This window comes from Variovorax sp. F042 (assembly GCF_057814215.1).
The window spans coordinates 54054-107859 of record NZ_JBVASX010000017.1 but is presented as its reverse complement, the minus strand read 5'-3'; the positions used below and the strand labels follow the sequence as shown (position 1 = coordinate 107859).

At 62.3% G+C, this 53806-nt stretch carries 65 protein-coding genes, 3 tRNA genes and 1 pseudogene (2 of these 69 only partly in view); 38 read left to right on the top strand and 31 right to left on the bottom strand.

The window, feature by feature from the left end; translation table 11 throughout:
• Window positions 1-241, top strand: the 3' portion of a protein-coding gene (locus ACZYSP_RS32135; protein ID WP_354338098.1) for a hypothetical protein. It extends 77 nt beyond the left edge of the window; the window shows 241 of its 318 coding nt (coding positions 78-318); its start codon lies beyond the left edge, outside the window; the stop codon is at window positions 239-241.
• 20 nt (window positions 242-261) lie between these two features.
• Here the strand turns inward: ACZYSP_RS32135 and ACZYSP_RS32130 are convergent, their stop codons facing one another.
• From ACZYSP_RS32130 to ACZYSP_RS32105, 6 genes are read right to left on the bottom strand one after another with little or no spacing between them, the layout of a single operon-like run.
• Window positions 262-948 (bottom strand): GntR family transcriptional regulator, encoded by a 687-nt coding sequence (locus ACZYSP_RS32130; RefSeq protein WP_354338097.1) that lies wholly within the window; start codon window positions 946-948, stop codon window positions 262-264.
• Window positions 949-990: 42 nt separating this feature from the next.
• Window positions 991-1656, bottom strand: a complete 666-nt coding sequence (locus tag ACZYSP_RS32125; protein WP_489018546.1) for an amino acid ABC transporter permease — start codon at window positions 1654-1656, stop codon at window positions 991-993.
• A gap of 6 nt (window positions 1657-1662) precedes the next feature.
• Window positions 1663-2343 carry an amino acid ABC transporter permease gene (locus tag ACZYSP_RS32120; protein WP_354338094.1) on the bottom strand — a complete coding sequence of 227 codons (681 nt, stop codon included), beginning with the start codon at window positions 2341-2343 and terminating at the stop codon, window positions 1663-1665.
• A 24-nt stretch (window positions 2344-2367) separates the two neighbouring features.
• Window positions 2368-3219, bottom strand: a complete 852-nt coding sequence (locus ACZYSP_RS32115) for a transporter substrate-binding domain-containing protein (RefSeq protein ID WP_354338093.1) — start codon at window positions 3217-3219, stop codon at window positions 2368-2370.
• Between the two features lie 50 nt (window positions 3220-3269).
• Window positions 3270-4202 carry an aminotransferase class IV gene (locus ACZYSP_RS32110; RefSeq protein ID WP_354338092.1) on the bottom strand — a complete coding sequence of 311 codons (933 nt, stop codon included), beginning with the start codon at window positions 4200-4202 and terminating at the stop codon, window positions 3270-3272.
• 30 nt (window positions 4203-4232) lie between these two features.
• Window positions 4233-5021: an amino acid ABC transporter ATP-binding protein gene (locus ACZYSP_RS32105; RefSeq protein ID WP_354338091.1), complete on the bottom strand. Its 789-nt coding sequence runs from the start codon at window positions 5019-5021 to the stop codon at window positions 4233-4235.
• 298 nt (window positions 5022-5319) lie between these two features.
• On the opposite strand from ACZYSP_RS32105, the gene proC reads away from it, so the two are divergent.
• On the top strand, window positions 5320-6237 hold the full coding sequence (gene proC / locus ACZYSP_RS32100; RefSeq protein ID WP_354338089.1) for a pyrroline-5-carboxylate reductase: 918 nt from the start codon (window positions 5320-5322) through the stop codon (window positions 6235-6237).
• 96 nt (window positions 6238-6333) lie between these two features.
• Window positions 6334-6690 carry a type II toxin-antitoxin system RelE/ParE family toxin gene (locus ACZYSP_RS32095; protein ID WP_354338087.1) on the top strand — a complete coding sequence of 119 codons (357 nt, stop codon included), beginning with the start codon at window positions 6334-6336 and terminating at the stop codon, window positions 6688-6690.
• A 50-nt stretch (window positions 6691-6740) separates the two neighbouring features.
• Here ACZYSP_RS32095 and ACZYSP_RS32090 read toward each other — a convergent pair whose 3' ends face one another.
• Both ACZYSP_RS32090 and ACZYSP_RS32085 read right to left on the bottom strand, forming a co-directional pair.
• The gene (locus ACZYSP_RS32090) at window positions 6741-7571 is read right to left on the bottom strand and encodes a prephenate dehydratase (RefSeq protein WP_354338086.1); all 831 of its coding nucleotides are present in this window, start codon (window positions 7569-7571) and stop codon (window positions 6741-6743) included.
• A gap of 990 nt (window positions 7572-8561) precedes the next feature.
• A complete protein-coding gene (locus ACZYSP_RS32085) occupies window positions 8562-8780 on the bottom strand; it encodes a hypothetical protein (RefSeq protein ID WP_354338085.1) in 219 nt (72 codons plus the stop codon).
• A gap of 71 nt (window positions 8781-8851) precedes the next feature.
• Between ACZYSP_RS32085 and ACZYSP_RS32080 the strand changes: the two genes are divergently transcribed.
• The gene (locus tag ACZYSP_RS32080) at window positions 8852-9616 is read left to right on the top strand and encodes a hypothetical protein (RefSeq protein ID WP_489018541.1); all 765 of its coding nucleotides are present in this window, start codon (window positions 8852-8854) and stop codon (window positions 9614-9616) included.
• 446 nt (window positions 9617-10062) lie between these two features.
• Here ACZYSP_RS32080 and ACZYSP_RS32075 read toward each other — a convergent pair.
• Together ACZYSP_RS32075 and ACZYSP_RS32070 are read right to left on the bottom strand one after the other, a co-directional pair.
• Window positions 10063-10176 (bottom strand): annotated as a pseudogene (locus ACZYSP_RS32075) (JAB domain-containing protein); the annotation flags it as partial.
• 991 nt (window positions 10177-11167) lie between these two features.
• Window positions 11168-11740, bottom strand: coding sequence for a helix-turn-helix domain-containing protein (locus ACZYSP_RS32070; RefSeq protein ID WP_354338082.1), 573 nt, complete (start codon window positions 11738-11740; stop codon window positions 11168-11170).
• A gap of 189 nt (window positions 11741-11929) precedes the next feature.
• On the opposite strand from ACZYSP_RS32070, the gene ACZYSP_RS32065 reads away from it, so the two are divergent.
• A complete protein-coding gene (locus ACZYSP_RS32065) occupies window positions 11930-12262 on the top strand; it encodes a helix-turn-helix domain-containing protein (RefSeq protein ID WP_354338081.1) in 333 nt (110 codons plus the stop codon).
• Between the two features lie 33 nt (window positions 12263-12295).
• On the opposite strand, the gene ACZYSP_RS32060 is transcribed toward ACZYSP_RS32065, so the two are convergent.
• From ACZYSP_RS32060 to ACZYSP_RS32040, 5 genes are all read right to left on the bottom strand, one after another.
• Window positions 12296-12793: a tyrosine-type recombinase/integrase gene (locus ACZYSP_RS32060; protein WP_354338079.1), complete on the bottom strand. Its 498-nt coding sequence runs from the start codon at window positions 12791-12793 to the stop codon at window positions 12296-12298.
• A complete protein-coding gene (locus ACZYSP_RS32055; RefSeq protein WP_354338077.1) occupies window positions 12682-13023 on the bottom strand; it encodes an Arm DNA-binding domain-containing protein in 342 nt (113 codons plus the stop codon). The genes ACZYSP_RS32060 and ACZYSP_RS32055 overlap by 112 nt, the downstream gene beginning before the upstream one ends.
• 354 nt (window positions 13024-13377) lie before the next feature.
• Window positions 13378-13704 (bottom strand): 4-fold beta flower protein, encoded by a 327-nt coding sequence (locus tag ACZYSP_RS32050; protein WP_489018604.1) that lies wholly within the window; start codon window positions 13702-13704, stop codon window positions 13378-13380.
• A gap of 221 nt (window positions 13705-13925) precedes the next feature.
• A complete protein-coding gene (locus ACZYSP_RS32045; RefSeq protein ID WP_489018537.1) occupies window positions 13926-14936 on the bottom strand; it encodes a ParA family protein in 1011 nt (336 codons plus the stop codon).
• Window positions 14933-16138 (bottom strand): ATP-binding protein, encoded by a 1206-nt coding sequence (locus ACZYSP_RS32040; RefSeq protein ID WP_489018535.1) that lies wholly within the window; start codon window positions 16136-16138, stop codon window positions 14933-14935. Before ACZYSP_RS32040 ends, ACZYSP_RS32045 begins: the two co-directional genes overlap by 4 nt.
• 372 nt (window positions 16139-16510) lie before the next feature.
• Here ACZYSP_RS32040 and ACZYSP_RS32035 point away from each other — a divergent pair, with 372 nt between their 5' ends.
• Window positions 16511-17677, top strand: a complete 1167-nt coding sequence (locus ACZYSP_RS32035) for a tyrosine-type recombinase/integrase (RefSeq protein ID WP_489018533.1) — start codon at window positions 16511-16513, stop codon at window positions 17675-17677.
• Here ACZYSP_RS32035 and ACZYSP_RS32030 read toward each other — a convergent pair.
• Window positions 17674-17982 carry a hypothetical protein gene (locus tag ACZYSP_RS32030; protein WP_489018531.1) on the bottom strand — a complete coding sequence of 103 codons (309 nt, stop codon included), beginning with the start codon at window positions 17980-17982 and terminating at the stop codon, window positions 17674-17676. The genes ACZYSP_RS32035 and ACZYSP_RS32030 overlap by 4 nt on opposite strands.
• A gap of 145 nt (window positions 17983-18127) precedes the next feature.
• On the opposite strand from ACZYSP_RS32030, the gene ACZYSP_RS32025 reads away from it, so the two are divergent.
• Window positions 18128-18781 (top strand): HNH endonuclease, encoded by a 654-nt coding sequence (locus ACZYSP_RS32025; protein WP_489018529.1) that lies wholly within the window; start codon window positions 18128-18130, stop codon window positions 18779-18781.
• 38 nt (window positions 18782-18819) lie between these two features.
• On the opposite strand, the gene ACZYSP_RS32020 is transcribed toward ACZYSP_RS32025, so the two are convergent.
• Window positions 18820-19260, bottom strand: a complete 441-nt coding sequence (locus ACZYSP_RS32020; RefSeq protein ID WP_489018527.1) for a hypothetical protein — start codon at window positions 19258-19260, stop codon at window positions 18820-18822.
• A 276-nt stretch (window positions 19261-19536) separates the two neighbouring features.
• Here ACZYSP_RS32020 and ACZYSP_RS32015 point away from each other — a divergent pair, with 276 nt between their 5' ends.
• The 5 genes from ACZYSP_RS32015 (at window position 19537) to ACZYSP_RS31995 (ending at window position 22839) form a co-directional block, all read left to right on the top strand.
• Window positions 19537-19836 carry a helix-turn-helix transcriptional regulator gene (locus ACZYSP_RS32015; RefSeq protein WP_489018525.1) on the top strand — a complete coding sequence of 100 codons (300 nt, stop codon included), beginning with the start codon at window positions 19537-19539 and terminating at the stop codon, window positions 19834-19836.
• Window positions 19833-20639: a hypothetical protein gene (locus ACZYSP_RS32010; protein WP_489018523.1), complete on the top strand. Its 807-nt coding sequence runs from the start codon at window positions 19833-19835 to the stop codon at window positions 20637-20639. Before ACZYSP_RS32015 ends, ACZYSP_RS32010 begins: the two co-directional genes overlap by 4 nt.
• 17 nt (window positions 20640-20656) lie before the next feature.
• Window positions 20657-21925 carry an AAA family ATPase gene (locus tag ACZYSP_RS32005; protein WP_489018521.1) on the top strand — a complete coding sequence of 423 codons (1269 nt, stop codon included), beginning with the start codon at window positions 20657-20659 and terminating at the stop codon, window positions 21923-21925.
• Window positions 21926-22160: 235 nt separating this feature from the next.
• Entirely contained in the window at window positions 22161-22466 is a 306-nt protein-coding gene (locus ACZYSP_RS32000; RefSeq protein ID WP_489018519.1) for a hypothetical protein, read from the top strand.
• Window positions 22467-22587: 121 nt separating this feature from the next.
• Window positions 22588-22839, top strand: a complete 252-nt coding sequence (locus tag ACZYSP_RS31995) for a hypothetical protein (protein WP_489018517.1) — start codon at window positions 22588-22590, stop codon at window positions 22837-22839.
• Window positions 22840-23074: 235 nt separating this feature from the next.
• Here the strand turns inward: ACZYSP_RS31995 and ACZYSP_RS31990 are convergent, their stop codons facing one another.
• Window positions 23075-23407: an HNH endonuclease gene (locus ACZYSP_RS31990; RefSeq protein WP_489018602.1), complete on the bottom strand. Its 333-nt coding sequence runs from the start codon at window positions 23405-23407 to the stop codon at window positions 23075-23077.
• 245 nt (window positions 23408-23652) lie between these two features.
• On the opposite strand from ACZYSP_RS31990, the gene ACZYSP_RS31985 reads away from it, so the two are divergent.
• Entirely contained in the window at window positions 23653-24096 is a 444-nt protein-coding gene (locus tag ACZYSP_RS31985; protein ID WP_489018515.1) for a DUF4124 domain-containing protein, read from the top strand.
• A gap of 79 nt (window positions 24097-24175) precedes the next feature.
• Here the strand turns inward: ACZYSP_RS31985 and ACZYSP_RS31980 are convergent, their stop codons facing one another.
• The 3 genes from ACZYSP_RS31980 to ACZYSP_RS31970 all read right to left on the bottom strand — a co-directional run bounded on the left by ACZYSP_RS31980 (window position 24176) and on the right by ACZYSP_RS31970 (window position 25927).
• Window positions 24176-24454 (bottom strand): DUF3892 domain-containing protein, encoded by a 279-nt coding sequence (locus ACZYSP_RS31980; protein WP_489018513.1) that lies wholly within the window; start codon window positions 24452-24454, stop codon window positions 24176-24178.
• 206 nt (window positions 24455-24660) lie between these two features.
• Entirely contained in the window at window positions 24661-25164 is a 504-nt protein-coding gene (locus tag ACZYSP_RS31975; protein ID WP_489018511.1) for a DUF1643 domain-containing protein, read from the bottom strand.
• A gap of 13 nt (window positions 25165-25177) precedes the next feature.
• The gene (locus tag ACZYSP_RS31970; RefSeq protein WP_489018509.1) at window positions 25178-25927 is read right to left on the bottom strand and encodes a lysozyme inhibitor LprI family protein; all 750 of its coding nucleotides are present in this window, start codon (window positions 25925-25927) and stop codon (window positions 25178-25180) included.
• Window positions 25928-26228: 301 nt separating this feature from the next.
• On the opposite strand from ACZYSP_RS31970, the gene ACZYSP_RS31965 reads away from it, so the two are divergent.
• Window positions 26229-26492, top strand: a complete 264-nt coding sequence (locus tag ACZYSP_RS31965; RefSeq protein ID WP_489018507.1) for a helix-turn-helix domain-containing protein — start codon at window positions 26229-26231, stop codon at window positions 26490-26492.
• A 138-nt stretch (window positions 26493-26630) separates the two neighbouring features.
• On the top strand, window positions 26631-28475 hold the full coding sequence (locus ACZYSP_RS31960; RefSeq protein ID WP_489018505.1) for an ATP-binding protein: 1845 nt from the start codon (window positions 26631-26633) through the stop codon (window positions 28473-28475).
• 103 nt (window positions 28476-28578) lie between these two features.
• On the opposite strand, the gene ACZYSP_RS31955 is transcribed toward ACZYSP_RS31960, so the two are convergent.
• The 6 genes from ACZYSP_RS31955 to ACZYSP_RS31930 all read right to left on the bottom strand — a co-directional run bounded on the left by ACZYSP_RS31955 (window position 28579) and on the right by ACZYSP_RS31930 (window position 33305).
• Window positions 28579-28666: transfer RNA gene (locus ACZYSP_RS31955), tRNA-Ser, on the bottom strand.
• Window positions 28667-28696: 30 nt separating this feature from the next.
• Complete coding sequence (gene hemW / locus ACZYSP_RS31950) at window positions 28697-29959, bottom strand: radical SAM family heme chaperone HemW (protein ID WP_489018503.1); 1263 nt, start codon at window positions 29957-29959, stop codon at window positions 28697-28699.
• Window positions 29959-30558, bottom strand: a complete 600-nt coding sequence (locus tag ACZYSP_RS31945) for a non-canonical purine NTP pyrophosphatase (protein ID WP_435459250.1) — start codon at window positions 30556-30558, stop codon at window positions 29959-29961. The genes hemW and ACZYSP_RS31945 overlap by 1 nt, the downstream gene beginning before the upstream one ends.
• Before the next feature lie 53 nt (window positions 30559-30611).
• Window positions 30612-31346, bottom strand: a complete 735-nt coding sequence (rph, locus tag ACZYSP_RS31940; RefSeq protein WP_489018500.1) for a ribonuclease PH — start codon at window positions 31344-31346, stop codon at window positions 30612-30614.
• Between the two features lie 38 nt (window positions 31347-31384).
• Window positions 31385-32293, bottom strand: a complete 909-nt coding sequence (locus tag ACZYSP_RS31935; protein ID WP_093059685.1) for a PP2C family protein-serine/threonine phosphatase — start codon at window positions 32291-32293, stop codon at window positions 31385-31387.
• 4 nt (window positions 32294-32297) lie between these two features.
• Entirely contained in the window at window positions 32298-33305 is a 1008-nt protein-coding gene (locus tag ACZYSP_RS31930) for a serine/threonine protein kinase (protein WP_042673779.1), read from the bottom strand.
• A gap of 91 nt (window positions 33306-33396) precedes the next feature.
• On the opposite strand from ACZYSP_RS31930, the gene ACZYSP_RS31925 reads away from it, so the two are divergent.
• The 4 genes from ACZYSP_RS31925 (at window position 33397) to ACZYSP_RS31910 (ending at window position 37548) form a co-directional block, all read left to right on the top strand.
• Window positions 33397-34320 (top strand): YicC/YloC family endoribonuclease, encoded by a 924-nt coding sequence (locus tag ACZYSP_RS31925; RefSeq protein ID WP_093059687.1) that lies wholly within the window; start codon window positions 33397-33399, stop codon window positions 34318-34320.
• Between the two features lie 14 nt (window positions 34321-34334).
• Window positions 34335-34955 carry a guanylate kinase gene (gene gmk / locus ACZYSP_RS31920; protein ID WP_093059689.1) on the top strand — a complete coding sequence of 207 codons (621 nt, stop codon included), beginning with the start codon at window positions 34335-34337 and terminating at the stop codon, window positions 34953-34955.
• A 40-nt stretch (window positions 34956-34995) separates the two neighbouring features.
• Complete coding sequence (gene rpoZ / locus ACZYSP_RS31915) at window positions 34996-35199, top strand: DNA-directed RNA polymerase subunit omega (RefSeq protein WP_007835875.1); 204 nt, start codon at window positions 34996-34998, stop codon at window positions 35197-35199.
• A 93-nt stretch (window positions 35200-35292) separates the two neighbouring features.
• Entirely contained in the window at window positions 35293-37548 is a 2256-nt protein-coding gene (locus ACZYSP_RS31910) for a RelA/SpoT family protein (RefSeq protein WP_093081838.1), read from the top strand.
• Between the two features lie 7 nt (window positions 37549-37555).
• Here ACZYSP_RS31910 and greB read toward each other — a convergent pair whose 3' ends face one another.
• The 3 genes from greB to ACZYSP_RS31895 form a co-directional block, all read right to left on the bottom strand.
• Complete coding sequence (gene greB / locus ACZYSP_RS31905; protein WP_093059692.1) at window positions 37556-38131, bottom strand: transcription elongation factor GreB; 576 nt, start codon at window positions 38129-38131, stop codon at window positions 37556-37558.
• Window positions 38132-38188: 57 nt separating this feature from the next.
• Window positions 38189-38265, bottom strand: a tRNA-Arg gene (locus ACZYSP_RS31900).
• Between the two features lie 117 nt (window positions 38266-38382).
• A tRNA-Arg gene (locus ACZYSP_RS31895) sits at window positions 38383-38459 on the bottom strand.
• A gap of 272 nt (window positions 38460-38731) precedes the next feature.
• Between ACZYSP_RS31895 and ACZYSP_RS31890 the strand changes: the two genes are divergently transcribed.
• Entirely contained in the window at window positions 38732-40075 is a 1344-nt protein-coding gene (locus tag ACZYSP_RS31890) for a tyrosine-type recombinase/integrase (protein WP_489018496.1), read from the top strand.
• 61 nt (window positions 40076-40136) lie between these two features.
• Complete coding sequence (locus ACZYSP_RS31885) at window positions 40137-40676, top strand: hypothetical protein (RefSeq protein ID WP_489018494.1); 540 nt, start codon at window positions 40137-40139, stop codon at window positions 40674-40676.
• A 36-nt stretch (window positions 40677-40712) separates the two neighbouring features.
• On the opposite strand, the gene ACZYSP_RS31880 is transcribed toward ACZYSP_RS31885, so the two are convergent.
• Complete coding sequence (locus ACZYSP_RS31880) at window positions 40713-40994, bottom strand: hypothetical protein (RefSeq protein WP_489018492.1); 282 nt, start codon at window positions 40992-40994, stop codon at window positions 40713-40715.
• 637 nt (window positions 40995-41631) lie between these two features.
• On the opposite strand from ACZYSP_RS31880, the gene ACZYSP_RS31875 reads away from it, so the two are divergent.
• From ACZYSP_RS31875 to ACZYSP_RS31795, 17 genes are all read left to right on the top strand, one after another.
• Window positions 41632-41805 (top strand): hypothetical protein, encoded by a 174-nt coding sequence (locus tag ACZYSP_RS31875; protein WP_489018490.1) that lies wholly within the window; start codon window positions 41632-41634, stop codon window positions 41803-41805.
• A gap of 112 nt (window positions 41806-41917) precedes the next feature.
• Window positions 41918-42613, top strand: coding sequence for a hypothetical protein (locus tag ACZYSP_RS31870; protein WP_489018488.1), 696 nt, complete (start codon window positions 41918-41920; stop codon window positions 42611-42613).
• On the top strand, window positions 42606-43019 hold the full coding sequence (locus tag ACZYSP_RS31865) for a hypothetical protein (RefSeq protein WP_489018486.1): 414 nt from the start codon (window positions 42606-42608) through the stop codon (window positions 43017-43019). The genes ACZYSP_RS31870 and ACZYSP_RS31865 overlap by 8 nt, the downstream gene beginning before the upstream one ends.
• Before the next feature lie 27 nt (window positions 43020-43046).
• Window positions 43047-43643, top strand: coding sequence for a hypothetical protein (locus ACZYSP_RS31860; protein ID WP_489018484.1), 597 nt, complete (start codon window positions 43047-43049; stop codon window positions 43641-43643).
• Between the two features lie 395 nt (window positions 43644-44038).
• Window positions 44039-44266: a helix-turn-helix transcriptional regulator gene (locus tag ACZYSP_RS31855; protein WP_489018482.1), complete on the top strand. Its 228-nt coding sequence runs from the start codon at window positions 44039-44041 to the stop codon at window positions 44264-44266.
• The gene (locus ACZYSP_RS31850) at window positions 44263-44580 is read left to right on the top strand and encodes a helix-turn-helix domain-containing protein (protein ID WP_489018480.1); all 318 of its coding nucleotides are present in this window, start codon (window positions 44263-44265) and stop codon (window positions 44578-44580) included. The genes ACZYSP_RS31855 and ACZYSP_RS31850 overlap by 4 nt, the downstream gene beginning before the upstream one ends.
• A gap of 260 nt (window positions 44581-44840) precedes the next feature.
• On the top strand, window positions 44841-45419 hold the full coding sequence (locus ACZYSP_RS31845; RefSeq protein WP_489018478.1) for a hypothetical protein: 579 nt from the start codon (window positions 44841-44843) through the stop codon (window positions 45417-45419).
• A gap of 9 nt (window positions 45420-45428) precedes the next feature.
• Complete coding sequence (locus tag ACZYSP_RS31840; RefSeq protein WP_489018476.1) at window positions 45429-45962, top strand: hypothetical protein; 534 nt, start codon at window positions 45429-45431, stop codon at window positions 45960-45962.
• Window positions 45959-46243, top strand: a complete 285-nt coding sequence (locus ACZYSP_RS31835; RefSeq protein WP_489018474.1) for a hypothetical protein — start codon at window positions 45959-45961, stop codon at window positions 46241-46243. Before ACZYSP_RS31840 ends, ACZYSP_RS31835 begins: the two co-directional genes overlap by 4 nt.
• Window positions 46244-46318: 75 nt before the next feature.
• Window positions 46319-46687, top strand: a complete 369-nt coding sequence (locus tag ACZYSP_RS31830; RefSeq protein ID WP_489018472.1) for a hypothetical protein — start codon at window positions 46319-46321, stop codon at window positions 46685-46687.
• Window positions 46684-47229, top strand: a complete 546-nt coding sequence (locus tag ACZYSP_RS31825; RefSeq protein WP_489018470.1) for an aspartyl/asparaginyl beta-hydroxylase domain-containing protein — start codon at window positions 46684-46686, stop codon at window positions 47227-47229. The genes ACZYSP_RS31830 and ACZYSP_RS31825 overlap by 4 nt, the downstream gene beginning before the upstream one ends.
• A gap of 1 nt (window position 47230) precedes the next feature.
• Entirely contained in the window at window positions 47231-48031 is an 801-nt protein-coding gene (locus tag ACZYSP_RS31820; protein WP_489018468.1) for a hypothetical protein, read from the top strand.
• Between the two features lie 46 nt (window positions 48032-48077).
• A complete protein-coding gene (locus tag ACZYSP_RS31815) occupies window positions 48078-48767 on the top strand; it encodes a hypothetical protein (protein WP_489018466.1) in 690 nt (229 codons plus the stop codon).
• Between the two features lie 21 nt (window positions 48768-48788).
• Window positions 48789-49061, top strand: coding sequence for a hypothetical protein (locus ACZYSP_RS31810; protein WP_489018464.1), 273 nt, complete (start codon window positions 48789-48791; stop codon window positions 49059-49061).
• A 2-nt stretch (window positions 49062-49063) separates the two neighbouring features.
• Window positions 49064-49342 carry a hypothetical protein gene (locus ACZYSP_RS31805; protein WP_489018462.1) on the top strand — a complete coding sequence of 93 codons (279 nt, stop codon included), beginning with the start codon at window positions 49064-49066 and terminating at the stop codon, window positions 49340-49342.
• A gap of 8 nt (window positions 49343-49350) precedes the next feature.
• A complete protein-coding gene (locus ACZYSP_RS31800; RefSeq protein WP_489018460.1) occupies window positions 49351-50832 on the top strand; it encodes a hypothetical protein in 1482 nt (493 codons plus the stop codon).
• A protein-coding gene (locus ACZYSP_RS31795) for a glycoside hydrolase family 73 protein (protein WP_489018458.1) crosses the window boundary here: on the top strand, window positions 50832-53806 show its 5' portion. Its footprint extends 295 nt past the window's final position; the window shows 2975 of its 3270 coding nt (coding positions 1-2975); it begins with the start codon at window positions 50832-50834; the stop codon falls past the right edge of the window. The genes ACZYSP_RS31800 and ACZYSP_RS31795 overlap by 1 nt, the downstream gene beginning before the upstream one ends.

The window sequence follows — 53806 nt, the reverse complement described above, 5'->3', positions numbered from 1 at the left end:
GCTGTTGGAGCGCTGCCAGCAAGGCGCTCACAAACTCCTTGCTCGACACGCACGGGGCGACTGGGGTCTTGTGCATCCGGACGATGCAGCGGCCAATGAGCACGCCGTCGGCCAAGGGCTGCGGATCATTTCCAGCTACATGGCCGGCGCCCCGGAACCGATGCGAAGCAATCACCGCTTAATCGATGGCGCCCATCCGCTCGACTTTGCCCTGTGCGACGAAGGTGATTACGCAGGGTAGAAAGTAGATCCCACGAGTGCCTAGATGAGTGGCCTGCTGATAGAACGAGACATGAATTCGATGGTGGCAAGACCGCGACTGAGGTGAATGTCGAGCTCTTCCAACAGCTCGTCGAGATCGTCACCCAACGCCACGTCGAGGAAGCGCCGGTGGTTTTCCTCGAAATCGACCTTGGGCGCGTGCGAGATCTGGCAGATGGCGAAGCCGAGCTGGATCTTCTGCGTCATCTGCTGCCACAACGCCGGCATCAGATGGTTGCCGCATCGCTCGTAGACCAGACCGTGGAAGTGCGCCTCGGCCCTGATTTCCTCGGTGAGGTCGCCGCTTGCGACGGCTTGCATCATCAAGTCGAAGCGAGACTGCAGTTCGTCGCGAAACGCGCAGTCGCGGTGCGGCCAGAGACTGGTGTAGGCCTGCCGTTCGATGACACGGCGCACCTCGTAAACATCGCGCAGGACTTGCGCGTTGATGTCGGTCACAAAAGTCCCGGCGTAGGGCCGGTTGACCACGAGCCCCGACTCGATCAGCTCGCGGATCGCTTCGCGTAGCAAGCCGCGGCTGACGCCAAACTGCGTTGCCAGGCCGCTTTCGACCAGCTGCGTGCCGGGTGCGATCTGCCCTGCAAGGATGGACTTCCTCAGCGCCGCTGCCACGTGGTCTCGCCTGGTGACCACGGGAACGGGGTTGAAGGTTGGAAGGGTGGACATGTCTTCAGTGAAGCTGGTAGGTCGCGAAGGGCGTGCGCGTCATCAGGCGCGAAGAGCAAAGCGCTTCTCGAACCGCGAGGCCCAGAACGCACCCGGATAGATCAGGACGAAGTAGATCACAGCGACCGTCGTCAGCGCCTCCAGCGGGCGGTAGTAGGCCGAACTGAGCGCGCGGCCCTGGTACATCAACTCCTGGACGGCGATGACCGAAGCGATGGATGTGTTCTTCGCCAGCTCGATGCCCCGGTTGGTGAAGGCCGGCAGCATCCGCGCGAGCACCTGCGGGACGATGATGCGTCGCAGTGCCTGTGCATGGTTCATGCCCACAGCGCGGGCGCCTTCCCACTGCCCGTTCGGAATGGAGGCCATCCCGCCGCGGAAGATTTCCGAGCAGTACGCAGAGGCATTGAGGATCAGGCCGCACAGGGCCGCCGCGACGGGGCTGAGCTGGTAGCCCGTCAGGATCGGAAATGCGTAAAAAAACCAGATCAGCTGGATGATCACGGGCGTGTTGCGAAACACTTCCACGTACACCCGTGTGAGCGCGCGCAGTGCACGCAATCGCGATCGCGCGCCGAGCGACATGGCGAAGCCGATCAGCATCGACACCGGGAAGGCAATGCCCCAGAGCAACGCGGTCATCCCCAGCCCCTTCAGGAGCACCGGATAGTTCTGGACGACCGACGAAAAATCCCAGGTGAAGTCCATGATCGATCAGCTCGCGGGAAGAAGGGTGAAACGGGACAGGCGTCGCTCAAGCAGATGCGCAAGGAAGCTGAGGAACAACAGCGACGCGAAGAAGATGCCGGCCACGAAGGTGTAGACCTCCAGCGGCCTGAAGGTGATCGAGTTGACCTGCATCGCCTGGTACATCAGGTCGGAGTACGCCAGCGTCGAGGCCAGCGCCGTGGTCTTGATCAGCTCGAAAGAGCGCTCCAGAAAGGGGGGTAGCATTCGCTGCACCGCCTGCGGGAGGATCACGCGGCGCACCACTTGCGCCGGCTTCATGCCGATCGCTCGGGCCCCCTCCCACTGGCCGCGTTCGACCGAGACCACGCCGCCGCGAATGACCTCGGCATAGAAGGCGCCGGACTGCGTCGACAGCGCAATGATGGCTGCCACGTACGGGTCGAGGCTCACGCCGATCAGCACGGGCAGGCCGTAGAAGGCCCAGAAGAAGTGAATCAGCGGCGGCGTGTTGCGATAGAACTCAGTGAACCAGATGGCGGGCAGCTCCAACCAGCGGCGCCTGGACAGCCGCATGATCGCCAGCACCGCGCCGATCGCGACCCCCATCAGGATCGCCACCGCCGCGATCTTCAGAGTGCCGAAGGCGCCGGCCAGAAGCATGTCGCGGTGCGCCCAGACAGCGCCGAAGTCCCACTCGTAGTTCATCTCGAAGCTCCTGCAGGGAGGGCGTTACTTTTCCAGCGCCTCTTTGGTCACGCCGGGCAGCGTTGCCGCGTCCAGTCCCTTGGTCTTCAGGTATTGGGCATACAGCGCCTGGGTCTGGCCCGAGGTGTAGAGCCTGGAGAACTCGTTGTCGAGGAAGTCGCGGAAGGCCGTATCCGGTTCGCGGCGGATGCCGGCGCTGGTAGGCAATGCGACGACGGGCTGGGGAATCTGCACCTTGCCCTTGTGGATCTTCGAATACGCGATCACGAGCGCGGGGTGGTAGAACGCGATGCCGTCGACACGCCCGGACATGAATGCAGCGATCGTCTCGTCGGTGTTCGTGAAGCGCTCCAGCTTGGCCTGCGGGATGCGCTTGGTCAGATCGCGGTCGGTTGCGGTTCCGAGGGCGACGCCGATCTTGATCTCCGGCTTGTCCAGGTCGCTCCAGGTCTTGGCGACCAGACTGTCCTTGGTCAACACGCCCTGCGCGTACCAGAGCAGCGGCTTGGTCGGGAAGTCGATGGCCTTCTTGCGTTCATCAGTGGCATCGAGCACGAACATCACATCGATCTGACCGGCCTGCAATGCGGCCACGCTGTTGCCGTAGGTCGTCTCGACCGGAACGAGCTTGACGCCAAGATCCTTGGCGATGGTCTGGCCGATCATGAAGCCCAGGCCGGTCCAGGTGCCGGTGGCGGGGTCTCGGTAGTACCAGGGGTCGCCCTGGGCCACGCCGATCTTGAGTTCGCCAGCCTGCTTGATCTTCTGCAGGGTACTGGTCTGTGCCCAGCTCGTCATCGTCGCAAGCGAAAGAAGGAATGCCGTTGCGATGGCGAAGAGTGTTCGCATGCCCGGGCGTTGAAGGGAGAGATTCATTTCGGGGTCCTTGAAAGGTAGCTACAAAACGGAAACTGCTGCAGAGCCGATCACTCGATCTGGCCGATGTACTGGCGGTAGAGCGCGTCCAGGCGCGCGGTGATCACACCGCTGCCGCCACCACCACCGATCGCGCGCCCGTCGATCTGCGAGACCGGCGTGATGCCGCCGAGCGTGCCCGTGACGAAGGCTTCTTCGGCGTTGTACATGTCGGCCAGCGTGAAGTCGCCCTCGAAAACGGGCATGCACGCCTCGCGCGCAAGACGCAGGACCGTGGCCCGGGTGATGCCGTTGAAACAGTACTTGCCGGAAGAAGTCCACAGCGCGCCGTTGCGCACGATGAAGAAGTTCGTCGAGTTGCAACTGGCGACGAAGCCCATGGGGTCGAGCATGATGGCCTCGTCCGCGCCGGCATTGATGGCCTGTATCAGCGCCTGGATGAAGTTGAGCCGGCTGTGCGAGTTCAGCCGCAGGTCGAACACGTCCGGCGTGCTGCAGCGCACGGTCGAGGTGAAGAGATTGAGGCCGCGCTTCTTGGCTTCGGCCGCGACGACCTTGTGCTCGGCCACGCAGACGATGGTGGGGCCGCCGATGACAAAGCGCGGGTCCTGGTTCGGTGTCTTCTTGACGCCACGCGTGACCATCAGCCTTGCGTGAGCACCATCGGTCATGCCGTTCTTCTCGAAGGTGGAGGTGATGACAGCCTTGATCTGCTCCCTTGAAAGGCCGATGTCCATCTGTATGGTGCGCGCGCCTTCGAGCAGGCGCTCCACGTGCGCGTCGAACGAGACGACATTGCCGCGGACCAGGCGCACGCCCTCCCAGACGCCGTCGCCGCACACGTAGCCGGCATCGAACACCGAGATGCGTGCTTCGGCGCGGGGAACGAATTCGCCGTTGACGTAGACCAGCACCCGCTCGTTGCGGTCGTCGGGCAGATATGACTGCGAACTGGTTTTCGAGGCTTGGGGGGATGTTTGCATGAAGAGGCTCGATATGAAGGAGATGGATGCTCAGAAGTTGAAGGCTGTGAAGCGCTCCAGAAAGCGTTGCGTGCGCTCCCGTTGCGGGTGCTTCAGCACCTCGTCGGGAGTGCCGGTTTCGTAGAACTGGCCATCAGCCAGGAACAGGACCCGGTTTGCGTAGTGATAGGCAAAGCCGAGCTCGTGGGTGACGAGCAGCATGGTTCGGCCTTCCTGCGCCAGATCGCGAATCACGTTGAGCACCTCGCCGACGAGTTCAGGGTCCAGCGAAGAGGTGGGTTCATCGAAGAGCAGGACTTCGGGGTCCATTGCCAGGGCGCGGGCAATGGCCACGCGTTGCTGCTGGCCGCCGGAGAGCCGCCCCGGATAGGCATCGGCCTTGTGCGCCATGCCGACCTTTTCGAGTTGAGCCATGGAGCGCGCCCTGGCTTCGTCTGCGGGCATCCGAAGGACCGTGATCAGGCCTTCCATGACGTTCGCCAGAACGCTCATGTGCGGAAACAGGTTGAACTGCTGGAACACCATGCCAACCCGCTTGCGGACTTCGGGGAGTTCGCCGGCGGCGTAGCTCATCTGCAGGTCGGCCTGGGTCGACGACCGGGCGGGCTTGCCTATCGTCTTGCCGCCCAGCTCGATACGGCCGGCGCTGGGCATCTCCATGAAGTTCAGGCAGCGCAGCAGCGTGCTCTTGCCGGAGCCGCTGGAGCCGAGGATCGCGATCTTGTCGCCCTTCTGGACGTCGAGGTCGATGCCGCGCAGGACATGGTTGTCACCGAAGCGCTTGTGCAAGCCGGTGATACGGATGATCGGATCGCTCATGCTGGGATCTCAAGAGAAGGAAGCTGGATTTTTAAATGATTGTCGAACAATCGACAATCGGGTTTTCGATCATTAGGCAAGTTCTGCGCCAGGAAAAGATCGCAGACTGGGCGTCCGATTCGTGAAAAAAGCCGTTCAGGCTTGACGGACGTGCCCAGTCCGGTTGCCAAGCGCCCGCTTTGGGCTGCGGGCACTTCGCGTAGCCCAATGGCGCTTAACTCGGCATGCATGTCGTCTTTTGGTGATTAATTCCGGCACGGGCCGCCGAGGATCAAGGATCGACCTTGAAAGACCTCGAATGCACACACTCATCATCTTCATCGGCGGCGGACACATGGCGACCGCGATGGTCCGGGGGCTCTTGGCCGGCCGATGGCCCGCGACCGATATTTCGATCGTCGAACCGAACGAAGCGCAGGCCGCGCACCTGCGGCAAAGCCTTGGCGTTCACGTCCTCCAGCAGCTGCCAGACGAACCGGTCGGTCCGCATGCCGTGGTGCTCTGGGCCGTGAAGCCGCAAGTCCTGCGAGGCGTTGTAGGTGGCGCTGCGGGTCGGCTGAAAGCCGCACTCCACATCAGCATTGCGGCTGGCGTAAACACCGCGAGCCTTTGCGCGTGGCTGGAATCGACGCGCGTGGTGCGCGCGATGCCCAACACCGCGGCCATCGTGAATTCGGGTGTCACGGGCTTGTTTGCCGCCGCGGCGGAAGTGACGGCCTCGGACAGGACGCTGGTCGAACGGATCGTTGGAGGAATCGGCGCGTTCTTCTGGGTGTCAGGCGACGAGGCCATGGACGCCGTCACCGCCGTGAGCGGCAGCGGCCCGGCCTACGTCTTCCACTTCTTGGAAGGATTGCAGGCGGCGGCGGTGCAGCTGGGCTTCGAGCCTGCCCAGGCCAAGCGCATGGCATTGCTGACCGCGGAAGGAGCAGTGCGCCAGGCGCTTGAGTCGGACGAGGCCCTGAACGTCCTGCGCGAACGCGTGACCTCGAAGGGCGGCACCACGGCTGCAGCGCTGGCGATCTTTGACCAACATGACGCACAAGGCACAACGGTGGCGGCCGCGCTAGCCGCCTTTCAAAGAGCCCAGCAACTGGCTGGCAGCGGCGGCAACCAAAGCAGTTGCGCATATCCCGAATTGGGAGCCAGCGTTCTGCTAGCGGGGGGCAAACCGCAAGTGCACCAGCCCGAAGCTCGCGGCCAACTGCGGCTATGACACCTGGCGCCTCCACCAGAGGATGCACGCGATATTGCGAACTTCAGCCTGGAACGGGCGCAGGCGCTCGCAGCGACCTGCTCCAATGGGCGAAACATGGGCCCCAACTTCGGCGCAGCCCTGTTCGCCAGCCACCAGTCCAGGGGCGGTGTTGCAATGCATTATTGCACCGGCTGGCCGACGACCGTGGGCCACAAGCACCCCGCGGTTCAAGAACTCATCAAGCGAAATCCCGATGCCGGTTCGCCACGTCTTGAGGTCGAACTGGGGATGCCCGGCCTGCACTCATGGAGACTGTCCCGCCACCCCTACCTGATCGTCTATTTCCGGCATCCAGATTTCGTGGACGTGGTGGATGTGGCACACACGCGCACCGACTACGTCGCCGCGCTGATCCGCTATCTTGGGGCCGCCCTGAACCATCCTGTTTCAGGCGAACACCGTCTGTCTTGAAGCCCTGCAGGTCTGATCCATCCCGTTGTACGCAAACGCGCGGCCCATGTTCAGTATCTTCGGGGATAGGAGCCGAGAAGCCGGAACTCCCCGTGCTCCGCCAGCAGCCTGGCGATCTCCGGCTGCGAGGCATGGCCCACGACATCGATGACATACCGGTGTCCCTCCAGGGATCTCTTGCCCGGGCGCTCGTAGATGGCGAGCACCCGGGCCGAGCCCGTCAGCGCCTGCAGCGAACGCTGGAAGCCGGCTTCGTCGATCGTCAGCAGCAAGCTGGTCTTGTCGTTGCAGCCCGGCGCGGGCATCGCGTGCCCCAGCACCCACCATCGCGTGGTGTTGTGAGGCCCTTCCTCAATGCCGTTGACGATCGGCGTCAGACCGTAGAGCCGGGCCGCGCTGGGCGGCCCCATGGCCGCCGTGTCCGACCCCGACCCTTGCGCCACCAGCTTCGCCGCGGCGCCCGCGCTGGCGGCGGCCCTACGCTCGACCTCGGGCATCTCCAGGTCGAGCCAAGGCTTCACCTCCTCCAGCGCCACGGGATGCGCGATGACCGTGCGGATGTCCTTCCTTCGAACGCCGGGCTTGGCCAGCAGGCTGTAGCCCAGCACCTTCGTGTATTCGGCCACCACGTGCACGTCCTCGAACGCGAGTACGTCGTCCAGGTAGGGCGTGGCCCCGACCACCGACGTCGTGACGGGCACGCATGCCCTGGCGACGGTCTTTGCGCGCAGGGCCTGGAAGAGTGCCTCCCGATCAAGCGCGACCAGCTCCGAGTCGCCGAAAAGTTCCATGCAGGCCTGATGGGTCCAGCTGCCTGCCGGCCCCAAGTAGCCGATGCGGGCACCGGCGGTGCAGATACTCATGGAGAGCATGGTAATCATGACGGCGCATCCGACAGGAATTTTCATGATCGGGGCAACACGAGAGAGAAAGAGGTGGTGTGAAACGCGCGGAACATCCGGCGCGCGGCAGGGAAGGAAGGCGCGATGATCCGGTCACCAGGCGTGCCTGGCAACGCTTGCATCGCATGCACCTGCCGCGCATCGCCGAGAGACCCGGGCGCCAAGCGCCAGGCCCATCGGCATTGCGTGGCGCTCAAACCGCTGCAAGCCGCGAGGCCGCCCACGCGAGGACCGGGCAAGCGCCGCGCGCCTTGCGCTCCATGTCCACGCGGCCGATCGGCATGAAGATGCCTGTATGCCTCGGATCATGAGCTGCCGCACTCTCAGCGCCGACGATCAGCAGCGGCGGCCAGCGTTCGCCGCGAGCGCATCGGCGCTTACCGGGCCTTGCGCGCATCGACGGCCCCAGTCCGACCGGGGAGCCACGGCCCTTTCGAACGCGGGCATCTTGCGCGCCGCGATGAAAGTGAAGGCGACCTCGTCCTGACGCGTCGCCGGCAAGATCTCCATCCGATCGGCGCACAACACCCGCAGCCGGGCGTTTGTGCGGGCCGCGGGCCCTACGAGCACGGCATCACCCAGGCGCTGCCGGGCTAGGCAAGGTCGCCGGCACCGGCAACTGCAGTCACCTGATGTTTCGCGCCGTCGGCCATGAAATCTGCGTACGGCGCACCTTCATGACAGATCTGCCAAGCCGCCAAGCCACAACAGCGCGCTGTGAAGAACCCGCAGGATGCGAACACCATCCTTGTCGCCCCGAGATGCCACGATGCACGGCTTGCGACGAGCCACAAGTTCTCGTGTTCCTTCGATTCGCCCTAGACGCCCCACCCTCTGAAAACCGCAGCAACACCAGCACTGGCGCAGCAATGGTGCTCGTCCACCGAAATCGCCGCGCATGGATCATCCTTCTCGATGAATCGAAGATCCGCTCGCGGTCGTCCATCGCCAGCGGCGACCATTCCAGTCTCACGCGCCCCCCTTCCCCACCTTGAGCAGCGCGGCCGCACGACGCCTGGCGAAATGCGCTTCGACCTGCTCATGGTTCACGCCAGGACGCGGATCATCCAGGGCTTCTCCCCCTGCCTGCATGGGACCTTGCAGCTTGAGTCTCATCGCCGCGCCAATGCGACACCAAGTCGACGCGGCCCAGGAGCAGGCAATTGCCTTTTCGTCGTTAAGATGCATTTCTTAACATTCAATGGAGGAAAGTGGTTGTGGGATTCCCGAATAAGAAGACAGCGCACACGACGGCCAGTATGTCGTTGAAGGTTGTATCCATTGCCGCCGTTTTGAGCCTGGTCGGTTGCGGGACGCCGCCAACCGATGTGAAAGAGGCGAATGCGAATCCCGATGCATTCCTGGCCAAGAACTACACATTGCAGGCGCTTCGCCCCGCCTACGTCGAAACCTTGAAGGCAGTGGGCGCCTCCGGCCCCACCAATTTCAAGGAGATCACATTCAAGTTCGACCACCGTTATCGCAGCATCGGAGCGACCGAGGATTCGGTCACGGCGCCACAAGCCACGTACAGGCCCCTGGGCAATGGCTTCTTTCAGCATGTCCGAACACTCGAGAACAACGGATTCCTCGTCAATCGCTCTTTCGAGTTGACCTTCCTGGGTGTCCTCAGTCTCAAGAAGGAGAATGCAAACACCGGGTCGAAGGTCACAACGTTTGACTCCGTCGTCAAGGAAGTGAAGCCCTTCAAGCTGGATCCTGCGAAGCTGATACCGGGAAGCAAGTTCTCTGTCGACTACGGCAATGCCTTCCCCCTTCAGGAGTTCAACTTCCGCTGGTCGAAGGTCACCTGCACGACCGAGAAGCTCGGTGCAGCGTCGGAAGTCCATCCGAAGATTCGGGGCAACGCAGTATGGCTCGCTTGCAACGCGACGCACGAGTCGGGTGGCGAGTCGAAGTTCACGAACGTGTACCTGGCCCAGTACGGCCTGATCATCGCGACCAAGTACGCCGATTCAAGGCTCACGGCTGCCGATACCGTGGCTGACTTCATCGAGCGATAACGTACAGCGACCGGTGTCGCCCTCGAAGGACAGGTCGGGAATGCGTGTGCATTCGACCGCACATCTGCCCGACTGTTCGCTGTGGCAGTCCCGTGCGTCTGCGGCAGCACGCGGCATTTGCGGAGTGACTCGAGCAGAAAACGCTGGCGCCAGCATGCGGCGAGTTGTGTTCAGAGAAGAGAAGCTGCTTGACCTCGCGCACGGCCCGGCCACCGTAGCTGGCCCATAGCGCCTGAAGATCCAGGCAAACCCTGCCACACCGCAAGCGATGCCCTGGAGCGGGCGCCCATCTCTTCGCGCACTGCAAGCGAGAATGCGATCCCCATGGAAGACTGGATCAGTCTGAACGACTGGAACCCGAGCGAACGAATGCTCAGGGAGTGAGCGTACGACGAGCGCATCCAGCTGGCTGATCAAGACGCCGACCTGGTCCTGCATCGAGAGGAGTAGACGCCCGTTTGCGTCAGCGTGCCGCGAAACAGATCCTCGAAGGCCAGCAGCGTGTGGCGCGCATCGAGGAACAGGACCGCGAAGCTCTCGTGCGCCTGTCCTGCGAAGTGCCAGGGCCGCCAATGCCGAGGTGATCGAACTCTATTGGCGCATCGCGCCAATACCTGCATCGGCGCATCGAGGCCGATGGCTGCGCCAAGGGAACCGTGGAACAGTTGGCTGCCCACATCGCCCGGCGCGAACCAGCGCGGCTCCCGGCGGCTCGGTCCGCCGTCCGCCCGGGGCGCCGCACACCTGCAGGCGCTTGAAGCGTCGCAGAAATTCAACGCTGCGCTCGATACGTATCTCGATGCCTTGAAGCCCACGAGGTAGCTTCGCTTCCTATTCGCCATGGCCTGAAGAGCGCTGGTGCACATCCCCGACGGTCTGGGATATCTCTACGTGTCCATGTTGCTCAGCACATTGACCCCGCGGTACGGCACGCCCGTACGCCGTTGCGCGGCATCCCGCGCGCCGCCGCGCGCGTCCACCGCTCCCGGAACACGGGCTCGCCCTGCGCGAGCATCGCGGCGATCCGGTCGGTGACGGCCTGCCGCACGTCGGTGCGCCCGCCCCGCCGGCACAGGCCCCCGGGGATGGCTCTTCGCCTTCGTGCATGCCTGCTGGCGGTGAGCCCTCGGGGGGCACGGGGGGAACGCCCGCGGCAGTCCGGCCATCCGCCTGGTGCGACTGCGAGATCGATGAGGATGACGACGACGATGAAGGCGTGGCATGCATGGCGCGTCCTTTCTGCGGGCGTGCCGCGGCGCGTGAACATCTCGTCTGCTTTCGGAGCCGCCTCGACGCAGGGTCCGCGCGCGAACGGACCGATGTCCAGGGACCGCCCGGAAGCCGCAGCCGAGCAACGCGAGGACCGGGTGAGGACGGTGGTGCAGCCCTGGCCCTAGACATCGGTGCCCAACGCGCGATGCGTCGGTCAGGAGGCGGCCCCGCAAGCAGATGTCGCGCACGGCCTGCACTGCACAGAAGAACCGAACAATGCGTGCACCGCCTTCCGACCGCCCGGCGCCCTCCGCGCAGCGAAAACAGCCCGCAGCCCGCCTACTCGCGCAGCGTGAACACCACCGACAGGTACGACACCGGCTGGACCTGGATCGCCTCGATCCCATGCAGCGCCGTCGCATCGAACAGCAGCGAATCCCCTGCCCTCACGGCAACCGTCTTGCCGCCGTAGCGGTAGGTGACCTCCCCGGACAGGAAGTACAGGAACTTCAGGCCCGGATGCTGGAAGGTCACGTAGGGATCGGCGCCGGGCAGCAGCGTGACCAGGTAGGGCTCGACGAACAGGTTGCCCGACAGCAGGTGACCCAGCAGCTCGTAGCGGTAGTCGGCAACGGCACCGATGCGGTCGACAAGGACACCGCGCCCCGCGCGCACATGGCAGAAGTCCGCGCGGCGCGCCTGGTCCCCGAAGAAGCGCGAGGTCGGCACATGCAGCCCTTGCGCGAGGCGCTCCAGGGTCTCCACCGAAGGCGACACCAGACCTCGCTCGATGCGCGAGAGCATTGAGGGGGAAATCCCCGAGGCCTGTGCCAGCGCACCGGCGGACAAATCAGCCGCCATGCGAAGCGCCCTCACCTGCGCGCCGATGCGCGCCGCGGACAGGCTGCGCACGACAGGTGCAGGTTGCCTCGATCGGACACGCGTCACCGAGGCCGGCAGTCGTAAGGGTCGGGCGCTGGGGAAGGGAGACGCAGTCGCTCGATTGGGCACGTTAAACAACCTGTCGCAAGGCGAAGTTGCCTAATTCAATTCTACGTTAAACGTAGAGACAGGTAAAGCAGACATTACGAGTATCGTAGAGTGTCATCCAGCCCTACCTCTCCTCGCTCCGTCTTTGGCGCTCGCCTGCGACTTGCCAGATTGGCTGCCGGGCTTCCTCAAGACAAGCTGGGCGTAAAAGCGGGACTAGATGAAGGTACGGCGAGCGCACGCATCTCTCGCTACGAGAGTGGTATCCACGAGCCGAACGCTTCGTTCGCAAACCGACTTGCGGACGAACTTGGCGTACCGGTTGCCTATTTCTATGCAGCAGACGACGAACTGGCCAAGCTAATCCTCTGGTTTGGCCAGCTGAGCACGAAGCAGCGAAAGTTGCTTCTCGAGTTCGCCAGTCAGCTCAAATCATCTTCTTAGGTTCTGGCGTCCATTGTCGGCCACGCATCGAATTCAACTACAACGATGCGATCCGGACACTGGAGCGGCGCTGCCGCCAAAGGAATGGCACGAGCTCGCGGATGAGCCTCGCATCGCCGTCAACACATCCATGGGATACCGCGAACCTGCTCGGCGCGCTCCGGCCTCTTCTGCCGGGATACTAGCCATCGGCTTCTTCGTCTTGCGCGCGATGAGCACGCGCGCAAGACCGGCCGCACCGTGCTGCTGAAGAAGGCCGGCGTCCTGCGCAAAGTCGAAGACCGCCGAGATGCGACTCGCCACCCGATGCCCGGTTTCGATCTTCCCGCCGGCTTTCGCAGCCCGCACCACCGTGACCAGCTCCGACCGCGGTATGTCATTGATAGGCCGGGAGCCGAGCAACGGAAACGCATACCGCTCTAGCGTGTTCTCCACCTGTATCTGATGCTTGCCGTTGGAGAGCGTCGGCAGCTTCGCTTTGAGCCAGTCACGTGCCACTGTCTCGAAGGTCGGCGCTGCAACCACCACCATGGCAGGCATCCCCCACGAGCCGCGGCGTGCCCTTTGCGCGCGTCTGCCAGGCTCACAGCAGGGTAGAGGCCATAGGTCTTCGTCTTCTGCTTTCCGGCGGCGGTGTAGTTCGCCCGCCAGCTCTTCGCCCCGGTCGGCGAAACGAACAAGTAAAGGCCGTGCGCGTCAGCTAGCTTGTAAGCCTTCTCGCGTGGTTTGGCCGCATCAACAGCTTTAACGGTGAGTGTCATGGTATCGGTTCGAAAATACCATGAGTGATGCCACATTTGGAGCTTGGCTAGGAGCAGTCCGCGCAAGACTGTGCCAGACTTAAAAAGACGCATCTCCCAATGAAAAAGTCCCGTCGCATGGACTGCGCGGGACTTTCAAGAACTGCCAAAGATGAATTCTGGCGGAGAGTGTGACCACTAGACAGATACGCCACGACGTGTCACGCCAACTCACGCCGCCCTTAACTCTCAAATTCCTTAGCGGGGCCGCGCTATCAAACCGTCGCGCGAGACCTCAACCAATCACGCTAGTTCAGATGGGTGGGGGGATGGGGAACGCTACCCGACGCTAGGCGGCTGCGGCCTCTTGACTACTCATTGAGTGAAGAACGACTCGTCACTCAGTGCAGACCATGCAATCTGCCGAGCCGGCCGTCCTGGTCGGGCTTCCCTGGCCGCGCGAGCAGGCCTCGCATGACGAGCGCTTCGTGCCGGGCGCGCCTGACGACCGGGCCGACTGGGACCTCCAGAAGCCAATTCAGAGAACAGCGCGGCTCGACCTGATCGATCCCAAAGCCAGCCATTCTGAAGCCACCCAAGCCATTTTCCGGTGAACGAATAGACATGCTCGCCATCGTGCAACCAGCCGACAGGCTCCCCGGTGTACAAATATAAGTACTCTTGGTCGCGTAGGTAGCACATCGCACGACCGCCCTGATCGTAGAACGCCAGGAGATCTGGAAGCTCTTCACCGTTGTCCTGCATGTCTATCTCCACCGTTACGTGTGGTGCAATCTATCACGCTGACCGCAAGAAATTCGATCCAATTCGCTCGCGTCAACATGCGTAGAGAGATGGGAAGCGAGCCTGCAGAACCAGCGGTACGTTCGCCGTCGTCCCAGCCCGACAAGCATGCGTTGAAATTACAGTTCGTCGTCGGGAATATCGATGTCAATTCTCTTCGCGATTTCCAGCCCGAGTAACTTGAAATCACCATAAGCCTTGTTTACCGCGTTGGCATGAGAACCGATAGCTCCATCTGCCGCGCGCAAGGAGAAGATCGGCTTACGAGCCTCCTGGGCTAGCGGCATCAAACTGTTGTAGTTCTTCAGCATCGCCAAGCAATATGGATCACTTTCGATCGATGGAACCTTTGTGGAGGTCCTATTGAGCACACTATGCCTAAATTCTGCCGGTATCTGATCTAGCCAGCGCGTGTACGCTTTAACAGGGCGAGTCAGTCGAACACCATGGCGCATTGCTATGTAGCCAACAGGGGTCATGTCGCCCGATGGCAAATCGAACTCTGGCGCTTGCCAATCGCCGCGGCGCCTATTCCAACCCGTACGCCAGTCACGCAATGTTGGTCCGAGGTTACGCAACCCCTGCAAGGAAAAGAGGTCCGCTCCCAACGGGACGACCACATGGTTGCTAGCCAAAAGTGCCGCACGATTGATGGCACCCAAATTTGGCCCAACGTCGAACAAAATCAGATCTGCGTCAAACCGCGAAGCCGCGTCTTGAGCGGCTCGCCAGAATGCCGTAAGAATCCGAAAGGGTCTGGCCTTGTTCTTATCGCTCAGCGCATCCGTCCACGTGGCGGAAAGCTCATCCTCGAAGCCGGACAGACCAAGGTCTCCAGGAATCAAAGCCAATCGACGGTTGATCTTTTGATACTCGACGGGCTCAAAGTCGCCAACATCTAGCAGCGGCTTGACGCTTCGAAAAATTGTTGAAGCGCCGGCATCGTCCTGCCACAAATCGGCGAGTTGGTCTTCATCTAAAAAGGCAGCCGTCAAGTTTGCTTGCGGATCCAGATCCACAGCCATCACACGCAAACCCTGCTCTGCGAACATCCACGCTAGGTGGTAAACGAGTGATGTCTTGCCGACACCGCCCTTATTGTTGAAGAAGGTCAGGACTGGAGTTGTCATGCTGATCTCCTGACGGTAACGAGGACATGCGTATCACGCGGATCGAACTCAGGCGCTGGATTTCCGTTCTCCGCTAGCAACCTGCGCGCGGTGGCAATACCCACACCAAACCGCTGGACGTAGCCCAAGACCTTCATTGCCTCGGCCAAATGCGGGTTTCTATAGTCGGTTACCCCTGGTTGACCGAAATTTTGAACTGTGACGATGCCATAAGGCCCACCCGGGTTGACAATTTCTATGCGATCTGAGAACCATGTAAGGCGGATAGGGGCATTCGTGCCCTCATAGCTGCGATGCATGATGGCATTCCGCACCAATTGCTGCAACGCAGCCAACGGATAGTCAAAGCGCCGCCGCTCAGTGCTCGCAGAATGCAAATCGATCGATGTTGAAATGTTGGCCTTGAGCTTCTCGTCAACTCGATTTACGACCTCGCCCAAGCGGCCATCGATCGCGGCTTCATCGGTGATCGGCGCGTCCAACTCAGTCCCATCGAGACGCAGGAATTGCACGTACGCACAGGGGATAAGGTCTCGCGTCCGCGTACTAAGCACGAGGCTACCTAGCACTGTGGGCACCGCATCCTCAATCGACTCAATCATTCGGCAGGAGCTAAGCCGCTCCTCATAGCTGCGGTGATTGGCCTCCAGTACATCCGCCGAGAATGCGCCAGCGAGATACTCGCTCTCAAAAACGCCACGACTGATATCTGCGAGAGTAGCGAACGAAACCGGCTGAAGATCGAACGGGAGGTTTTTGTGCCTTCTACGCTCGTTAAGGATCCGCTCGTCTTGTGGATTTGCTATGTCGCGGCGTGGGCCGGTCCGTATATATGTGCGCCCCTTGTATCGAACCGGCGGAGCATCCGCCGGCAACACAGTAATGACGGCTACCTCCGCCCCGCGCAAGACGCGCTTTTCCACGCTCATGCTGGGAATTGGCTGAATATTTCCGTCGCTTCGAATACTCGCGAGGGTCAGCAGCAACTCGTCGGTAATTCGAAGATTTGTGGGTGTTCCATCGTCCCGAACACCAATGAATGCCACCCCCTGCCGCCCGTGCCCGGGCAGATCATTGGCGAACGCACACACAGCTTGTCGCACCTTCTCAGGCGCATCACCATTAAAGGTCTCCTTCCGCTCAGCTCGGTCAGATTCAAGATCGGCGAGCAAACTATCAAGCTCTTCGTCTGACAATCTCATTTGATCTTTCTTTGATGTGCGTGGATCTGGAAAAGACTGCGCTCTAAAGGCATAGCGCTCGTCAATCGGCACATCCGCCGCGGTCCAACGACAATCGCGGACCAAAAAACCAGGACCGCGTAGACGTAAAACACAGGCAGCCGCTCACAGCATCGGGTACGGAACGCAACAGCGCGTCACTGCCCTCTCGTCCCACTAGTCTAACTCGCCGTTGTCAATCAGCGACAGCGTCAATTCGGCGGATAATCTCACGTCGTCTCGTGCCAAGTCACGCGCGTGACTGCCTCTATATTTTCCTCGGAAACCTCGTGAAACTCGCTGGATCTAAGGCGGTTTTCATTGATGGGGACATAGATGGGTAAGGCTAAAGAAATGGGTGCGCTAGAGGTGTCTCGGATCACCCGGCGCGGGATGAACTTCGTGGGCGGTGTGGCCGGCCTCGGCATGAACGTGAACGCCGGCGGCTCGCGTAGCTGGGTCCTGCGGGCCCGGTTCGGGGGCACCCGCCGGGACATGGGGCTGGGCGGCTACCCCGACGTGCCACTGGCGCAGGCGCGCGAACTCGCCCGAGAGGCCCGGACACAGATGCGACTGGGGCTGGACCCCATCGAGGAGGGCAAGAAGCTGCGGAGTGCGCTCATCGCGTCGCGCGCCGCGGCCATCACCTTCTCTAAGGCCGCGACCCTCTACATCGAGGCGCACGAGGCCTCGTGGAAGAACGCGAAGCACCGGCAGCAGTGGGAGAACACCCTGAACACCTACGCGAAGCCGGAGATCGGCTCGCTGCTGGTGCGCGACGTCGAGCTACCGCAGGTGTTGAAGGTGCTGGAGCCGATCTGGAAGGAGAAGACAGAGACGGCGTCGCGGCTGCGTGGCCGGGTCGAGTCGGTGCTGGACTGGGCGACGGCGCGGGGCTACCGCACGGGGCCGAACCCGGCGCGCTGGAAGGGGCACCTCGACAAGCTGCTGCCGGCGCCGGGGAAGATCGCGAAGACGGATCACCACCGCGCCCTGCCCTACCGGCAGATCGGCGAGTTCATGGCCCGGCTGCGACAGGCGGAGGGTGTCGGTGCCCGGGCGCTGGAGTTCACGATCCTGACCGCGGCGCGCTCGGGCGAGGTGCGCGGGGCGACGTGGGCCGAGTTCGACCTGGACGGCGCACTGTGGGTAGTACCGGCCGAACGGATGAAGGCGAAGAAGGAGCATCGCGTGCCGCTGTCGGAGCGGGCGGTGGAACTGCTGCGAGCCCAACTGAAGATCAGCCACAGCGGCTTCGCGTTCCCCGCGCCGAAGGGCGGGATGCTCAGCGACATGACCTTAACGGCCGTGCTGCGCCGGATGGAGGTGGACGCAGTGCCGCACGGGTTCCGCTCGACGTTCAGGGACTGGTGTGCCGAGCAGACGGACTACCCGAACGAGGTCGCGGAGATGGCGCTAGCTCATGCGATAGGAAGCAAGGTCGAAGCGGCTTACCGGCGCGGCGACCTGCTGGAAAAGCGGCGGCAACTCATGCGCGACTGGGCGGCCCATCTCGGCTAGTACTTGGGGATTCGCGGAATCACCAAGCAGATTTCTTTTGCCTCGTTCGTGGAGAAATCCGCTGCGCGTAGCTCGATCTCCAACTCCTCGACCGTTTCACCCTCGACATGAATCTCATCGCCGTCGGAAATAACAGCAGGAAAAACGTGTTGAGGGGCTTGACTCGGGATGTGAATAACAGCATCGCCCCGCTGGATAGTGACGACTCGGTACCCGCCCTCCGGATGCTCCTGCAGCTTATAGGGCCTTCTGGTTTCATTGGTCGTGCCTTCAGCAAGGGGCTTCCACTCATAGGAACTGCTCATCCTTCGTCTCCGTGGTTCTGGTGGAAAGGTATATGCGGGCCCATGATATGCATTCAAGACCACCACAGATCAAAACTGGCCGCGACGTAGGTAGCTGAATGGCCTGCCATGTTGGAATGGCGCTTCAGCTAACGCACGCTTATCCATGCCACCTCCACCTGACCAGAAAGACACGGCCAACGGCTGCAAAGTGGTGCCGTCGGTGCTGAAGCCCATGACGGAAACCGAAATGGCAGACCTGTTCCGCGCGCTCGCAGAAGACGGGCCCGCAATGCGTCGTCGTGTCAAGGGTGACGTGATGTTGATGGACTATCCCGACTACCTAAAGTCGGCACGGTGGAAGCGCATCAAGAAGCGAGTGCTGGAGCGCGACAACAAGACTTGCCAATGTTGTGGCGGGCGGGGCGACGTGGTCCATCATCGTAGCTACGAGCGGGATGTGATGGAGGGACGCAACGACGCATTGTTGGCCACAGTCTGCAATGGGTGCCACAACATCATCCACTTCGCCGATTTTGGGGAACCACGCAGTGCGGCCGAGGCAGATGCTGTCTTCCTCACTGGCCAGAGGCAGCCGAGCATCCCGCCAATTGGAAAGATTGATCTGCGCAGCCCAAAGATCAACTATCCCGGTGACACGACGCGGGTCACATCCCTCCAAATGAGATTGTTCGTGGAGGCCTTCCACGCAGCGTGGCGCCACCAAACTTCTGCGCGGAAGGCAATCGTCGAAAAAGCGGCGGCGCGCCGGGCTGCAAAGCTTGCCGCCGGAGGCGGGTCATCCAAGCCCGCGGGATGAGCTAGCCGCTCTTACATCGTCAGCGCGCCTGCAAGTACTCAATCAGTTTCCGGTGCGGCCTGCTGATCTGCGACTCGAAAGAAATACCGCAACCGGTCGCCGTCAAACTCCTCCAGCGTCCCGATCATCTCGCTCCTCACCTCGAAGGTCTTGGGAATGACGGCCTCATCGGGAACATTGCCGACCATCGCCGCCGCCTCGGCGTTCTTGGGAACAGCCTCGATCAGCCGGATTCGCTTGCCGGTCGCTTGCACCAGTTCTAGATGCTTGCGCAGTTCGTTGCGCCCCGGAACGTTTCCAAGCCATTCCGACAGAACGTCCTCATAGACCCACGTCTCACACTCCGCTCCGGCATCCAGCAAGGTCGTCCAGATGCTAACGACGAGGTCCCCCGTTGGCGTGAACGCCGATACCGACCACCCCACATTGTTGAGCCTTGCGCCGTACCGTGCGAAAGCGTCTGTGTACTTCTCTGCCAAGGCCGAATCTCCGTAGTAATCACGAAGAGATTCTGCCTGCACCGCGATATCTCTCCGAGCAGGTGCTTCCACCGCCATTCCACACAGATAACTCGAAAGACGGCGCCCGGCGTGCTCATGCAGCTGGACGCTCGAACGGCCAGATTTGTAGTACTTAGATCTTCAGAAAGGGTGGATGGCCGCGCCCACGCGATGTACTTTACGTGGGGCGCTTTTTGGATTGGCCTGAGAGCGAGACCCTGCGTGCAATCCAAGTACGCAATGATGCCACAAGCTATGAACCAGCGCCCGCAGGCGCTCGCTACGCTCTTCGACATTCCCGTCGAAGCCCTTCAGCCGAACCCGAAGAACTCGAAGCTCCGGCTGGTATCGCCCGAGGCAGCCAAGTCGGCGCGGCATGTCCCCCGCTACGTGCGCCTGCCGGAACTGCGCCAGATGGTGCCGCTGTCCCCCGCCACGATCTGGCGCAAGACCCGCAACGGCTCCTTCCCGCCCGCAATCAAGCTGAGCGAACGCGTCACCGCGTGGAATCGCGAAGCCGTCGAGGCTTGGCTCGCCGCGAAGGAGGCAGCATGACCAACCGTGCCAGCTACGCCTTCAAATTGGGCGTCGCCGACATCCTGCAGCATGCCGCCAAGGAGTGTCTTCTTGCCCGCGGACTGTGCGCGCCAGTCAAGTGCTTCGCTCTGCGGCTCGATCACCACTTGCAGGACGAGCGCCGCCGGCTGACTCGCCTTTTGGGCAACAGCCCCGTCGGGCAAGCGCTTTCCCTTGAGTCGTTGCAAATCGACGAGGCCTCGGCGGCCGACTGCCTGCAGGAGACGTTGAAAACTATTGGCCTGCATCTCCCCCCGAGTAGCAGGCTGCACCAGATTTGCGAATGGGGCATCTCGCATATGGTCACCCTGGAATTTGGGTTGATCTGGTACACCAACATCGCCTCCTCTGCAGATCACGCGCTGCAAGATACCTTAGCCAAGCAGAATCACCCGGCCAGCGCGCATTCGGACATGCAGGCGCTCGTGGACCTCCTGCCGCACGTCGTGGCGGCGTTAGAAACGTCGGAGATGGACTCCCCGTTGAGCCTGTGCGCAGACTATCTGTACGACCGCGTGTGGGATGTGCACCTCCATCTTGCACCCCAGGTTTCTGATTCGACCTTCGGCGTCCGGGCTGCCGCCCCTCACAAGGACTCCACGCGTGAGGAGGATTGGAAGCGCTTGAGCGACGCTACGGGCATTGCGCTGGGTCAAGCCGGTATCGGCGGCGAGTTCGCCGATTTCCTGCAGGACGCCCGTGCCTACCTGCGGCTGATCGGATGGGGTCTCTCCAGCGCAGGTGAGTACCTGCCCAATGACAACGGCGGGGAGGCTCTGTAATGGAAGCGCCTAACCTCATGCAGCCTCAGGCCGAGATCACCCAAGAGTCGAACACCAACCTGCGCGCCATGTTCGCGCCGTCGCCCGCCATCGCGGCAGAAGCCATGGACAGAAGCGACGAACTGGGTGGAGCCAGCACCCCGGAGATCAGCGAGCACGAGCCCCTTCACACCCCCAGCCTCGACCTGCAGGACGACCCGCCTGCAGAAGACTTTGCGGAAGCCGCGGCCCACCCGCCCGGGAAGCCGCACCGCTACTACCCCTACTCGACCTCCGAGTTCGGGCTGCTGCCGTCTCAGGACTGGCTCGTGGAAGGCGTGCTGCCCGCGCAGGGCTTGAGCGTCTGTTACGGCGGCCCGGGGACCGGCAAGTCCGCGCTCGTCATCGACATGGTCCGCTGCATCTCCGGGGGCCTGCCGTGGTTCGGTCGCGAAGTCTCGCAGCAGCGGGTCTGGTACATCGCCCTGGAAGGCGCCGCCGGCGTGCGGATGCGCGTCATGGCGGCGGAGATGCGCTACGGCCCGCGCGTCCAAGCGAAGTTCGTCTTCGACAACTTCAGCTTCCTGAGGGAGGATGACCTGAAGGAACTGCTCAACCTTATCGACGCGTACGACGGCGTCGGGCTGATCGTCATCGACACGCTGGCCTGCGCGATGCCCGGGGGCGACGAGAACGGCTCGCGCGATCTCGGGACCGTGGTGGCCGGTGCCAAAGCCCTGCAGGAGAAGACGGGCGGCGCCGTGCTGATGGTGCACCACACCGGCAAGGACCCCAAGCGGGGCATGCGCGGGCACTCCCTGCTGCACGGCGCCATCGACACCGCGATCGAAGTGACCCGTCACGACGACGACCACCGCGAGTGGCGCGTGGCGAAGCAGCGTGACGCGGAGGACGGCATTCGCGGGGGCTTCGCGCTGGTGCGCGTGGAACTGCCGGATGACCACCGCGGCCGTGCGGTCCACTCCGTGGCCATCGAGGAAGTCGAGCTGCCCGAGCGCGACGACGACGGGCCGGTGCGAGGCCCGATGGGCAAGAACCAGCGCCTGGCCCTCGACCTGCTGACCGACCACCTCGCAGAACTGCAGGAGGCCGGCGAGGAATGCCCGAGCATCACCACGGAGGCGGCGATCAAGCTGGTCATGGACCAGATCGAGGCTGGCCCGAAGCACAAGAAGCTGCGGGCGAAGGAAGCCATCGAGGGCCTCATCGCCATGAGCGTCATCGTCGAACAGGACGCCCGGCTCATGAGGCTCGAAGACGCCGACGCCGACGCCGCTGGCGACTGACGAGCGCAGAGGCTCCCTCCCGCTCCATCCCCCTAGGGGTTCCGGGCGGGACGGGAATGCCTGTCACTCCCTCCCGGTCACGCCCCCTAGGGATCCGGGCCGGGACGGGAATAGCCACCTGCTCCCGCCCGGTCCGCCCCCCTATGCCGCGAAGCGGGAACGGGAATCGGGAATCCCCTCCGAACCATCCGACACCCGGGGCAATGCCACGCCCCAATCCAGCAAGGAAATAGCAATGAACACCACCAACGAATCCTCTGAGCGACCGGCACGCAGGGAGCGGCGCTACGCCACCGAGACCGCCCTGCCGGACGGGCAAATCGAGGTCAGCGGTGCTCGCTCGCGCCACAAGGTACTGATCGAACCCGACTCGACCAACTCGTTGCACAGGCCCCTGCTACACATCAGCGGACACCCCCGCTCGATGAATGCGGCCATCAACAGGATGTTCGCCGGTCGGTGGGACCCGATCACGCGCACGTGGGTCGTGCCGGCCTCCAAGGGGCTCGCGCTGCGCGCCTATCTGGCCGAACACCTCTGACGCCGAAGGTCGGCAGTGACGCCATCCGGCACGCCGCGGTGCAACCTGCGCCCCGGCTGCCGGTGGCGCGAAGCCCGACCTCCCGAATCGACAACCCGGCATCAACATCAAGGAACTCGACATGACCAACGTGACCGTGACCGAACGCGCCCTCGTGCGCCGCATCAACCGCAAGCTGGGCAAGCTCCCTTTCCCGCAGCGACTCTGTGTCCTGGCAGCGCGCAGCCGGGGTTACTACAACCTCGGGCGCTTCCACGTCGTGGACGTGTATCGAAACGCCGTACTCGACTGGCGCGTAGACCTTGTCGAACGGGCCCGCGATCTGGGCGTGCTGGCCGCGAACGAGCAACTGGCGGAACGGCCGCCGCAGTAGGCACACCGGAGGTGCGGCCGAGGGGCTGCGCCCTCCAAAACCCCTGGCCCCTGACCAGCCGCCTCGCAGCGCACGACGCCCAAGGACGTGACAACGCAAGGGTGAGGAACGGCTACCACCAGCACGTGATGTCGACGGTGCAGCAAGTCGGTAACGTCAACTACGCCGATGAGACCCGACGTCCCGTCGAAGTAAGGGGGTGGGGGGTACCCCTCCCGGTTCCCGCTCCCGGTCGTCAACCTAGGGGAGCGGTCTGGGTGGGAAGCCATGCATCAGCAACGGAATCGCCTGCAGGCTGATGCGCCGGCCGTACCCGCCACGGACGCCACCTACCGCAGCGCAGCCTCGCCAGCACGAGACGCCGATATGCAGCGGGGTCGGGAGCCACAGCGCGCCGCGCGTGTCGGCGGCGATTACACAGAGCGCAGGCCGCCGCGATGTTCTGCCGGCCGTCGCGTCCGCCATCGCAGCGAGCGTGCAAGTGCTCCGCAGTGCAGCGGTGGGCCTCTGCCTGTCGCCGTGTGAGGCCGTACCGCGCGGCGAAGGTGGCGGGATCAGCAAGCCACATGGGCTCGTCGCAGTAGCAGCAAAGGCCACCCTGACGGATGAAGGCCGAAGTACGAGAAGAGATGAGAGTGCTGGGCACGCGGGACTCCAAGGTGAAAATTGGATCCCCGATGGCCTTGGGCTCAGAGCGGGCGCTGGCGGCTTGACCTTCCGGCGGTGCGCAGCGTAGCGCTGGCGCGGTCGGGCGAAGGTGCCCGAGCGAATGCCACTCTAGGTAAGAATCGGGCAAAGCACAAGTCCCCTTCCATGCGCGCACTGCTCACTCTCTTCCTGCTGCTGGCCGCCCTCTCCGCATCGGCGGCGCCGACTGTCTACCGATGCGAGACCGCAGGCAAGGTCAGCTACTCGGACTCTCCATGCGTCGGCGCGAAAGTGATCGACGCCACGCCGAACCAAGGCCTCGACCAGATGTCGGGCAAGTCGCGGAAGGGCAACGACGTGCAGCGCACGGAACTCAACCACGCCTTCGACGACGCGCTCCGCCCCCTGACTGGAAAGTCACGCGATCAGATGGATGTGATGCGCCAGAGAATCAAGCTGCCAGCACGGGATCAAGGGGAGTGCCGACAACTGGATGCCCGGCTGCCCGAACTGGAGGCGGCGACGCAACGCGAGACCGGCGCGTCGAAGGCCAAGGTCGACGTGGATCTGTACCAAACGCGCAAGCGCTTCTTCGACCTCAAGTGCTAGCTCCCGTCTCGCAGGGCAAGCCCAGTTCTGCGGGGTAAGCGCCCCCGGTCCGCGCTTTTATGGTGGGACTATCGCGCTGCTAAGCGCAAGCGGGCAGTGCAAGCAAATTATCGTTGTAGTACCCGTCCGCATGAGTGCGAATGTACGGCCGCTTACCGGCTTCGCGGACCACGCCGACATCCGCACGCTTGCCGTTGCTGGCTTGGACAAAGAACGTGTTGGTCGCTGCGTCAATGCTAGCGATCACTTCCGCTACGGTCCAATTCTTCGTGAACTGCGGACTACCTACGTGCGTGATGTGCTCATAGCCGCCATTCGTGGCGGATTTTGTTATGCAGGTGATTCGGACATCGCTCATGTTGTGCTCCTCGACGCTCCAACCTCGGATTGAGGCCGCGGCGACTTTGACTGCTACTTGGGGCAGCGCCCATCCCATAAACACATTAGGGTGGTTGACCGGCGGTCTGCGCCTTAGTTGGCCGAGGGATGTCATTCGGCCCTGGATGAACGCGCGTGAAGTGACAGCGTTGGTATTCACACTCAACAGCGGCACATGTCCTCGAGTCAATCGATGATGTTGTAGGGGGCGAAGGTCCAGCCGTAGTCCAAGCGGCTCGCGTGCCGCGGGTGCCCCGTCGCCGTCAGCTCGCCGAATCGCAGCCACCGCGGCTCGAATGGGGCCAAGCGTCGGTACAACTCGTCGCGTGCCCGCAGAAAGTAAGCGTGATGCACGACCGGCGCGCCCCACGCGGCCCAGATCACCGGCTCGGCCTGTGCGGCCACCGCCTCCTCGATGGCGGCGAGGTTCCGGTCGAAGGCGACCCTGTTCACCTTGGCTGGCAGGGTGCGGTAGTCCGTCGCCCTGACCGGGTAGAGGTTCGTCATCACGAATCCATCGAAGCCGTTCCGTCGCGCGACTTCGTCCACGCGCGCCACCGTCGGATCGCTCCGCTCCTGCGTGGCGGTCGAAGGGTTCAGGCCGACCGTCACCAGTGTGCGCCGGCCAGCGCGGCCCAGCAGGTAGCGCCACTGGTCGTTCTCGTCATTCGAGTAGATGTCGTACAGCATGGGGTGGCTCTGGTCAGCCCTTGGCCGCGAGCTGCTTCGCGCGAGCCTCGGTCAGCTTCGCCTTGCAGCCGGCGACTTCGAGCACCATGGCAGAACCACCGGCGACGTCGCCCCCGCTCTCGGCGGCGATCTTGGCCTCGCTGCAAGTCGCCTCGCGGGTACTGATCCACGCGCGCTGCTCGTCGCGCAGGGCGGTCTTGCCGGCATCGTCCAGTCGGGCTCGCGCGGCGGTGTAGGCGACGTTCAGGGCCTTATCGGCCGCAGCGTATCGGTCCTCTGCGCTGCCCTGCTGCTCGGGGACCGCGGTGCCTGCCGGCGCGCCGGTGTCCGACGCCGCGGAGACGGCGGAAGGCTCCGTCACGCCGCCGGCCTTCGCCGCCTTCTCGGCCTCGCGTCGGGCATATAGCTCCGCGTTGCTGAAGGCCAAGCTGAGGCCGGCGAGGGCCAGCGCGTAGGGCTCGATGCCTCGGACTGAGACGCGAATGCTCTGGCCGTCGTCCGAGGGCTGCACGGTGTACTGCACGCTACCCAGTAGGTCCTTCCCACGCACCGTGACGCTCGGATCGATCCTCGCAGCGCGCTGGAGCCAGCTGATGTCGGCGTTGAGGTCATGCGCGTCGGTGGCGGCGATGGTCGCCTCGCAGGTCGGGCGGGCGCCGTTCTGGCCGGGGACGGTGGTGATGCCCTGAAGGCTGATCTTGAAGTGGGCCTTGCCTGCCCCAGTCACGTCCGGCACGCGGTCGGCGAACAGCTCGGTGGTCACCGCCTTCCCGACGCCCTCCCAAACGAGCTGTTCGATGAGTTCCTTCGCGTCGGGGGAAGAACAACTGGAGCGGTCGCTCGGAGAGGCTGATGCGGCCGATATCGGCGCCGGGGGAGAACCGGATGCAGCCCCTTCCGGCGAACAGGCGCCGAGCGCCAAAACTGCGACGGCGCCGAGGCACCCTGCCATTGCTCGAATCATCTTTTCCCCGCTCCGCTCATCGCCGCCGCATAACCTCAGCGATCAAAATATACGAATTAGTGTTTATGCGAAATAAAGCATAACACTGAGAGTCAGTCGGGTGAAAACCTTGGCTCAGAAGTTCGGCGAATGCGTGCGCGAGATGCGGCTAGAGATGGGCCTGAGCCAGGTCGAATTCGGCGAGCGCTGCGGCTTCTATCAGACCTACCTGAGCCGAATCGAGAATGGGCAAGCGAACCCCACACTGAACGCCATTGAGGTGATCGCGAACGCGCTGGGGCTCACCGTCTTCGACATGTTCGACAAGATCAGAAGTGATTCCCGGCCACGTGCGAGATCTGCAGCCAGCCAACGCCCAAAGTAAGTAAGCGACATTCCTCCGCACATCCAGCATCCGAGCTAGCCATCGGCCTGCTGCGGATGCCCTCCCGCAAGGGATTACGCGCTTCCACTGTCCCCATCCGCGCTCCATCATCTCTGCTCATTACGCAAGGAGAGAGACATGAGGTTGGCTCAGGTTCGCATTAAGGGATATCGATGCTTCCAAGAGGAAACGACCGTCGACGTAGGTAACTTCACGGCAATACTGGGGCGCAACGACGTGGGCAAATCGAGCGTTCTCGAAGCTCTCCAGATGTTCTTCGATGACACGTCGCCGGAAGCGGGAGATGTGTGCATGACCTCAGACGAAAAAGAAGTTCGCATCGTGTGCGAGTTCGACGATCTCCCACAAACGCTGGTCATCGATGCGGATCACCCAACTTCGCTACAGCTGGAATACATGCTGAACGACAAGGGCCGCCTAGAAATTCACAAGGTCTACGACGGCTCTCTGAAATCTCCAAAACTCAAGGGCACATTCCTGCAGGCCCAACACCCGTCATCAGAAGGCTATGCAGACCTCCTAAGACTGAAAAACAAGGAGCTAAAGGAACGAGCCCAATCACTCGGAGTAGACACGGCTGCGGTACCAAAAACGATCAACACAGCACTCCGCCGAGCGATCCGAGAACACGCTGCCGATCTTGCCCCCGCCCCGACCTACCTGCCGGTGGATGAAGAGAGCACGAAGAGACTTTGGGAGCAGCTCAAGGTGTACTTGCCGCTCTTCGCACTCTTCAAAGCAGATCGGCCGAGCACTGACCAGGATTCCGAAGCGCAAGACCCGATGAAAGTTGCGGTGCAGGAGGCGCTCAAGGCCCAAGAAGAAAAGCTGGAAGAAATCAGGAGTTCCGTAGAGGCTGCCGTTCTCGCTGTCGCCAAACTAACCCTAGAGAAGCTCAGCGAAATAGATCCCAGTCTCGCAAAGGAACTCAACCCCACAGTCCAACGGCCGAACTGGGCTACAGCATTCAAGATCGGACTGACTGACGACGCACAGGTCCCCATTAACAAACGTGGAAGCGGTGTGCGCCGCATGATCCTCCTAAACTTCTTCCGAGCCAGAGCGGAGCGAAGAAATGCTGAACAATCGTCTCCCGGTGTGATCTATGCAATCGAGGAGCCAGAGACCAGCCAACACCCGAGGAATCAGCGTCTTCTGCTCAAAGCCTTCTTCGAACTGGCAGAAAGCCCCGGGCATCAGGTGCTGATCACCACACACAACCCAGTGCTCGCGCGCGAACTACCGACATCGTGCCTGCGGCTGCTCGCACGCGACGCCGAGCAACGGAGAGTGGTCCTTAGCAACAACGACGACACGTACGCCTACGCGGTCAAGGATCTAGGAGTACTCCCAGACCACGGGGTGAAGGCGTTCATCGGAGTTGAGGGAAGCAACGACATCCAGTTTCTGCGCGGCCTTTCTGCAACGTTGTCGGCAACGGAAGCAGACATTCCAAACCTCATAGAGGCAGAGGAGCACGGAAAAATCATCTTCATCCCTTTGAACGGGTCGAACCTGCTGTCCTGGGTGGGACGCCTGCAAAACCTACAAAGGCCTGAATTCCACCTCTACGACCGCGACACAGAACCGCCAGCCGCCCCGAAATATGGGATACCCGCAGCCGAAATCAACCTAAGAGCTGGGTGCCTCGCGGTTCACACGGACTGTCGAGAGCTAGAAAACTACATTCACCCCGATGCAATCAGGGCGCACTGGCCTGCAATCAACTACCAAAACCATACCCCCTTCACCGACGTGCCGCTCGCCCTCGCCCAGCGACTCGCCAACAATTGGGAAACCCTCGCCGAGAAGGCGCGCAAGAGCGCGGAGAACGGCGTGAAGATCAAGCTCAACTCAGTTGTCGCGCATCGGATGACCGCTGAGCAGCTAACCGAAACAGATCAAGCTGATGTGATCCGTGGATTCCTGCGCCGCGTTGGCGCCGCGCTAGCCGCGCAGTAGCAAAACTCTCGCAGCGTCTCACCCAGTCGCACTGCCGACGGATGGGTACATGGATGGGTAAGGATATCGAACTGGCCGAGCGTCGATGAGAAACATCGATGGCTGGCGGAGAGTGTGAGATTCGAACTCACGGACGCTTTCACGTCGGCAGTTTTCAAGACTGCTGGTTTAAACCACTCACCCAACTCTCCGGAACTGTGGATTTTATGCCGACGGCGGCCCTACTCTTCGTCGGGCAGGAACATCGCCTGCAGATCGCTCAGAAAATCCAGTCCGCGCTCGGTCGGCCACACGCGAAACAGGTCGCGTGCCACGAGCCCCTTGCGCTCTGCTTCTTCAAGACCACGCTGGATCGACGTCATCGCCAGCCCCGTGCGTTCGCTGAATTGCGGCAGCGTGAAGCCCGTCTTCAGTCGCAGCGCATTGAGCATGAACTCGAACGGCAGATCGGCCAGCGCCACTTCGTCGCTCTGCGACACCGCGGCCCCCGCGCGCGCGTTCTCCATGTACAGGCGCGGCTCGCGAAAGCGCACCTGGCGCACGATGCGGTGCGCAAAGCTCAGCTTGCTGTGCGCGCCAGCGCCAATGCCGAGGTAGTCGCCGAACCGCCAGTAGTTGAGGTTGTGCGCGCACTGGTGCCCCTCGCGGGCATAGGCCGACACCTCGTAGCGCGACATGCCGCTGGCGCTGGTGCGCTCGGTGATGCGGTCAAGCATGGCGTAGGCAATGTCGTCCTCGGGCAGCGTGGGCGGAAACTTGGCGAACCAGGTGTTGGGCTCGATGGTCAGGTGGTACACCGAGATGTGCGGCGGCGCGAGCGCCAGTGCCTGCGACAGGTCGGCGTCGAGGCCTTCCAGGGTCTGGCCCGGCAGCGCGTACATCAGGTCGAGGTTGAAGGTATCGAAGGTGCTCGCGGCCTCTTCGAGGGCGGCGATGGCCTGCGCGCGGTCGTGCACGCGGCCCAGCGCCTTCAGGTGCTCGTCGTTGAAGCTCTGCACGCCCACCGAAAGGCGCGTGACGCCAGCCGAGCGGTACGCGCGGAAGCGGTTGCGCTCGAAGGTGCCGGGGTTGGCTTCGAGCGTGATCTCGCAGTCGGGCGTGAGCTTGAGGCGCGCACGCACGTCGCCCAGCAAGCGGTCGATGGCTTGCGGCGAGAACAGGCTGGGCGTGCCGCCGCCGATGAAGATGGTGTGGACGGTGCGGCCCCAGATGAGTGGCAATGCGGCATCGAGGTCGGCTACCAGCGCGTCGATGTACGCCGCTTCGGGAATGCCGTCGATCTCGGCCTCGCTCGCCGCGCGCCATTCGTGCGAGTTGAAGTCGCAGTATGGGCATTTGCGCAGGCACCACGGCAGGTGGATGTAGAGCGACAGCGGCGGCAGCGCGCTGAGTTGCAGCGGACCGGGCCGCATCCAGTGCAGCACGTCGTTGGCCTGCGGCGCGCCCGTGGGCTGCGCCGGCAGGATCGGGAAGGTGGTGGCCATTACAGCCAGCGCTCGCGCATCAACGCCAGCATGGCCTGCGCCGCGCGGCCGCGGTGGCTGTTGGCGTTCTTCACTTCGGGCGGCAACTGGGCAAAGGTCTTGCCGAAGGCCGGCAGGAACATGACGGGGTCGAAGCCAAAGCCGTTGTCGCCAACGGGTGCGGGCGCGATCTCGCCGACCACGCGGCCGACGGCGATGAGTGGCTCGGGGTCGTCGTGGCTGCGCAGCGCGACCAGCGTGCTCACGAGCGCGGCGCGGCGGTTGGCCACGCCGTCGAGCTGTTCGAGCAGCGCCTTCACGTTGTTGGCGTCGCCCTTGGTGTAGCCGAACTGCGTGGCGTAGAAGGCGGTGTCGACGCCCGGCAGGCCGCCGAAGGCATCGACGCACAGGCCCGCGTCGTCAGCCATGGCCGGCAGGCCGGTGGCGGCGCTGGCGTGGCGCGCCTTGGTCAGTGCGTTCTCGACGAAGGTGCGGAAGGGTTCTTCAGCCTCGCCCACGCCCAGTGCCGACTGCGGCACCAGGGTGACGGACAGCTCGGCAAACAGTTGCTGGAGTTCGGCGAGCTTGCCTGCGTTGTTGGAAGCCAGAACCAGTTTCATAAAAAGTCAAAAGTGGCTGTGGCGCCCGTTCGGCGAGCGCCAGTAGCTGTTGGTCAGTTCGATGGCAGCAGCGCCTGCTGTTGCAGGGTCACGAGCTCGTCGATGCCCTTCTCGGCCAGGCCGAGCAGGATGTTCATTTCTTCGCGCGTGAAGGCCACGCCTTCGGCCGTGCCCTGCACTTCGACGAAATGGCCGGCGCCGGTCATGACGACGTTCATGTCGGTGTCGCAGGCGGAGTCTTCGGTGTATTCGAGGTCGAGCAGCGGCGTGCCTTCGACGATGCCCACCGAGATGGCAGCCACGTGACCCTTGATGGGCGAGGCCTTGAGAGTGCCGGCTGCCAGCAGCTTGTTGACGGCGTCCTGCGCGGCGACGAAGGCGCCGGTGATGGCCGCGGTGCGCGTGCCGCCGTCTGCCTGCAGCACGTCGCAGTCGAGGTGAATGGTGCGCTCACCGAGGGCGGCGAGGTCGAACACGGCGCGCATCGAGCGGCCGATGAGGCGCTGGATTTCCTGCGTGCGGCCGGTCTGCTTGCCCTTGGCCGCCTCGCGGCTGCTGCGGGTGTGCGTGGCGCGCGGCAGCATGCCGTATTCGGCGGTGACCCAGCCTTCGCCGCTGCCCTTCTTGTGCGGCGGCACCCTCTCTTCGACCGAGGCGGTGCACAGCACGCGCGTCTGGCCGAACTCGATCAGCACCGAGCCTTCGGCGTGGATGGTGAAGCCGCGGGTGATGCGCACCGGGCGCAGCTGGTCGGCGGCGCGGCCGCCGCTTCGTGTGAAAGCAGTCATTTGTTGGAGAACAGAAAAAAAAGAGAAAAGCCGCGCGCTCAGGTCTTGCGTGCAGCGGAACGGCGAATGGCTTCGTTGATTTCGGCGATGGAGCGCTCGATGGCGTCTTCGTCGAGGTCGTCGATTTCGTTGTCCGACGGCATGCCGGCCTGGATGGTCGAGGCGAACACGCCGTCTTCGATGGTTTCGGTAGACACGCCGCTGCGATCGTCGCCCGTGCTGTCGGGCATTTCCCATTCGAGCGCGATCAGCGTGACGTTGTCGCTGTGAGCGCCGCCCTTGCGCAGGGCCATCTCGGCGAGATCGGGGGCGGCGTCGGACACGGGCTTGTCGGACGAGAGGGTGTGCACGATCAGTTCGTCGTCGAGCACGCCCCAGACGCCGTCGGAGCACAGCATGATGCGGTCGCCGCGCTGCAGCTGCAGCGGCGCCGAGACGTCGAACAGCGGCGTGGTCGGCGAGCCGAGGCAGGTCAGCAGCAGATTGCGGTTGACGGGCATGTCGGAGCCGTGCGGCTTGGGGCGTTCGGCGTGCGAGTGGTCGCGCGTGCGCACCAGCAGGCGGCCGTCGCGCACGACGTACAGGCGCGAATCGCCGCAGTGCATCCACGTCGCGGTTGTGCCCTGGAGCACGGCCGCGACGACGGTGGTGCGCGGCGTGTCGAGCATGGCCTTGTGGCTCGCGTAACGCATGATCTGCTGATGCGCGGCCATGGCCGACTCGGCCAGGAAGGCCTTTGCGTCCTTCACGACGGGGCGCGCTTCGCGCTGATAGAGCGCGGCAATGGTCTGCAGCGCCAACTGCGCCGCAACCTCGCCTTCCGGATGGCCGCCCATGCCGTCGGCCAGCACGAACAGACTCGATTCCCGCGTGTAGCAATAGCCCATGCGGTCTTCGTTCTTGAGACGTCCGCCCTTGCGGCTGACCTGGAAGACGGAGAATTTCATGATGTCATGCAGGGCGCGTGGTGGGCGCAGCAGCCTTGGGCAGACTCTTCTTGTCGAAGGAGCGGATGTTGTCGATCGACAGGCGCACTTTCTCGCCCACCGTGAGCTTGGTGTAGCGGCGCTCGCCTTCGCGGCTGAGCTCCTTCTGCAGCGCGAAGACCGATTGCGGGCGCGACAGCGGGTCGAGCGACATGCACCACTCGACCACCTCGATCAGGTTGTCGGAGTACACGCCCCGCAGGCGCGACAGCGACAGGCTGAGCCTGTCTTTCTCGATGCGCCGCGGCGCGTCATTGGGCGGATAGCCCTGCATGCAGGCGTAGATGCAGGCGCCGATGGCGTAGATGTCGGTCCACGGGCCCATCGACGAGTCGCGCCGGTACATCTCGGGGGCCGCGAAGCCGGGGGTGTACATCGGGCGGATGAAGATGCCTTCCTTGCTGAGCACTTCGCGCGCGGCGCCGAAGTCGATCAGCACGGCGCGGTCGTCGTCGGTGACGAAGATGTTGGCCGGCTTGATGTCCAGGTGCAGCATCTTGTACTGGTGGACGATGCGCAGGCCGCGCAAGATCTCGTCGAACAGCGAACGGATGGTCGACTCGCGAAACACCTTCTGCTTCTTCAGGTCGCGCGCCGTGACCACGAAATCCTGCAGGGTCGCGCCCTCCAGGTAGTTCATGACCATGTAGACGGTTTCGTTCTCGCGGAAGAAATTGAGCACGCTGACCACCGAGGCGTGCGAGATCTGCGCGAGCGAGCGGCCCTCTTCGAAGAAGCTCTTGAGCCCCAGCCGGTAGAGTGACAGCTTCTCCGGCGGCACCTGCGGCGCGAGCTCGCCCGGCCCCCGCGTGGCAAGCGAAGACGGCAGATATTCCTTGATGGCCACCTGCTGTCCGCTGGGGTCGATGGCGAGATAGACGACACCGAACCCACCTGCGGAAAGCCGGCGTACAACGCGGTAACCACCAATGACCGTATCGGGCAACAGGGGCGTAGGCTTGACCTTTGACATAATCCGGGAGTTTCGCCCGAAGGCGATGGTGCGGCAAGCGAACGCCGTGCCGACGCCTCGGTGCATGCAAGCAAAACCACAGTGAGGCGCAATGCCAGTTTACAGCATGACCGGCTACGCCAGCGGCCAGAACGGGTCCGCAGGCAGCCACTCCGAAGCCGAGGCACGGCCTGCAGCCGCGGGTCGGCTCGGGGTAGAAATCCGCTCGGTCAACAGCCGCTTCCTCGATCTCACCTTCAAATTGCCGGAGGAACTGCGCCAGCATGAAACCGCGCTGCGCGAGCTGCTCACGGGCAAGCTCAAGCGCGGCAAGGTCGAAGTGCGGGCCGCCATCGAGAACACGGCCCAGGCCGGTGTGGTCGAGCCCTCCGTCAAGCTGCTCCAGCGGCTCAACGGGGTGCAGGACAGCATCAAGGCCTGGCTGCCCAGTGCCCGCGACCTGAGTGTGGCCGACGTGCTGCGCCTGGCCGGCGGCGACAGCGCCGCCCGCGGCGACTGGGGCCCCGACCTGCTCGATGTCGCCGGAAAAGCGCTCGAAGGCCTGATGTCGGCCCGCCAGCGCGAAGGCGCGCGGCTGGCCAAGATGCTCGAAGCCCATCTGGGCCAGTTGCGCACCCTGGTGCTGCAGGCGGGCCCGCTGGTGCCGCAGCTGGTCGAACAGCAGCGCACCCGCTTCCTGGAGCGCTGGCAGGAGGCCATGGGCCTGACCGCCGGCACGGGCGGCACGCTGCCTGAAGCCGCCCAGGACCGCGCGCTGACCGAAGCCACCGCCTTTGCGATCCGCATCGACGTGGCCGAGGAGCTCACCCGGCTGAACTCGCACCTCGACGAGATCGAGCGGCTGCTCAAGAAGGGCGGAGAAATCGGTAAGCGCCTCGACTTCCTGATCCAGGAGCTGCACCGCGAGGCCAACACCCTGGGCTCGAAATCGGCGGCGCTGGAGCTCACGCGCATCGGCGTGGACATGAAGGTCCTGATCGAGCAGATGCGCGAGCAGGTGCAGAACATCGAATGACGACGAGCGAAAGAATGGATTACCCCGGCAATATCTTCGTGGTGGCTGCGCCCAGCGGGGCCGGCAAATCGAGCCTGGTCAAGGCACTCATGGAGCTCGATTCGGCTGTGCAGCCCTCGGTTTCGCACACGACCCGGTCGCCGCGCGGGCAGGAAAAGCACGGCCGCGAGTACTTTTTTGCCTCGCCGACGGAGTTCGACGCCCTGATCGCGGCGGACGGCTTCGTGGAATGGGCCCATGTGCACGGCCACCGGTATGGCACTTCCAAGAGGGCCATCGAGGAGCGGATCGCCCAGGGGGCCGACGTCATCCTCGAAATCGACTTCCAGGGTGCACTGCAGATCCGCAAGACCTTTGCCAACGCGGTCATGATCTTTATCCTGCCCCCCAGCTGGGAAGAATTGCGCTCCCGCCTCGAACGGCGCGGCGAAGACAGCGCCTCGGTCATCGAATTGCGCCTGAAGAACGCCGCCGAAGAGATGGCCCGGGCGGGGGAATTCGACTTCGTTATAATCAACGAGTTATTTGAGCGCGCGCTTTTCGATCTCAAGGCGATCGTCCACGCTCAGCGGCTCCGGTATTCCGCACAGCGCCGTGCACGTGCCGACACATTCGCCGCACTGAACATCCCCTGATATCCGAGTTCATCCGCTCACAGACAGAAAGATTCTCATCATGGCCCGCATCACCGTCGAAGACTGTCTCGTCAATATTCCGAACCGTTTCCAGCTCGTCCTGGCCGCCACGTACCGTGCGCGCATGCTGAGCCAGGGCCATGCCCCCAAGATCGAGAGCAAGAACAAGCCCGCCGTGACCGCCCTGCGCGAAATCGCCGAAGGCAAGATCGGCCTCGAAATGCTCAAGAAGGTGCCGGGCTGATCTGACGCAGCCCTGCAACGAAAAGGCACCGCAAAGCGGTGCTTTTTTTATGCCTGAACGCGTCCATACAGCGGTCACGCTAAAGTGGTAGCCATGAGCGCGGTAGCCAAATCTCAGTCCCATGCCCCCAAGGGCACGCCGAAGCCGAGTCCGGCTGCGCTGAACGCGGCCGCCGCAAGCTTTGCCGCACTGACCGCGCGCCTCGACTACCTGAGCCCCGAAGACACCGAGCTGGTCCGCCGCGCCTACCGCTTCGCCGACGAAGCCCACCTCGGACAGCTGCGCAACAGCGGCGAGCCGTACATCACCCACCCCATCGCCGTGGCGGCGCAATGCGCCGAGTGGAAGCTCGATGCGCAGGCGCTGATGGCCGCCCTGCTCCACGACGCCATCGAAGACTGCGGAGTCACCAAGCCCGAACTCATCGAGCGCTTTGGCGCCCCAGTGGCCGAACTGGTCGACGGGCTGACCAAGCTCGACAAGCTGCAGTTCAACACCCGCGAAGAAAACCAGGCCGAGTCGTTCCGCAAGATGCTGCTGGCCATGGCGCGCGACGTGCGCGTGATCCTGGTCAAGCTGGCGGACCGCACGCACAACATGCGCACGCTGGCCGATGCGCCGCGCGAGAAGTGGGGCCGCATCTCGCGCGAAACGCTGGAGATCTACGCGCCCATCGCGCATCGCCTCGGGCTGAACCAGACCTACCGCGAGTTGCAGGAGCTGTCGTTCCGGCATCTGAAACCGTGGCGCTATGCCACGCTGTCGAAGGCCGTGGCCAAGGCGCGCGGCCGACGTCGCGACCTGATCCAGAAGGTGCAGCGCGAGGTCGAAACCGCCTTTGCCGCAGCCAACATGACGCTGCGCATTGCGGGGCGCGAGAAAACGCTCTATTCGATCTACCGCAAGATGGAAGAAAAGCACCTGAGCTTCGCCCAGGTGACCGACATCTACGGCTTCCGCCTGATCGTGCCGAACGTGATCGCCTGCTACACCGGCCTGGGCATCCTGCACCAGATGTACAAGCCCCTGCCGGGCAAGTTCAAGGACCACATCGCGATCGCCAAGCTCAACGGCTACCAGTCGCTGCACACCACGCTCGTCGGCCCTGCCGGCGTGAGCGTCGAGTTCCAGTTGAGGACCGAGGCAATGCATGTGGTGGCCGAATCGGGCGTGGCTGCACACTGGCTGTACAAGGCGGCCGAACCGAACGCGGCCAGCAACGACCGGCTGGGCACCAAGTGGCTGCAGTCGCTGCTCGACATTCAGGACGAAACACGCGACGCCGCCGAGTTCTGGGACCACGTCAAGGTCGACCTGTTTCCGGATGCGGTCTATGTGTTCACGCCCAAGAGCCAGATCATGGCCCTGCCCCGCGGCGCCACGGTGGTCGACTTTGCCTACGCCATCCACAGCAACATCGGCGACCACACCTCGGCCGCGCGCATCAACGGCGACCAGGTGCCGCTGCGCACCGAGCTCAAGAACGGCGACGTGGTCGAAGTGATCACCGCGCCGGTGTCGACGCCCAATCCGGCCTGGCTGGGCTTCGTGCGAACCGGCCGGGCGCGCTCCAAGATCCGCCACTATCTGAAGACCCTGGCGCACGCCGAGTCGGAAGGCCTTGGCGAAAAGCTGCTCGCGCAGGCACTGCGCGCCGAAGGCCTGAGCAAGCTGCCCGAGGAAGACGAGGAACACCAGGCGCTGTGGGAGAAGCTGCTGCGCTTCACCGGCAACCGCACCCGCTCCGAACTGCTGACCGACATTGGCCTGGGCAAGCGCATTGCCAGCATTGTCGCGAAGCGGCTGGTGGCAATGCTCTCCGAACTGGGCGAAAGGCCCGATGCGCTGCTGCTGAGCCGCGAGCGCTTCATCTCGCACGAAACCGTGTCGCAGGGGGCGGTCACGCTGGATGGAAGCGAAAACTCGTCGGTGCGCTTTGCGCTGTGCTGCCGGCCGATTCCGGGCGACCAGATCGTCGGCTACCTCGGCCATGGCGAAGGTCTGGTGGTACACACGGAAGACTGCGGCGTTGGCCAGCGGCTGCGCCATAAAGACAGCGAACGCTTCTTCGCCGTCGAGTGGGCGGACGAACCCACGCGCGCCTTCGAGACCGGCGTGGTCATCACCGTGCGCAACGACAAGGGCGTGCTGGCGCGGGTCGCAGCCACGCTGGCCGATGCGGAAGCAGACATCACCCATGTGGAAATGGCCGACGAAACCCCGCAGGATTCGACCGACCTGCGCTTCGTGATCGCCGTGCGCGACCGCACGCATCTGGATGCCGTGTTGCGCGCGGCCCGACGTACCGCGTCGGTGCTGACCGCGTCGAGGACGGTTCCCGCCCCCTGAGGCGCCGTTACGCCGCGGCTGGGCGCGGCGCCGGATAGCTCACGGACAGAATCTCGACCTCGTGCGCCCCGCCCGGCGTGACGAGCTTCACCACGTCGCCTTCGCGCGACTTGAGCAGCGCCCGCGCAATCGGCGAAATCCAGCTGACCTGCGACTTCGCGCTCTCCGCTTCGTCGATGCCTAGGATCGTGACGCTGCGCTCGTCACCCATCTCGTCGGCATAGCGAACGGTGGCGCCGAAGAAGATCTGATCGCGACCGTGGTGCACCGAAGGATCGGTGACCTCCGCGATTTCGAGGCGCTTGGTGAGAAAACGGATGCGGCGATCGATCTCGCGCAGGCGCTTCTTGCCGTAGAGGTAGTCGCCGTTCTCGGAGCGGTCACCGTTCTTGGCCGCCCAATGCACGGTTTCGACGATCTTCGGCCGCTCCTCGTCCATCAGCTGCAACAGTTCGTCGCGCAGGCGCGCGTAGCCTTCGGGGGTGATGTAGTTCTTGCTGCCTGCGGGCAACGGAGGCAAAGCGCCATCGGCGCCGTCGTCATCCCCGTCAGAGTCTGTTTCCTTGGTGAATGCCTTGCTCAAAGCAGAATCCTCCAAATGAAAAAAGCCCGCAACTTTCGTTGCGAGCTTTTCTTGTAATGGTGCGGCTGGCAGGAATTGAACCCACGACCCCTTGGTTCGTAGCCAAGTACTCTATCCAACTGAGCTACAGCCGCACAGCTTGCAATTATAGCCCGCTTTCTTCGACCCTTTTTGCATTTGCCCGGCCGAATCCACGCGAAGGCACAAAAGAAAAATGCCCGGAAGATGAATCTTCCGGGCATTTCTGGAGATGGTGCGGCTGGCAGGAATTGAACCCACGACCCCTTGGTTCGTAGCCAAGTACTCTATCCAACTGAGCTACAGCCGCTGAGCCTTCGATTATAGCCTGTTCTGAGGCTCGTTCCGAAAACGGGCAAAAACAAGAAGCAGTGGTAGGCCGTGATGGGCTTGAACCATCGACCAACGGATTATGAGTCCGGCGAACAGAACATTCCGAAGCATTCCGTTCCATCGCTAAAATCATTGGAAATCAACGAATTTCCCCTCTACGCCGGATCGCTTTCCGGGTTCAGGCGTTGACGAATATTCCGGAAAATTCATGTGCCGCGGCTACATGGTGGCTACACGGCAAGGAACCTCATGGCCCGTCCCCCACGCAATCAAGCGCTCGACCTCTCCGAGCCAATAGACCTCACCACCGGAGCAATCGAGCGGCTGACGTGCCCCCCTGGCAAGCAACAGGCGTTTCTGCGCGACAGCAAGGCGCCCGGCCTGCGCGTGCGCGTCACTGCGAACGGGGCCAAGTCGTTCGTATTTGAGGCCAAATTAGACCGGCAGACCATCCGGCGCACGATTGGCGACGTGCGCGCCTGGCGCATCGATGCAGCTCGGGCCGAAGCCTTCCGCTACCGTGTAGCCATGGACGGCGGGAATGATCCGCGCGAGATAGCCCGCCAGCGCGAAGAGGCCAGGGCCGCGGCTGCAGTGCAGGCGGTGAAAGACGCCGTGACCGTGGGCGATGCTTGGACGGTCTATCTTCAGGCCCGCAAACCCAAGTGGGGAGTACGGCACTACGCCGACCATGAAAAGCTCGCCCAGGAGGGCGGCAAGGTGCTCAATCGGGGCACCCGCGGCACCGGACAGACGAAGCCCGGCCCGATCTATCCCCTACTCTCAATGAAGCTTGCAGACCTCACGCCGGAGGCGATAGAGGCATGGTCTGCCCAGCAGGGCCAGGAGCGCAAGACCTATGGGCGGCTCGCGTGGCGATGCCTGAAGGCGTTCATTACCTGGTGCAGCGAAGAAGCCGACTACAAGGCCATCGTGATTCCCGACGCGGCCAAGACCCGCAAGACGCGAGACGCATTCGGCAAGGCTGGCAAGAAAAAGGACGTGCTGCTCCGGGAGCAAATGCCTGCATGGTTCTCAGCGGTGCGCGCCCTTCCCTCCCCCGTCATGGCAGCCTACCTGCAAACGCTCCTGCTGATCGGCTCGCGCCGCGGCGAATTGCTCGCTATGCGTTGGACCGACATAGACGAACGGTGGAAAGGGATCACCATCCGCGACAAGGTAGAGGGAGAAAGGCAGATCCCCCTTACTCCCTATGTCTGGTCTCTCCTGTCGGCGTTGCCAAGGACGAATGGCTATGTGTTCGCCAGCATGCGCAAGGCGGATTCCCACCTCACCGATCCGAACGGCGCCATGACTGATGCGTGCATCGCGGCGAAGGTGGAAGGACTGACGCTGCATGGCCTGCGCCGGTCATTCAAGAGCCTGACCGAGTGGCTAGAGATTCCTGCCGGTGTCGTCGCCCAGATCATGGGTCACAAGCCTAGCGCCACGGCGGAGAAGCACTACACGGTGCGCCCTCTCGATCTGCTGCGCGTCCACCATGAGCGAATCGAAGCATGGATGTTGGAACAGGCGCAAGTCACGTTCGATTCGAGCGCCAAAGTTCACGACGTTGGGCTTGCGGCAGTTTGAACTACCACGCGGCCCGGTGCGAGCCGTAGCGAGAACCGCATCCGTCTGTATGCTCGGCGCCATGAACCAATTCCCAGACTCCGCTCCGCTGTACAGCATCTGGACTGTGCAAGATTCCCTCTTGCAGGCCTACCGAACAATGTTCATTACGGCCGCCTCACTGTTGCTCGGCTTGGCGGCGGGAGCCAAGAGTTGGGCGGCATGTCTCATCCTCGTTTTACTTTCTTGGCTACTGCAACTCACTTGGTGGAGGGTCACCAATGTGAGAGCGAGAAACGTGCAGTTTGCTCAGCACATGATCACGCGCCATGAAGAGAAAAAATTCATCGCCGAACCGTTCACCACATTCAAGAGGTTTCAGAACACCGGCCCAAATGATCAGTTCAAGTTTGACGTGCTCACGCTCAACGGCCAAGTTGAAACTGCAAGCTTCACTGCTCAGACAATTTGGTCATCGGAACTGGGCTATCGGCCCTGGAATTGGCCTACCCGTCTTCACATGGAAATTGTCTTGCCATCGACCTATGCGCTATGCGGGCTGGCCATCTTGCTGACTCAGATCGGAGGATGGATTGGCCGCCTGCTCAGTCCCTGGTTCTAACGACCTCCCCTCATCCCCTTCATTGTCAACGCGAGACTAGCGGCAGACGTACTGCCCAAACTGGTTCGTTCCACACCGCTGCGGCTGCGGCGCTTGATAGCTGGGCTGCTGATACGGGTTCACTGTGCCCTGTTTGCCGGTGTACGGGTTTACGTTTCCCTGGGAACTGTAGTTGTCGGTGCGCGTGTTGTTGGGGTTGGTCGCGTAGCTGGGCGCGACATAGGTTCCATCCTTTCGCACATACCCGTTGCGGTAGTGGTCCTGCGCGAATGCCGAAAACGCCAAGAGGGCGGCAGCGGTGATAAGAAGCTTCTTCATGTTGTGTTCCTCGCGCCCTAAATCGGGCTGGCCGAGTGTGTTCCCCTGTCCGTCAACTCCAGTAGGTATAAACGCCACCCTAGTGCGCCCAAGAGCGGCGGTTTCTTAAAAAGGTGCTGCCCACGGGGCTACAAAACCTACAAAAGCCCCTTTCGTAGGTTTTGTAGGTTCCCGGCCGGCTCACTTCTCTCAATCGGGCTCGATGGATCCCCGCTTTCAGATCAGACGACATAGCCGCAGTCATCAGGCCTCATAAGGGTTTCCACCCCCTATAGCGCCTAGATTAGATCTTGTTTTCGGATTACCATAACAAAACCAAATCAACGTGACGAGACCGCAAGTGATCAACCGCAGCAAACAAAACTGGACCGTCGGCCTGCAAGCTGCTGCCGCAGCCGCCAAGGTCGCAACTACTTCCGCGCATGCCGCCCTCGTTTCTGGACTGGCATGAACGAAGAGCAAGAGAAAAAGGGATGGGGTGGCCTTAGGCGGGGTCAAGGGCGTAAGCCGCTGATCGGCGACACACCGTTGATAGGCGTCACGCTGAAGATGTCCGAAGAACAGCGCACAAAGCTGCAACGCCTGGGCGGAGCACAGTGGGTGCGCGAGAGGATCGACCGAGCAAAGGAGCCTAGGAATGACTGAGCTAATGCGGCTGGATGACATTGCCGAAATGCATCACTGCTCCCTGCGCCACGCCCGCGATGTGCTGGTCAAATTGCCGGGATTCCCCGAGGAAGCGCCAACAAGCACACCGAGAAACAGGCTTTGGCTGCGCGCTGAGATCTTGGCATTCATCCATCGCCGATGACGTGCTGGTCTGCCACGCAAATAGCAGGCCACAAAAGACGACGGCCCAAAGGTGCTGGACACACCAAGGACCGTCTAACCACAACGTGCAAACTTATGAAGGACCGCACATCATGGCTACAAGCATTATCCAGCAGCTTCGAGCAGCAGCAACCCCAAGCGCCACCATCGAGGGCGTGACCATCAACAAGGCATACACCTGGTGTGACATGTTCTTCGGAACAACCGAAGCGCTGATTGCATCCGGCCTTATCACCGCCGACCAACTCCCCGGGCAAGCTGGCATGCCGAAGGTAGCGGCCACGTTCTACAACGGCATTCTTTGCCAAGGGCGCAAGCGCGTGCCGCGCGATCCGGGTTATCTGAACGTTTGCCGTCCCGTCATAGGGAAAAAGGTCACGGTTACCCTTGGCATTGCCGCCGACGAAGAAGCCCGGCGCCGCGCTGCCGTCAACGCGGAGCATGCGGCCATGCTCGCGGCCAGGCACGCCAAGCAAGCGGCCGTTTCCCGTGTCGCCATCAGTGAAGGCGACTTCCGCGCGCTGGGTTCCGATATGACCATGATGCTGTGGCGCCTTGCGCGCACAGATCAGCGCGTCTGTATCGATGACTTTCCCTTTGAACTGACTGACGACGCGGGGGAAACACTGTGCGCCTTGCTTCAACAGATTCAGCAGCTTTTCAGAACCGCACCGCTGCGGGCAGTCACCCGGGAGCGCGCGAATTTCCTGGATGCACGCAAAGACAGCGCTTTTCAGTCGTTCCTGCGGTCTCAGTGCATCACCGTCGAGGGTGATAGCCATGCGTAAGGCCGCTCAAGCCCTCGCGGCTACCAATGTCCTGGCATTCCCCGAACGGCGTGCTGTGACCCCGGCCAAGGGTCGCCACAAGCCCTGCAAGGCGAGGCGCTCCAACGTCCTGACATTCACTGGTGTGAAGCGAAACAACTATGACGGCAAAGTCGAATTGCCGAGTTGGCAGGCGGCCATGTCGGCGCGTCTGGCGCAGCTCATGGTGAAGATCAGTAGAGGGGAAGTGACAGGCCTTTGCATCCTCAGCGCTGAGGGTGTGCCTACTGACGACGACGACCCGAGCGGCAGAGTAAACCTGCTGGGGTTGTTCGCCGAAGACGTTCCATACGCGGCCAGGGCGCTAGAAACAGCGGAAGAGATGGTGGCGGGTATCGCGGCAAATAAGCCAGCACGCCCGGTGTGATATGTTGAAGCTGGAAGGCGCTAGGGGTTGCTCCCGAACATCCGTTTCCCTGACGGACCCGCGCCGGCCTTTTATTTCAGGGCTGCACTTTGGGGGTGCAAGATGAAGTATTCAGGAAACCTGCTCAGGCCAGTTGTGAGAACGCAGTTCGGTCCACTCGCGGATGAATCCGCTATAGCGCAAGAAAGCAACCGCGTCGCCAGCGAATTGGGCAAGAAGATTCCGCTCTTGTTCAAGGCCCACGGCGTAGATGACGGTGACTATATGGCGCTGGCCTTTGCACTCGCCAAAGAGCACGTTCCCGGCTTTAAGGTTGTCCCCCCCGCAGGTAGACCGGAAGAATGGACCGCGTATGACAAAGCGGCGTTCAAGGTTGACATTGACCGAGTGCGAGCGAGCGAGCCTCCGAGCGGGACCCCAATGTCTCTGCGCGACGCGATCAGGCAGGTGATGGGGGCCGAGGCGTGGAAGCCACGCGTACAAAAAATGACCGGCAGAGACGGAAAGCTCAAGGTTGCCGCCCTGGAGCAGCACTACTACGCAGCAGGGAGGGCGACGCACGAACACGCAAAAAGTGCCGACGCGTGGCTCCGAATCGCGGAAGCCGCAAAGAAAGCCGAGTAAGTTTTCCCAAGGATGCCCAGAGCATCCTTTTTTATTGCCGTCGATGATTTATAGGCACTAAAGGAAACGGTACAGGGGTATTCCCAAACAACACAGGCAACGAACATCCATCTACCGAGTAGAGACCCACCAATCCCGGTGCTGACTACAGGAAACATCAATTTGCCGCGAGGCGTAAGGATGGAGATGGAAAAGACTTTGATACAGTTTCCCCCTCTGGGGACTGTGACCCGTGACACCGTAGACACGGCTGCTGCGGCTTTTTACCTTGGCCGTAGACCTCAAACGCTGCGCAAGTGGCATTGCAACGGAGAGGGGCCGATTGCCCCGCTGAACATCAATGGCCGTCTTGCCTGGCCGGTAGCCGACATTAAGCGCCTGCTGGAGGTGTCGTAATGGATGCAGCCATCAGACAAGAGCGACCACGCCTTTACCGTCTCGCCGATCTCGCAACCTCCAGCACCAAAGCTGGGCTGTTGCCAGTCAGCCCGGCCACAGTTTGGCGCTGGGTGCGTGACGGAAAGTTTCCGAAACCGTTCAAGCTCGGTGACTCCGTGACCGTGTGGGACGCTGGGGCTGTCGAGGCCTTCATTGAAAAGCGTGCGGGAGGGCTGTCGCAATGACCGATACCAACCCTCTCGCCGCGGCGGGCGTAATCGCCAACATGCTCCCCCCTGCCCAGCAGCCGAGCGAAAAGAGCACCGCAACAGCCGCCCAAGAGTTGCGCATTATCCAAGCCCTCATGTCGGGGCCGAAGAGTACTGACGATTTGAGAGCTGTCGGCTGCTACCAGGTCAGCGCGCGCATCTGGGGTCTCCGGGCTCGCGGATACAACATCGTCACAGATCTGTTCAACGGATACGCAGCCGACGGGCTTCGGCACGCGCGCATGGCGCGATACACGTTGGTGGAGCTTCCGCTGGGAGATGCACCATGAGCGTCGCGCAAACGAGAACGCCTGGAGAAGCGGTGGCAGCCGCAACCCAGGCGCAAGGACTAAGCACTAACAGCTCGATTATCGGCGACCCCTCAGTGAAGCTCAAGGCCCTGCTGATGGAGCGAGCGCTGCGCGCAGGCGTCAGTGTCTACGAGATGGGTTCAGGCGGCTATGCGGTGGGATGGTTGTCGCGCTGTCGAGAGGTTCCAGACCTTCGGTCTCTCAGTCGCTGCCTTACGCAACTGGGAGGATGACCCAGGATGGCCAACCGCCGCAATAGCGGCCTGCGGGGCGATTCTGGGCGCGATTCAGGCGGCTTTGTTGCGCTGCCTTGGTCCGTGCTCGATAGCCCCGCCTACGCCGCCCTAAGCCATCCTGCACGCTCTCTGCTGCTGGAGATCGCTCGGCAGTTCATCCGCGACAACAACGGACGATTGCTGGCCTCTGCCGCCTACCTTTCAAAAAGGGGATGGAAGAGCGCCGATGTGATCACCCGTGCCAAGCGCGAACTGTTAGCCGCCGGCTTCATCCACGAAACCGTGATGGGTCACCGCCCCAACAAAGCGAGCTGGTACGCCGTCACATGGCGCACGCTGGACCGCCTGCCAGGCTATGACGATGGCGCTTCTCAGACCTTTGTGAGAGGTGCCTACCAAAACGCAAGCCTTAGACCGTCTCACGGTGTAGAGAGGCGCTCTATTGCACCGTCTCACGGCGTAGAGAAGCCCTCCCCTACACCGTCTCACGGTGCTATCAGACCCATTTTGCAGTCGCTCTCTACACCGTCTCACGGAAACCATCTAGAGAAGCCATCTGCTGCACTGACAACCTCGCATTGAAAGCAAGTCATGAACGAATTCATCCCGCACTTGAGCATCGAGACCTTGGACAACGGCAACCTGCGGCTGGAGAACGAAACCGTGGGCGACAGCTATGTCGTTGACCTTCACCCGATCCACGTTCGCCTTCTTGCTGAACGGCTCGGTCTGATTGCGATTCCATCTGAACCGAGCGCCGATCAGCCCACCCTTGCCGAACAGGCACGAGACATCGACCGGTTGAAACGAAACATGCTTCGTGTTCGACAGCACGCCTTGCAACTCCAGCACAAGTTCGCGAATGACGCCGATTGGAAGCATGCAGATCTCACCTTTGAGATGGGCTTGATCAACTCGCTCGTGGATTTGTTGGACATGGCTGTGGATGACTTCGCCGATGACTTCACACCGCACGATCCAGCGCCCTATGTTCCTGTCGGGATGGGGAATGCGCCAGATGTCGTTCCTCGGAAATCAGATGGCAACCGAGAAAAGGCTCCGCGGACGCCCGACGATTCGGACAGATCCGTCGCGGGGCTGCTGTTCGCGGAGGATGTCAAATGATGCTGGAGCGAGCACCTGAAGAGCTACAGAACCTCGTGGAGAGCACTATGAGGATGCTTTTGAACGTAGTGACCCGAGACGATATTCCAACGAGTGCCGATATGAGGGTTGGCGAAAAGGACGCCGCAAAATTGGTTGGTTATGCGCCTGGATCGTTCAAGAACCTTCGCAGTGAAGGCAAAGGACCGATCTACTACAACAGGCCAGTTGCCGGGTCGAAGATCAGTTACCGGTTGATGGATCTGGCGACGTGGATCGAACAACGCCGCGAGAGTTGGTAGTTGTCGCAACCGAAGCGCATTAATCGCCATTCTGCGACATGGAGAAAGGGAGGTGCAGTGCCTAACCTACATGGCATGAATCGCCCTCCGAACCTTGAAGACCTGCCCATCTCGCATCACTTCGGCGGCGGGGTGTATGCCAAGGAAACGCGCATTGCCGCTGGCCTGATTCTTGTCCAACACAAGCACGAGCACGATCATCTTTCCGTGCTGGCTTCCGGCACTGTGGAATTGCTGATTGACGGCGTGCGAAGCGAGAAGACCGGCCCCGCCTGCATCACGATTACGGCTGGCAAGCATCACGGCGTGAAGGCGCTCACTGACGTAATTTGGTACTGCATCCATGCGACCGATTGCACCGATCCGGGCGAAGTAGATGAGGTGGTGATTGCGGCTCCTGACGACGCCCTTATGGGCTCGATGATCCGGGAGCTTCAGGAGTGACTGATCCGCGCATCCTCCTGCTTACCGAAGGCATCGACGTTGCCCCGATGCAAGCCGCATTGGCTACACACCCGGAGCTGTGGGACCAGAACACTGGCAGGACTGCGCCGGAAACCTCGCCTCATCACGGCCTGTCCGACATTTGGGCGCGCTATGCAGACCCGGCCACGATGAAAGAGGACGGCTCCCACGAATCGGTTTGGTATCCGTGCGCCGACCTCCTGCCGGTCAAAGACATTGTTTACCCCCTCATGGCTGCAGTTCGTGGGGAACGCCTCGGCGGTGTGCTTATTACGCGCATCAAGCCTGGGCAAATCTGCAAGCCGCACACCGATCCCGGATGGCACGCCCGTTACTACGACAAGTACGCCGTTCAGATCGAGGCCGCACCAGAGCAAACCTTTCACTTTGAAGGGCAGTCACTTGTGACCAAGCCCGGCGATCTGTTTTGGTTTGACAACTCGCATACGCACTGGGTCACGAACGACAGCCAGCGCGACCGAATCACCATGATCGTCTGTATTAAGACGGGGAGGAACTGATATGCCATGGAGCATCGCAGCACCAGTAATCGGCGCCGTAGCATCTAGCGCACTTTCGAGCGGCGGCGGTGGATCGAGCGGCGGTGGCGCCGGCTCGGGCACGCAGAGCAAGGAACCATGGGCGCCGGTACAGCCCTGGATCTTGAACAACGTGACGCAGGGCCAGAATCTGCAGGACGCCTATACGGCCCAGCCGTTCAGCCAGTTGCAGAACCAAGCGTATGCCAACCAAGGCAATCAGAGCAACTACATGCGCGCTCTGGTGCCGGGCCTCCTGTCGCAACTGAGTGCGCAGCCCCTCGCCTACGACCGCAACAACCAGAACGCCCGCCCCCTGTCTTTCGACTTCGCCAGCGGAGACACGTTGAAAGGCCTGCTTGCTCAGATGGCGAGCGGATCCAGCAATAGCGCTCCCGCACAAAACACGCCTCAAGTTCAACAGCCGCAGCAGGATCAAGGCACTTTCACCCAGCAGGGCGACGTGCTGAACGGTGCAAACATGCTGAGCTTCGACGGCCAGACCATGCTCGGCAAAGGTGGCTACGGCTCGTTCAAATATGGCATGCCGACGCCTCAGCCTGGCACGCAGGCCTACCGCGACATGTCCAAGTACTTCGAGAACGGCGGCGCCGATCCGAACAACATCTACGGGCGTCAAGCCACGGCGTACCAGATGCCTCCTGCAAACCCACTTTCCTACATGTGGACCTCGGGCGGCGGCTACGGCACGCCGGCAGGTGGCGGCATCGGAGACACGGGCGCAAACGCTGCTGCATCTGCATCCGGCAACACGGCTTGGTAAGGCTTTCCGATCAACCCCTACCGCTGCGAAGCGCTGGAGAAAAAACATGGCCGGATTTGGCGATCAAAACCCATTCCTTGGGCAGAACAACCCCTACCTTCAACAGAACATCGACCGCGCGCAGGACGATCTAACGCGCCAGTACAACCTGACGACCCAGCCGGCCTACAACTCGGCCATGGTGCGTTCCGGCTCCTTTGGCAACTCCGGTGTTCAGCAGCTCAACGAGAACGCACAGCGCGGGCTGCAAACCTCCCTCGGCAATGTGGATTCGAGCATGCGAATGCAGGATTACCAAAATCAGATGGGTATGTATCAGTGGGACCAAAGTTTCAATCGTCAGTTGTTCAACGACGCCTACGGCCAGAACATGAACAACCTCACGACGGGCATTGGTCTGTTGGGCACGCTGGCCGGCTACAACGCAAATGACCTGACGAACGCGAACACGATCCAGAACACGCCGTTCAACTACTGGCAACAGTTCTCCAACGCTGCCAACGGCTTGGGCCAGGGCTACGGCACGCAGAGCACCAGCATGGGCACTTCAAGCAACCCGGCGCTTACTGCGATGGGCGGCGCAATGCTTGGCTCGCGTCTCTATAACAACTGGCAAAACTCAAACGGCCAGCAGAACGCCCAGCAAAGCGCCTATAACACCGGCAGCCAGTACAACGTCGGCACGCAGTACCTAGAGCCAGGCTATGACGCTCTCGGCCTCCCGAACGGGCAGTAACGCGATCGGAGAAACAGAGCAATGACCAAAATCATTCCCGGCATCCCCGTTGTCGATAACGGCAGTGCAAAAGAAGTGTTTGTGAGTGAGGCGGTGGGGCTCGTTCACAACCTCGGGAACTATCACATTTCTTTCGCGGCGCTGATTGCCGATCACAGTCACGACGAAGCGCCCATGGCGCGCCTTGTGAATCTGCGCATCGTCATGCCGGTGGAGGCCGCGCACTACCTGGCCGACGAGTTGATCGGTCACGCCAAGGCGCAGCAGGCACTGGCGAAGGCCAAGGGCGGTTGAGCATGGGCCTGCAGGTCTTCACTGAATGGGGCGCGCCGATTGCGCAAGCCATCGACTCTGCCAAGCATGAGGCGTTTGCGCTGTATGCGATGAGCGTGATTGAACAGACCCGGCCCGACCTTTTCCACTTTCTAAATGCGACAAGCGCCAAGGTCATTGTTAGCCACGGCGTCTTTTCCTTCTCCATGCCCAGCGTTCCCGAAAAATGGTTCGGTGATGACGAGGTAGCAAATTGCTTGAAGCTGCTTCCGTGGGCCGAGCCTGACGAAGCCAAACACTAAGGAAAAACATGGGCCTCCTTGACTCGCTCATCAACGACCCCGGCGCGCAACTAGGCATTGGTCTACTTGCTGCAGGCGGGCCGACCACAGACCCGAATCGATCAGGCTTCGGTCAGCGCCTCGCCAGCGCGATGCAATATGCGTCCAGTCAACAGAATGACGACCTGAAGCAGAAGATGCTGAAGGCTCAGATTGACGATGTGGCCGGCCAGAACGCACTGCGACAAGCACAGGTAGCGAAGGCAGCGCAACTGCAGGCCATGACGAACGGTTTGTTCGGCGGCAATGCTTACGGTGCTGGCTCTCCTGGCTCGACGCTGGGCGCATCGGCAGGCATGGGCGACAGCACGAACGGCACCACGCCTGCCGGTGGAGGCTTTGCTATCGGCGTGAACCCTGGCGTTCCCATGCAACAGTCCGCAGGGCAAAACATCACACCCCAACAAGCCGCAGGGCTGCGCGGTGTACCACTCGAGAAAGTTGCCGCACTGAAGGCCGCAGGCGGCGCCGACTTGATCGACGCATGGAAGCTGGCAAACGTGCCCACGCAACTGAGCGCGGGCGGGTATACGCAGCTCCCGGGCCAGGCGCCGCAGTATCTGCCCGACCCAACCAAAGGCGTTGATTTCCGCAATGGTGCTGTATCGGCCCTGCCAGGCTCTGATGTGCTGGCGACGCTTGCAGGCCAACAGGCAGCAGCGCAGGCCGGCGCCAAGATGCCTTATGACATCCAGACCGACCGCGCACGCCAGTTCACGCAGGCCCAGCTAGATCCGATGAAGGCCATCAACCAGAAAACGGGCGATACAGACTATGTGTCTCGGCTCGCCCTGTCCGGTGCTGGGCAACCCGGTGCGGCTGGTGGCATCTCGCTTGGCGGAAATGTCATGCCTGGCACGGCGGCACCTGGTGCGCAAGCTCCCAATCAATACATTGCCGACCGCAACCCGATCAAACAGCAATCGCAGATCGCGCTGAATGACAACTGGATCAAATCCACGTATCAGCCGGTGAAGGATGCGGGGAATACCGCAACTGACTTGCAGAACAGCATTCAGGCGATGAGAAGCATTGACTTCAATTCCGGCTGGGGCGCAGAGAACAAGGCCAACGCTGCCGCGTTCCTTGAAGGTCTCGGCGTGAATGTCGGCAGCTCGAAGATGTACGCGGCGAACGCGCAGAAATTCCAATCCGTCGCAATGGATCGACTGCTCACCACGCTAGGAGCCCAGAAAGGGTCACAGACCGAAGGCGATGCACAGCGCGCGCAGCAGACCTTTGCGAAGCTCAACAACACGCCAGAGGCCAACGCCTTCATTCTCGACTTCGCCCAGGCGAAAGCGAACATGGATCAGGCAAAGGCCAGTTTCTATGACAGCGCCCTACCGGTGGTGCAGCAAAGGGGCGACCTGACTGCAGCCGACCGGGCTTGGCGACAAGTGGGCTATTCGGTTTGGAACGACCCGATCATGAAGAAGTGGGCCAAGTGATGCAAACCGTTAGCCTGCTCGACGCACTCTATCCCGCTGGTAGCGCGGGAATCCCGGCCAGCGTGCCACGGGTGAACAATCCGGCCGACTTCATCAACACCTATGGCGGCGCTGCGGAAGTCGCGGGCAAGGCGCTTGGCGTTGATCCGAAGATCCTGCTTGGACAGTGGGGGCTGGAGACCGGTTGGGGGAAGTCGATCATTCCCGGCACCAACAACCTTGGGAACATCAAAGATTTCTCCGGCGCTGGCACTGCGGCCACGGACAACATGACGGGCAGCCGGGACAAGTACCGCACCTATGCGAGTCCCGCCGACTTCGCAAACGACTATGCCAGCCTCATCCAGCGCAAGTATCCCGGCGCTCTGGGTGCTGGCGCCGATCCGGCCAGGTTTGCAGCGGGCCTGAGGGGCTATGCGGAAGACCCGCAATACGCGAGCAAGCTGGTTCAAGCCTCCCGCATGGCAAGCAACGCGCCCGGGCCGGTCATGAACGCCGTTGGCAAGGCGATTGGCTCCCTCATTCCCTCGGCGAACGCAGAGCCGTCGCAGCAACCTACGCAAAGGGCTCCTATGGGTCAGAACAACGACATTCCGCCCGAGCTGGCGGGCCTGGTGAACACCTACCGTCAGCAGCCGGACCAACAGGCGGCATCCGCGCCAGTCGATCCGCTCGATCAACTGGTGGCACAGTTCAAACAGCCGACCATTGCGCCGCAGCGGGCCAACCCCACCGCAGCGCAAGCCGCCCCAGCACAAGCGACGACCAGCACGGGCGACGACCTTTTGCGGACGGCCATTTCAGCGACGCCTGCAGGCTTCCTGGCTAACTTGCTGACGAATCCCGGAGGCATGGAACGCAAAGCATTGAAGGGGCTCGCGTCCGGTTTCGCTGACGTGGGTAACACCATCATCAACAGCGGCACCAAGGCCGGCGCAGACACCCTGGCTGGCATCAACGATCCGAACGGCCTGATTGATCCTCGATTCAAGCGGCCCGGCGCTGGTGCCATGAGCCCGGCAGAGGCAGGCAATGCAGATCGAGCTGCGGGCTTGCAGCAGTTCAACGCGGATAACGCCTCCCTTCCCTTCACGGTGGGACGTGTCGGCGGCAACGTGATTGCGACGATGCCTGTAGGCGGCGTCATCGGTGGCGCGGTCAAGGGGGCTGGTGCGCTGCCTGGCCTTACTCGGTTTGCGCCGGCACTGACTGCGACGGGGGAAGCTATCGGGAGCGGCGGCATGTCTACGGGGCTTGCTCCGACCTCGCCTGCAGGCCAAGCGGGCAACATGGCATTGCGCATGGCAGGCGGCGCGGTGAACGGCGGTGTATCGGCTGGGCTGATTGATCCCACAGCGGCCAAGGCTGGAGCGCTCATTGGCGCCGCGGTTCCCCCGGTCATTGCTGGCGCGGGAAAGCTAGGTTCGCTGGCCGCTGCTGGTATCCAAGCCCTCAGAACGCCTGACGAGGTGCGCGCGGCAAAAGCCATCCTTGACGCGGGCGGCTTGACCAACCCGCAAGAGATTGCGGCTGTTCGTGCTGCAGTCGGTCAGACGGGGCCGAACATCGTTGCCGAAGGTCCGACAGTCCCGCAGATCCTTCAAAACCCGGGTATCAGCCAGCTACAGCGCACCCTACAGAACGCGGGCGGTAGCGCCCTGGCCGAGAAGGAGGCCGCGCAGAACGCATCGCGCCTGGCAACGCTGGAGCGCGTCTCCCCCGTCACCAGCACGGTGCAGCAGTCAGCCGAAAATTTCGGCAACAGCCTTGCGGCCAACGTCATTCCGGCAGAGGCCCAGGCAACGCGCCGCGTGAACGCTGCCTTTGACGCGGTGGACCCGTTCAACGAGACCCGTATCAATCTCCCGCTTGACGCGATGCAGCAGGCGCGGGACAAGTTCCTAGGCCCGGGCACCTTCGGGACGGGTAGCAAGGCAGAGGCCGCACTGGCAGAGGCACGCCGAATCGGCACTGAGGAACTGCCGGCGATCACCGCCGCCAAGGCCCCCGGAGCGCGCTCACAGCCGCAGACCATCGTCAAGGCTATCCGTGACCTTGGCGGCATCAACACAGGCGCTGTGTCGTCGCGTGGCATGGCTGGCGAGTTGGCAGACCTCAGGCAAGCGGGCTTGGGCAACATCATGCAAAAGGGGCGCGGGCAATCGCTCGATACCCTGGCGCAGGCGGCGCATGCACAGGGCTACATTGCCGAGCCTGACCCGGCCCTGCTGCTCAATGCCCTTCGCGATCATGCAGCCGGGGAACGTGTCGTATCAAGCGCCGCCGACCAAACCGGTCTGATGCAGGCGGCACGTGAGGCAGCAATGGGCGATGCACCCGGCGCGCTGACCCTGCCGAAGCCGGTAGCTTTCCGGGAGATTCAGAATATGCGTTCATCGCTCGGTGAGGCTGCCGCACAGGCCAGCGCAAAAGGAGCGAACAAAGAGGCCGCAGCACTGCGCCAGATGATTGCCGACCTCGACAACCAGACCGCACAGGTAGCGGCTGGCCGTGGTGGCCAGGGCGAGTACTTCCCGGCCAACATTGTGAAGGCTTGGCAGGACGCGGTACAGATGCACGCGGACAAGATGACCAAGTTCCACACCGGCCCCCAGGCGTCGATGTTTCGCCAAGGCGGTGACGGCCTACCGCAGGCGCAAGGCGGCGAACTGGCTGCAAAGTTCTTCAGCCCCCGTATGTCGCAGGCGTCGGACATTGCATCGTTCAACCGCATCGCTACACCGGAGACGCAGGCAGCGCTGAAGAACTACGCAATCACGGACGCAGCGAACCAGACCGACCGGCTTGGCAATCTCACGAACGCGAAGTTCAACAACTGGCTGAAGGCTCGCAGCGGCGCGGTGGATGGCTTGATGACGGAAGGCGAACGCGCGCAGCTTCGCGGTGTCGCATCGGACCTGATGCGGGCAGATCAGGCAGCGACACTGAACATGGCGAAAGGCTCGCCCACGGT

Coding starts and splice junctions, on each gene's coding strand:
- proC (WP_354338089.1), top strand. CDS start 5,320: ATGCACACACTCATCATCTTCATCGGCGGCGGACACATGGCGACCGCG.
- ACZYSP_RS31985 (WP_489018515.1), top strand. CDS start 23,653: ATGCGCGCACTGCTCACTCTCTTCCTGCTGCTGGCCGCCCTCTCCGCA.
- ACZYSP_RS32000 (WP_489018519.1), top strand. CDS start 22,161: ATGAACACCACCAACGAATCCTCTGAGCGACCGGCACGCAGGGAGCGG.
- ACZYSP_RS32080 (WP_489018541.1), top strand. CDS start 8,852: ATGTCGTTGAAGGTTGTATCCATTGCCGCCGTTTTGAGCCTGGTCGGT.
- ACZYSP_RS31945 (WP_435459250.1), bottom strand. CDS start 30,558: ATGAAACTGGTTCTGGCTTCCAACAACGCAGGCAAGCTCGCCGAACTC.
- ACZYSP_RS32030 (WP_489018531.1), bottom strand. CDS start 17,982: ATGAGCAGTTCCTATGAGTGGAAGCCCCTTGCTGAAGGCACGACCAAT.
- ACZYSP_RS31880 (WP_489018492.1), bottom strand. CDS start 40,994: ATGAAGAAGCTTCTTATCACCGCTGCCGCCCTCTTGGCGTTTTCGGCA.
- ACZYSP_RS31845 (WP_489018478.1), top strand. CDS start 44,841: ATGGCCAACCGCCGCAATAGCGGCCTGCGGGGCGATTCTGGGCGCGAT.
- ACZYSP_RS31885 (WP_489018494.1), top strand. CDS start 40,137: ATGAACCAATTCCCAGACTCCGCTCCGCTGTACAGCATCTGGACTGTG.
- ACZYSP_RS31910 (WP_093081838.1), top strand. CDS start 35,293: ATGAGCGCGGTAGCCAAATCTCAGTCCCATGCCCCCAAGGGCACGCCG.
- gmk (WP_093059689.1), top strand. CDS start 34,335: ATGGATTACCCCGGCAATATCTTCGTGGTGGCTGCGCCCAGCGGGGCC.
- ACZYSP_RS32090 (WP_354338086.1), bottom strand. CDS start 7,571: ATGATTACCATGCTCTCCATGAGTATCTGCACCGCCGGTGCCCGCATC.
- ACZYSP_RS31830 (WP_489018472.1), top strand. CDS start 46,319: ATGAATCGCCCTCCGAACCTTGAAGACCTGCCCATCTCGCATCACTTC.
- ACZYSP_RS32055 (WP_354338077.1), bottom strand. CDS start 13,023: ATGACACTCACCGTTAAAGCTGTTGATGCGGCCAAACCACGCGAGAAG.
- ACZYSP_RS32110 (WP_354338092.1), bottom strand. CDS start 4,202: ATGCAAACATCCCCCCAAGCCTCGAAAACCAGTTCGCAGTCATATCTG.
- ACZYSP_RS31805 (WP_489018462.1), top strand. CDS start 49,064: ATGGGCCTGCAGGTCTTCACTGAATGGGGCGCGCCGATTGCGCAAGCC.
- ACZYSP_RS32060 (WP_354338079.1), bottom strand. CDS start 12,793: ATGGTGGTGGTTGCAGCGCCGACCTTCGAGACAGTGGCACGTGACTGG.
- ACZYSP_RS32010 (WP_489018523.1), top strand. CDS start 19,833: ATGACCAACCGTGCCAGCTACGCCTTCAAATTGGGCGTCGCCGACATC.
- ACZYSP_RS32045 (WP_489018537.1), bottom strand. CDS start 14,936: ATGACAACTCCAGTCCTGACCTTCTTCAACAATAAGGGCGGTGTCGGC.
- ACZYSP_RS32015 (WP_489018525.1), top strand. CDS start 19,537: ATGAACCAGCGCCCGCAGGCGCTCGCTACGCTCTTCGACATTCCCGTC.
- ACZYSP_RS32130 (WP_354338097.1), bottom strand. CDS start 948: ATGTCCACCCTTCCAACCTTCAACCCCGTTCCCGTGGTCACCAGGCGA.
- ACZYSP_RS31870 (WP_489018488.1), top strand. CDS start 41,918: ATGGCTACAAGCATTATCCAGCAGCTTCGAGCAGCAGCAACCCCAAGC.
- ACZYSP_RS31815 (WP_489018466.1), top strand. CDS start 48,078: ATGGCCGGATTTGGCGATCAAAACCCATTCCTTGGGCAGAACAACCCC.
- ACZYSP_RS32025 (WP_489018529.1), top strand. CDS start 18,128: ATGCCACCTCCACCTGACCAGAAAGACACGGCCAACGGCTGCAAAGTG.
- ACZYSP_RS32085 (WP_354338085.1), bottom strand. CDS start 8,780: ATGCATCTTAACGACGAAAAGGCAATTGCCTGCTCCTGGGCCGCGTCG.
- rph (WP_489018500.1), bottom strand. CDS start 31,346: ATGACTGCTTTCACACGAAGCGGCGGCCGCGCCGCCGACCAGCTGCGC.
- ACZYSP_RS31995 (WP_489018517.1), top strand. CDS start 22,588: ATGACCAACGTGACCGTGACCGAACGCGCCCTCGTGCGCCGCATCAAC.
- ACZYSP_RS31875 (WP_489018490.1), top strand. CDS start 41,632: ATGACTGAGCTAATGCGGCTGGATGACATTGCCGAAATGCATCACTGC.
- ACZYSP_RS31890 (WP_489018496.1), top strand. CDS start 38,732: ATGGCCCGTCCCCCACGCAATCAAGCGCTCGACCTCTCCGAGCCAATA.
- ACZYSP_RS32115 (WP_354338093.1), bottom strand. CDS start 3,219: ATGAATCTCTCCCTTCAACGCCCGGGCATGCGAACACTCTTCGCCATC.
- ACZYSP_RS32050 (WP_489018604.1), bottom strand. CDS start 13,704: ATGTGCTACCTACGCGACCAAGAGTACTTATATTTGTACACCGGGGAG.
- ACZYSP_RS32040 (WP_489018535.1), bottom strand. CDS start 16,138: ATGAGATTGTCAGACGAAGAGCTTGATAGTTTGCTCGCCGATCTTGAA.
- hemW (WP_489018503.1), bottom strand. CDS start 29,959: ATGGCCACCACCTTCCCGATCCTGCCGGCGCAGCCCACGGGCGCGCCG.
- ACZYSP_RS31855 (WP_489018482.1), top strand. CDS start 44,039: ATGGATGCAGCCATCAGACAAGAGCGACCACGCCTTTACCGTCTCGCC.
- ACZYSP_RS31865 (WP_489018486.1), top strand. CDS start 42,606: ATGCGTAAGGCCGCTCAAGCCCTCGCGGCTACCAATGTCCTGGCATTC.
- ACZYSP_RS31810 (WP_489018464.1), top strand. CDS start 48,789: ATGACCAAAATCATTCCCGGCATCCCCGTTGTCGATAACGGCAGTGCA.
- ACZYSP_RS32035 (WP_489018533.1), top strand. CDS start 16,511: ATGGGTGCGCTAGAGGTGTCTCGGATCACCCGGCGCGGGATGAACTTC.
- ACZYSP_RS31835 (WP_489018474.1), top strand. CDS start 45,959: ATGATGCTGGAGCGAGCACCTGAAGAGCTACAGAACCTCGTGGAGAGC.
- ACZYSP_RS32005 (WP_489018521.1), top strand. CDS start 20,657: ATGCAGCCTCAGGCCGAGATCACCCAAGAGTCGAACACCAACCTGCGC.
- ACZYSP_RS31800 (WP_489018460.1), top strand. CDS start 49,351: ATGGGCCTCCTTGACTCGCTCATCAACGACCCCGGCGCGCAACTAGGC.
- ACZYSP_RS32095 (WP_354338087.1), top strand. CDS start 6,334: ATGGGCCCCAACTTCGGCGCAGCCCTGTTCGCCAGCCACCAGTCCAGG.
- ACZYSP_RS32105 (WP_354338091.1), bottom strand. CDS start 5,021: ATGAGCGATCCGATCATCCGTATCACCGGCTTGCACAAGCGCTTCGGT.
- ACZYSP_RS31935 (WP_093059685.1), bottom strand. CDS start 32,293: ATGAAATTCTCCGTCTTCCAGGTCAGCCGCAAGGGCGGACGTCTCAAG.
- ACZYSP_RS32120 (WP_354338094.1), bottom strand. CDS start 2,343: ATGAACTACGAGTGGGACTTCGGCGCTGTCTGGGCGCACCGCGACATG.
- ACZYSP_RS31925 (WP_093059687.1), top strand. CDS start 33,397: ATGCCAGTTTACAGCATGACCGGCTACGCCAGCGGCCAGAACGGGTCC.
- ACZYSP_RS31980 (WP_489018513.1), bottom strand. CDS start 24,454: ATGAGCGATGTCCGAATCACCTGCATAACAAAATCCGCCACGAATGGC.
- ACZYSP_RS31850 (WP_489018480.1), top strand. CDS start 44,263: ATGACCGATACCAACCCTCTCGCCGCGGCGGGCGTAATCGCCAACATG.
- ACZYSP_RS31930 (WP_042673779.1), bottom strand. CDS start 33,305: ATGTCAAAGGTCAAGCCTACGCCCCTGTTGCCCGATACGGTCATTGGT.
- ACZYSP_RS31820 (WP_489018468.1), top strand. CDS start 47,231: ATGCCATGGAGCATCGCAGCACCAGTAATCGGCGCCGTAGCATCTAGC.
- ACZYSP_RS31840 (WP_489018476.1), top strand. CDS start 45,429: ATGAACGAATTCATCCCGCACTTGAGCATCGAGACCTTGGACAACGGC.
- rpoZ (WP_007835875.1), top strand. CDS start 34,996: ATGGCCCGCATCACCGTCGAAGACTGTCTCGTCAATATTCCGAACCGT.
- ACZYSP_RS31960 (WP_489018505.1), top strand. CDS start 26,631: ATGAGGTTGGCTCAGGTTCGCATTAAGGGATATCGATGCTTCCAAGAG.
- ACZYSP_RS31990 (WP_489018602.1), bottom strand. CDS start 23,407: ATGTGGCTTGCTGATCCCGCCACCTTCGCCGCGCGGTACGGCCTCACA.
- ACZYSP_RS31975 (WP_489018511.1), bottom strand. CDS start 25,164: ATGCTGTACGACATCTACTCGAATGACGAGAACGACCAGTGGCGCTAC.
- ACZYSP_RS32125 (WP_489018546.1), bottom strand. CDS start 1,656: ATGGACTTCACCTGGGATTTTTCGTCGGTCGTCCAGAACTATCCGGTG.